General features: G+C 41.1%; 46 protein-coding genes (2 of these 46 cut by a window edge). 35 read left to right on the forward strand and 11 right to left on the reverse strand.

Features of this window, described 5'->3' with window-relative positions:
* On the forward strand, positions 1-486 hold the 3' portion of the coding sequence (locus tag ACE1CI_RS18240; protein ID WP_413265104.1) for a PAS domain-containing sensor histidine kinase. The gene continues 993 nt to the left of window position 1, outside the view; 486 of the gene's 1,479 nt are visible here — the last part of the coding sequence; its start codon lies beyond the left edge, outside the window; the stop codon is at positions 484-486.
* Positions 487-537: 51 nt separating this feature from the next.
* On the opposite strand, the gene ACE1CI_RS18245 is transcribed toward ACE1CI_RS18240, so the two are convergent.
* Positions 538-1,464 carry an RpnC/YadD family protein gene (locus ACE1CI_RS18245; RefSeq protein WP_413265103.1) on the reverse strand — a complete coding sequence of 309 codons (927 nt, stop codon included), beginning with the start codon at positions 1,462-1,464 and terminating at the stop codon, positions 538-540.
* Positions 1,465-2,017: 553 nt separating this feature from the next.
* Here ACE1CI_RS18245 and ACE1CI_RS18250 point away from each other — a divergent pair.
* From ACE1CI_RS18250 to ACE1CI_RS18305, 12 genes are all read left to right on the forward strand, one after another.
* On the forward strand, positions 2,018-2,479 hold the full coding sequence (locus ACE1CI_RS18250; protein WP_413265102.1) for a hypothetical protein: 462 nt from the start codon (positions 2,018-2,020) through the stop codon (positions 2,477-2,479).
* Between the two features lie 98 nt (positions 2,480-2,577).
* Complete coding sequence (locus ACE1CI_RS18255; RefSeq protein ID WP_413265101.1) at positions 2,578-3,939, forward strand: O-antigen ligase family protein; 1,362 nt, start codon at positions 2,578-2,580, stop codon at positions 3,937-3,939.
* 17 nt (positions 3,940-3,956) lie between these two features.
* On the forward strand, positions 3,957-5,306 hold the full coding sequence (locus ACE1CI_RS18260; protein WP_413265100.1) for a flippase: 1,350 nt from the start codon (positions 3,957-3,959) through the stop codon (positions 5,304-5,306).
* Between the two features lie 54 nt (positions 5,307-5,360).
* The gene (locus ACE1CI_RS18265; RefSeq protein ID WP_413265099.1) at positions 5,361-6,563 is read left to right on the forward strand and encodes a hypothetical protein; all 1,203 of its coding nucleotides are present in this window, start codon (positions 5,361-5,363) and stop codon (positions 6,561-6,563) included.
* Between the two features lie 124 nt (positions 6,564-6,687).
* Complete coding sequence (locus ACE1CI_RS18270) at positions 6,688-7,734, forward strand: hypothetical protein (protein WP_413265098.1); 1,047 nt, start codon at positions 6,688-6,690, stop codon at positions 7,732-7,734.
* 99 nt (positions 7,735-7,833) lie between these two features.
* Complete coding sequence (locus ACE1CI_RS18275) at positions 7,834-8,748, forward strand: glycosyltransferase family 2 protein (protein ID WP_413265097.1); 915 nt, start codon at positions 7,834-7,836, stop codon at positions 8,746-8,748.
* 104 nt (positions 8,749-8,852) lie between these two features.
* The gene (locus tag ACE1CI_RS18280) at positions 8,853-10,028 is read left to right on the forward strand and encodes a hypothetical protein (protein ID WP_413265096.1); all 1,176 of its coding nucleotides are present in this window, start codon (positions 8,853-8,855) and stop codon (positions 10,026-10,028) included.
* Positions 10,029-10,073: 45 nt separating this feature from the next.
* Positions 10,074-10,439, forward strand: a complete 366-nt coding sequence (locus ACE1CI_RS18285) for a hypothetical protein (RefSeq protein ID WP_413265095.1) — start codon at positions 10,074-10,076, stop codon at positions 10,437-10,439.
* 88 nt (positions 10,440-10,527) lie between these two features.
* The gene (locus ACE1CI_RS18290) at positions 10,528-11,688 is read left to right on the forward strand and encodes a glycosyltransferase (RefSeq protein WP_496615552.1); all 1,161 of its coding nucleotides are present in this window, start codon (positions 10,528-10,530) and stop codon (positions 11,686-11,688) included.
* A gap of 12 nt (positions 11,689-11,700) precedes the next feature.
* Positions 11,701-12,606, forward strand: coding sequence for a glycosyltransferase family 2 protein (locus ACE1CI_RS18295; protein ID WP_413265093.1), 906 nt, complete (start codon positions 11,701-11,703; stop codon positions 12,604-12,606).
* Positions 12,607-12,810: 204 nt separating this feature from the next.
* Entirely contained in the window at positions 12,811-15,021 is a 2,211-nt protein-coding gene (locus ACE1CI_RS18300) for a GumC family protein (RefSeq protein WP_413265092.1), read from the forward strand.
* A gap of 182 nt (positions 15,022-15,203) precedes the next feature.
* Positions 15,204-16,451: a cellulase family glycosylhydrolase gene (locus ACE1CI_RS18305; RefSeq protein WP_496615553.1), complete on the forward strand. Its 1,248-nt coding sequence runs from the start codon at positions 15,204-15,206 to the stop codon at positions 16,449-16,451.
* 121 nt (positions 16,452-16,572) lie between these two features.
* On the opposite strand, the gene ACE1CI_RS18310 is transcribed toward ACE1CI_RS18305, so the two are convergent.
* Positions 16,573-16,836 carry a hypothetical protein gene (locus ACE1CI_RS18310; RefSeq protein ID WP_413265090.1) on the reverse strand — a complete coding sequence of 88 codons (264 nt, stop codon included), beginning with the start codon at positions 16,834-16,836 and terminating at the stop codon, positions 16,573-16,575.
* Between the two features lie 327 nt (positions 16,837-17,163).
* Between ACE1CI_RS18310 and ACE1CI_RS18315 the strand changes: the two genes are divergently transcribed.
* The 3 genes from ACE1CI_RS18315 to ACE1CI_RS18325 all read left to right on the forward strand — a co-directional run bounded on the left by ACE1CI_RS18315 (position 17,164) and on the right by ACE1CI_RS18325 (position 20,847).
* Positions 17,164-18,723: a NupC/NupG family nucleoside CNT transporter gene (locus tag ACE1CI_RS18315; RefSeq protein WP_413265089.1), complete on the forward strand. Its 1,560-nt coding sequence runs from the start codon at positions 17,164-17,166 to the stop codon at positions 18,721-18,723.
* A 130-nt stretch (positions 18,724-18,853) separates the two neighbouring features.
* Entirely contained in the window at positions 18,854-19,462 is a 609-nt protein-coding gene (locus tag ACE1CI_RS18320; protein ID WP_413265088.1) for a DUF3318 domain-containing protein, read from the forward strand.
* 23 nt (positions 19,463-19,485) lie between these two features.
* The gene (locus ACE1CI_RS18325) at positions 19,486-20,847 is read left to right on the forward strand and encodes a NupC/NupG family nucleoside CNT transporter (protein ID WP_413265087.1); all 1,362 of its coding nucleotides are present in this window, start codon (positions 19,486-19,488) and stop codon (positions 20,845-20,847) included.
* A 128-nt stretch (positions 20,848-20,975) separates the two neighbouring features.
* Here ACE1CI_RS18325 and ACE1CI_RS18330 read toward each other — a convergent pair whose 3' ends face one another.
* Positions 20,976-22,220: a glycosyltransferase gene (locus ACE1CI_RS18330; RefSeq protein ID WP_413265086.1), complete on the reverse strand. Its 1,245-nt coding sequence runs from the start codon at positions 22,218-22,220 to the stop codon at positions 20,976-20,978.
* A 449-nt stretch (positions 22,221-22,669) separates the two neighbouring features.
* Between ACE1CI_RS18330 and cofH the strand changes: the two genes are divergently transcribed.
* Both cofH and ACE1CI_RS18340 read left to right on the forward strand, forming a co-directional pair.
* Complete coding sequence (gene cofH / locus ACE1CI_RS18335) at positions 22,670-23,827, forward strand: 7,8-didemethyl-8-hydroxy-5-deazariboflavin synthase subunit CofH (protein WP_413265150.1); 1,158 nt, start codon at positions 22,670-22,672, stop codon at positions 23,825-23,827.
* 128 nt (positions 23,828-23,955) lie between these two features.
* Positions 23,956-24,471, forward strand: coding sequence for a hypothetical protein (locus ACE1CI_RS18340; protein ID WP_413265085.1), 516 nt, complete (start codon positions 23,956-23,958; stop codon positions 24,469-24,471).
* A gap of 316 nt (positions 24,472-24,787) precedes the next feature.
* Here the strand turns inward: ACE1CI_RS18340 and ACE1CI_RS18345 are convergent, their stop codons facing one another.
* Positions 24,788-25,897 (reverse strand): acyltransferase family protein, encoded by a 1,110-nt coding sequence (locus ACE1CI_RS18345; protein WP_413265084.1) that lies wholly within the window; start codon positions 25,895-25,897, stop codon positions 24,788-24,790.
* Positions 25,898-26,417: 520 nt separating this feature from the next.
* Here ACE1CI_RS18345 and ACE1CI_RS18350 point away from each other — a divergent pair.
* The 5 genes from ACE1CI_RS18350 (at position 26,418) to tilS (ending at position 31,826) form a co-directional block, all read left to right on the forward strand.
* Entirely contained in the window at positions 26,418-28,202 is a 1,785-nt protein-coding gene (locus ACE1CI_RS18350) for a DUF3352 domain-containing protein (protein WP_413265083.1), read from the forward strand.
* Between the two features lie 291 nt (positions 28,203-28,493).
* Positions 28,494-29,543, forward strand: a complete 1,050-nt coding sequence (gene ccsB, locus ACE1CI_RS18355; RefSeq protein WP_496615554.1) for a c-type cytochrome biogenesis protein CcsB — start codon at positions 28,494-28,496, stop codon at positions 29,541-29,543.
* A 412-nt stretch (positions 29,544-29,955) separates the two neighbouring features.
* Positions 29,956-30,324, forward strand: coding sequence for a response regulator (locus tag ACE1CI_RS18360; protein ID WP_413265081.1), 369 nt, complete (start codon positions 29,956-29,958; stop codon positions 30,322-30,324).
* 88 nt (positions 30,325-30,412) lie between these two features.
* The gene (locus tag ACE1CI_RS18365; RefSeq protein ID WP_413265080.1) at positions 30,413-30,721 is read left to right on the forward strand and encodes a KGK domain-containing protein; all 309 of its coding nucleotides are present in this window, start codon (positions 30,413-30,415) and stop codon (positions 30,719-30,721) included.
* Positions 30,722-30,839: 118 nt separating this feature from the next.
* Positions 30,840-31,826 carry a tRNA lysidine(34) synthetase TilS gene (gene tilS, locus ACE1CI_RS18370; protein WP_413265079.1) on the forward strand — a complete coding sequence of 329 codons (987 nt, stop codon included), beginning with the start codon at positions 30,840-30,842 and terminating at the stop codon, positions 31,824-31,826.
* A 57-nt stretch (positions 31,827-31,883) separates the two neighbouring features.
* Here the strand turns inward: tilS and hmpF are convergent, their stop codons facing one another.
* Positions 31,884-33,650, reverse strand: a complete 1,767-nt coding sequence (gene hmpF, locus ACE1CI_RS18375; protein WP_413265078.1) for a pilus motility taxis protein HmpF — start codon at positions 33,648-33,650, stop codon at positions 31,884-31,886.
* Between the two features lie 617 nt (positions 33,651-34,267).
* Between hmpF and ACE1CI_RS18380 the strand changes: the two genes are divergently transcribed.
* From ACE1CI_RS18380 to ACE1CI_RS18415, 8 genes are all read left to right on the forward strand, one after another.
* Positions 34,268-35,512: a response regulator gene (locus ACE1CI_RS18380; RefSeq protein ID WP_413265077.1), complete on the forward strand. Its 1,245-nt coding sequence runs from the start codon at positions 34,268-34,270 to the stop codon at positions 35,510-35,512.
* A 120-nt stretch (positions 35,513-35,632) separates the two neighbouring features.
* Positions 35,633-35,998 carry a response regulator transcription factor gene (locus tag ACE1CI_RS18385; protein WP_413265076.1) on the forward strand — a complete coding sequence of 122 codons (366 nt, stop codon included), beginning with the start codon at positions 35,633-35,635 and terminating at the stop codon, positions 35,996-35,998.
* Between the two features lie 11 nt (positions 35,999-36,009).
* Complete coding sequence (locus ACE1CI_RS18390; protein WP_413265075.1) at positions 36,010-36,543, forward strand: chemotaxis protein CheW; 534 nt, start codon at positions 36,010-36,012, stop codon at positions 36,541-36,543.
* A 257-nt stretch (positions 36,544-36,800) separates the two neighbouring features.
* Positions 36,801-39,611: a methyl-accepting chemotaxis protein gene (locus tag ACE1CI_RS18395; protein ID WP_496615555.1), complete on the forward strand. Its 2,811-nt coding sequence runs from the start codon at positions 36,801-36,803 to the stop codon at positions 39,609-39,611.
* Between the two features lie 163 nt (positions 39,612-39,774).
* Complete coding sequence (locus ACE1CI_RS18400; protein WP_496615556.1) at positions 39,775-43,743, forward strand: Hpt domain-containing protein; 3,969 nt, start codon at positions 39,775-39,777, stop codon at positions 43,741-43,743.
* Positions 43,676-45,487 carry a response regulator gene (locus ACE1CI_RS18405; protein WP_496615557.1) on the forward strand — a complete coding sequence of 604 codons (1,812 nt, stop codon included), beginning with the start codon at positions 43,676-43,678 and terminating at the stop codon, positions 45,485-45,487. Before ACE1CI_RS18400 ends, ACE1CI_RS18405 begins: the two co-directional genes overlap by 68 nt.
* A gap of 130 nt (positions 45,488-45,617) precedes the next feature.
* Positions 45,618-47,690, forward strand: coding sequence for a prolyl oligopeptidase family serine peptidase (locus ACE1CI_RS18410; RefSeq protein WP_413265072.1), 2,073 nt, complete (start codon positions 45,618-45,620; stop codon positions 47,688-47,690).
* 298 nt (positions 47,691-47,988) lie between these two features.
* Positions 47,989-48,447: an NUDIX hydrolase gene (locus tag ACE1CI_RS18415; protein ID WP_413265071.1), complete on the forward strand. Its 459-nt coding sequence runs from the start codon at positions 47,989-47,991 to the stop codon at positions 48,445-48,447.
* Between the two features lie 12 nt (positions 48,448-48,459).
* On the opposite strand, the gene ACE1CI_RS18420 is transcribed toward ACE1CI_RS18415, so the two are convergent.
* Complete coding sequence (locus tag ACE1CI_RS18420) at positions 48,460-48,942, reverse strand: hypothetical protein (RefSeq protein ID WP_413265070.1); 483 nt, start codon at positions 48,940-48,942, stop codon at positions 48,460-48,462.
* Between the two features lie 182 nt (positions 48,943-49,124).
* Between ACE1CI_RS18420 and ACE1CI_RS18425 the strand changes: the two genes are divergently transcribed.
* Entirely contained in the window at positions 49,125-49,871 is a 747-nt protein-coding gene (locus tag ACE1CI_RS18425; protein WP_496615558.1) for a sterol desaturase family protein, read from the forward strand.
* Positions 49,872-50,001: 130 nt separating this feature from the next.
* Here the strand turns inward: ACE1CI_RS18425 and ACE1CI_RS18430 are convergent, their stop codons facing one another.
* Positions 50,002-50,865, reverse strand: coding sequence for a DUF6671 family protein (locus ACE1CI_RS18430; RefSeq protein WP_413265068.1), 864 nt, complete (start codon positions 50,863-50,865; stop codon positions 50,002-50,004).
* 157 nt (positions 50,866-51,022) lie between these two features.
* On the opposite strand from ACE1CI_RS18430, the gene ACE1CI_RS18435 reads away from it, so the two are divergent.
* The gene (locus tag ACE1CI_RS18435; protein ID WP_413265067.1) at positions 51,023-52,375 is read left to right on the forward strand and encodes an AAA-like domain-containing protein; all 1,353 of its coding nucleotides are present in this window, start codon (positions 51,023-51,025) and stop codon (positions 52,373-52,375) included.
* Between the two features lie 128 nt (positions 52,376-52,503).
* Here ACE1CI_RS18435 and ACE1CI_RS18440 read toward each other — a convergent pair whose 3' ends face one another.
* From ACE1CI_RS18440 to ACE1CI_RS18450, 3 genes are all read right to left on the reverse strand, one after another.
* The gene (locus tag ACE1CI_RS18440; RefSeq protein ID WP_413265066.1) at positions 52,504-53,589 is read right to left on the reverse strand and encodes an NAD(P)/FAD-dependent oxidoreductase; all 1,086 of its coding nucleotides are present in this window, start codon (positions 53,587-53,589) and stop codon (positions 52,504-52,506) included.
* Between the two features lie 108 nt (positions 53,590-53,697).
* Positions 53,698-54,150 carry a photosystem II protein PsbQ gene (gene psbQ, locus ACE1CI_RS18445; RefSeq protein ID WP_413265065.1) on the reverse strand — a complete coding sequence of 151 codons (453 nt, stop codon included), beginning with the start codon at positions 54,148-54,150 and terminating at the stop codon, positions 53,698-53,700.
* A 41-nt stretch (positions 54,151-54,191) separates the two neighbouring features.
* On the reverse strand, positions 54,192-55,031 hold the full coding sequence (locus ACE1CI_RS18450; protein WP_496615559.1) for an alpha/beta fold hydrolase: 840 nt from the start codon (positions 55,029-55,031) through the stop codon (positions 54,192-54,194).
* Between the two features lie 405 nt (positions 55,032-55,436).
* Between ACE1CI_RS18450 and ACE1CI_RS18455 the strand changes: the two genes are divergently transcribed.
* A complete protein-coding gene (locus tag ACE1CI_RS18455; protein WP_413265924.1) occupies positions 55,437-55,862 on the forward strand; it encodes a Tery_1686 family protein in 426 nt (141 codons plus the stop codon).
* A 111-nt stretch (positions 55,863-55,973) separates the two neighbouring features.
* On the opposite strand, the gene ACE1CI_RS18460 is transcribed toward ACE1CI_RS18455, so the two are convergent.
* Positions 55,974-56,381, reverse strand: a complete 408-nt coding sequence (locus ACE1CI_RS18460; RefSeq protein WP_413265925.1) for a thiol-disulfide oxidoreductase DCC family protein — start codon at positions 56,379-56,381, stop codon at positions 55,974-55,976.
* A gap of 243 nt (positions 56,382-56,624) precedes the next feature.
* Here ACE1CI_RS18460 and ACE1CI_RS18465 point away from each other — a divergent pair, with 243 nt between their 5' ends.
* Positions 56,625-57,671 carry the 5' end (the start) of a PAS domain S-box protein gene (locus tag ACE1CI_RS18465; protein WP_496615560.1) on the forward strand. Its footprint extends 3,855 nt past the window's final position, so 1,047 of the gene's 4,902 nt are visible here — the first part of the coding sequence; its start codon is at positions 56,625-56,627; the stop codon falls past the right edge of the window.

The following is a 57,671-nucleotide window of genomic DNA, read 5'->3' on the forward strand; positions in this document are numbered from 1 at the left end:
GCAAGGGGAAAATATCCAGGGGTTGAAGTTGTAAAAGAATATGGCAAATTACCCTTGGTGGAGTGTTATGCAGGGCAACTTAATCAGGTATTTATGAATATAATTAGTAATGCGATCGATGCGGTTGCATCTCGCTTTACTAACGATGCTTTAGAAATCGAGACTGGCAAATTAATCACCAAGGATGGGAACGATCGCCAATCCTCTTTACTAAAACCAAGGATTTCCATTTCTACTGAAGTAGTGGGGAAACAATGGGTGAGAATTGCGATCGTAGATAACGGTATCGGAATGACAGAACAGGTACGCCAAAAAGTATTCGATCCCTTTTTTACTACCAAACCTATAGGTTCTGGAACTGGACTTGGTTTGTCCATCAGTTATCAGATTGTAGTAGAAAAACACGGGGGAAAAATAACTTGTATTTCCGCACCCAAACAAGGAAGTAAATTTATCATTGAAATCCCAATACAGCAGTCTAAATGAAATACAATGTACGTAGTTGCGCTTGAGCGCTAAAGCGCAACTACGTACCGATTAACTACCAAACCTAGCTAACAATTCCTCGCGAGATAATTGCAACAATAAAACAGCAAATTCCTCGGATGATAACTCCAACAAAGGTTGAATAATTCCCGATAATTCTTTATCCAAATCACCAAATCTCGCCCGCAAGAAATTTTCTATTATAGTGCGGCGTTCCGTCCTTGCGCCGCGCTGCAAACCTTGCTGAAAACCTCGTTCTTCTCCTTCAAGTAAAGCTTCTTCTCGCCATTGTAAAAGTAGTGGTGATAATTCCATAATTAACTCCTCATCTTCGATCTCGATATTTTGACTTGCTTGAATAGTTGCTTGTAAATTAGCTAATAATAACAGAGCATTTGACCTTAATGGATGATTGGCTGGAAGGTTGCCTATTTCTTGAATAGCTTGTTTTTGCACATTTTCTCTACCTAAAAGCCTCAGCCATAGCGTTTCTTCCGTACAAGGTAACTCGTGAATTGCCACAATTCCTGTCTTTAGGTATTCTCCCAAAAAATAAACTCCTGAAGGCCACTTGTTGAGCTTGTATTCCGCATTGAATCCATTTAAAATGGTTGGTGAAACAGTAGGGGAAAAAATCCACAACCAAGGTAAATCAGCTTCCTCAAAGCAGCTGTTTTCCCACTGCCGCTGACGTTGTATATTGGCTTGAATGTCAAATAGTTTACTCATACAACCCCGAATTTCGTTTGGGTTTACGGCATTGCGGAAGGGTTCAAAGATGGATGAAGTACTGGCGAGTTGTCCCAACAAACCTAACACTTTGGCATCGCCTCTTCGTTCTGTGGGGTAAGGAGTGAACCACACATCTATTTCTGGCACTTTGCCAGGAACATCTTGGCTGGTTTCTACGTCCCCAAGAAGAGTCAACAATTCTTTTAGATAATCCTTGGCAAATCGATCGTAAATAAGTTTCGTCATTTATTCGGAATGTTAACAACTGGAGTTTATTATTAACCCACATTCCACGTAACATCAAGTTGTATAAAATACACTAACACACCATTCAAGTTGGGAGTTTTAAAGCCTAAACTCCTTGCAGCGAGGGTTCCAGGCAAAAGATCTTAATAATTATAGAAAAATAAATACTACTATTAAGATGCAACACGAGCGGCCAAAATTTAAAAATTCGATCGCCAAATTTTCCTGACTACTGGCTTTAAGGTGTGAAACCTGGGTTGATACACAACCTCTATCCTTGTAAATTATGTGAAAATATGATATGATTTTTTTTTGAAAGTATGATATTTTGGAAAAGTTATGATATTCTAAAAAAAAACATAGCTAAAGGGCTTACCTTAAGTATAAAATTGAGTCAATTGTGCATTGATGAAGTGGAGAGAGCTTTGATGGTCATTTAGATCTCAGTTCCTCCAAGCAACTTCCTAATTTCTGCTTTAAATGTAGCGAAGGAAGCAAAATTAAGGAGATCGTGTATCAAAAAATAAAACATTAACCTAACGGCAATACTCCAATGCAAAATGACTCATCTTTGTTAACTCTGGAAAACCAACATCGGGAACGGCACAAACGGAATCGGAAACGTTCTAAGCGACGAAGTATTTACTGCCCTATTCATGCTTGCTATCTTGATAGTGTGAGCCAAAAACATCGGCTCTTTGCCAGTCAGATTGATCAACTTCGACAACGCGGTATTTCTCGAAAAAATGCTTTACAGCTGATTGCTGAACGAACAGCAGTGCAATTGCAAAATGAGTGGTTAGAAGCTTTTTGGTGTCAACATTGTCAGGAAACCAAATGGTACCATATTCGCAAACTAGATACTTCTTATAAAATTTCGATCGCACCTGCTGAATTATGGCAAACTGTAACAGGTGTCATTGATCCCTACGGTAATCCATCTGTCAGCGAATTTACGAAAAGACAATCTCGGATGAGATGTCCACATAACATTTCGTCTGTTAACCCAGGCTGAGGGTGAAGCGATCGAGCATTTTAGCGAATCGCTAAGTAGCATAAAATTGTATTAGTATCTGTGAGCAATATGCTGACAGCAATAGTACAGGTATCACTATGAAGGAACTACTGCTAAACCCCATCAGCATCATAATGATTCTGTCAGTTTTTGTTGTGTATTTTCTGATATTTCTGCACTTATTAAATAAAAAAAATCTTCTGATTTTAGAAAAAATTTCTATAGTATTATTCATATTTCTCTTGTCTGGTGCTTATGTGTTGTACTTAAGGTACTTAAATCCTGCTAATTTCTCCTATCTTTATCTTGGTGTTCCCCTAACGAATACACAGCAACTGTTTAAGATAGCGCAAGTTTTCATTTATACAGTCTGGATTTTTATTCTCAGAGCTACCTTCCGTGGCATTTTTCCCCATACCTTTTTTTTGTTCAAAGACCCATTTGTAGGAAGTTTACTTTTTTTGACATTACTTTCTGCTGCCTGGTCAGACACTCCAATTGTCACTTTGATCGGCTCATTAACTCTCTTAGGAATAGGTGCTTTTGCAGCTCACATTGCCAATAAATATGATTGGTCAGAATTGAGTAGCTTACTCAGGTGGGCTATTGCCTGTGTGGGATTGTTGAGTATTCCTGTTGCTCTGTTTGTGCCCTCACAAGGCAGAGTACTAGGAAGTTGGAATGGAATTTTTGTACACAAAAATCCCTTTGGAGCCCTAATGGGTTTAGGTGCAATTCTCTGGTACCTTTCTGCTCAGAATAAAACACAGAATCAGAAGCTTAAAATTACTCTCAGTCTAGTTCTGGTAATGGAAACCTTTTTGTCAACTTCTGGTGGGGCAATTTCAATCTTATTGATTCTTTTTAGTATAGTTTCGGCATATAAGCTTTTAATTAAACTAAATAATCGTTCAAAGTACCTATTTATTCTATTTCTGATTATTACGATCGTTCCCACAGCCTATCTTGCACCAGAAATTGCAGATAGCGGACTGGCTATACTTGGTAAAGATCCCAACCTTACAGGGCGGGGAGATTTTTGGCCCCAGGTGATCGAGGTAATTAACAAGCGACCATTACTAGGGTATGGATATATGGGGTTTTGGCAACCTTGGCGAGGAAATGGAAGCCCATCTAATATTATTCGTTTGCCTGGAGGAGACTTTATACCCGAACAGCCTCATAATGGCTTTCTAGACATGGGTACTTCATTAGGTTATGTAGGCGTGACAATACTGCTACTTTCAGTTTTGAAGAACTTTATCTTTGCAATTATTGCTCTGATAAATAGAAAATATGCTGAGTCTTTAATTCCCCTGCTTATTCTGTTATATCTCCTACTGAGAAACTTTTCTGAAACTGGATTATGGATACCTAGCTTGGACTTTTTCTTATATGTAATATTAACAGTTCGTCTAAATTTAGAAATGAAGTCGTCATGGAGGTTATTACCCAATTGAGAAGCAAGTGTACAAAAATGTTTGGTAAACTAACTCGATTTAATCAGACACTAGGTACAGATATACAAAAAATTCTCTCAAACGTTACCTGGTTATTTGTCGATCGGGTTATACAAACTGGGCTAAGTTTTTTTGTTGGGGTCTGGGTTGCCCGTTATTTGGGTCCAGAGCAGTTCGGAATTCTCAATTATGCTGCTAGCTTTGTGGCTCTGTTAAGCCCCCTAGCAGGATTGGGACTAGACGGTATTGTTGTCCGCGATATTGCTCGAAACCCATCTTCCAAAAATGCCACATTAGGCTCAGGGTTTTTTCTACTTTTAGCAAGTGGAACTCTGACTTTCTTACTTAGCATTGTCTTGATCCTTCACCTGAAGGCAGACAGCATCTTGACTCAATGGGTAGTGGGCATTCTAGCTGCGGGGACATTGTTCCAAGCTTTTAATACTGTTGACCTATGGTTTCAGTCACAAACACAGTCAAAATACACCGTCTTAGCCAAACGGTCTGCCTACATTGTTTTAACTCTGACCAGAATTGTCTTAATTCAACTCCATGCCCCGCTCATCGCTTTTGCCTGGGCGCGTTTAGCAGAAATCGCATTGGCAGCAGTGGGATTGGTGGTTATTTATCACCAGCAAGGGGGACAAATAAAGGATTGGAAATTTAGTATAGACCGAGCCAAAATGATGTTAAGAGATAGCTGGCCTCTGATTATTGCAGGACTCAGCACTTACATCTATGCAGGGATTGACCAGGTAATGTTGGGACAGATGGCGACTCTAAAATCTGTGGGAACTTATTCAGTGGCAGTACGATTGTCCGAATTCTGGGACTTTATTCCAATGGTACTAGCCCAATCAACCCTGCCTACCCTTGCCCGCAAGTATGAAGAAAGTGAGGCAAGTTTCTTAAGCAGTTTGCAAAAGTTTTTTGATCTGATGGCTCTGAGTTGGTTTGGTATTGCTGTAGTGGTTTCGGTTTTGTCTCCCTGGATTATTGCTACTCTGTACGGAACCGCTTATAAAGGCTCTGCTATGATTCTGTCTATTTATGTTTGGGGGCAGTTTGGCAGTAATTTTGGAGTTGCTCGAAGTTTATATATGAATGTTAAAAATATCCTCAAGCTGTCTTTAGTCATTAGTATTGGGGGAGCAATGTTGAATGTTCTACTAAATCTCTACTTAATTCCTAAATATCAAGAGTTTGGAGCAGCGATCGCCACTTTAATTACCTATTTTTTTGCAGTAATCTTCACCAATTTTATTTTTAGAGAATTGAGACAATTATTGCCAATAATATTTAAGTCTTTAATCATTCCTCAAGCATTTATGCGGTTAGTTCATAGTTTTAGAAACACATCCGGTTGAACAAGACTAATTAAACCATTTAATATCGATTAAGAGTAAGAAAAGTAGATAAGAATGATTGAAATTAAGCCAGAATTACAATATCAGGCAAATTGCCCACATTGTACAAAACCGCTAATCCCAACCAGCACACTCTGGTACGGGATACATATTTGTGTTGAATCAACCTGTTCAAATTGTGGAGCCGAAATAGTTGAACAGATGAAAATTGGACATACTCTGATGGGTGGATGCCTGGTTGACCTGAAAGCAGCGGAGGTATTCGGAGATCAAAATGTAAAAGCATGGTTTGGCAAAACATTGCTACAGGCATTACAAAAACCCAATTTCCAAACCGTTGCCATAGTAAAAGAAGTTTTCCAACCTTGCCAGAGAGTGATTCTCCTAAACTGCATTGACTATATGTATGGTCATAGCTTATTGAAGTTGCTAAACGCCCAGAGGCATCTGGAACAGCACCGGGAGTACGGATTGATTGTGATTGTGCCTAAGTTTCTGCGCTGGATGGTACCTCAAGGGGTGGCTGAGATTTGGACTATTGACATTCCCTTGAAGCGAGGGCTGGATTACTACCCCAGTTTCAACCAATTTGTTCTCAAGGAACTGGAGCGATTTACACAAGTCCAGGTCAGCGAAGCTTATTCCCATCCTAGTCAATTCGATATCACTAAGTTTACAGGTATACCAACCCACGACTTTACACAAAAACAGTTCAACATTACGTTTATTTGGCGAGAGGATCGTCTCTGGTGCAATGAATTCTTATTTAGGCTTTTGAGGAAACTAAAATTGCTCGATCTGGCATTAATTCTGCAAAACTGGAAGATTCACAGACTGATGCGCCAGATAAAAGCTAAGGTACCACAGGCAAATTACGTTGTTGCTGGGTTGGGCAAGAAGACCCAATTTTCTGAATGGATAGAGGATTTGCGAACAGATGTATTTAACGAAAAGGTAGAAAGGCAATTGTGTAAAGTTTACTCCGATAGTCGATTGGTTATCGGCATTCATGGATCAAATATGCTACTTCCATCAGGTCTTGCAGGAATGACCATTGATTTAATGTCTGATGGGCGATGGAAGCACAACTTTGCTCAGGATATTCTCTATCAAGAAGCTGATTCTAGGATTGCCACCTATCGATATTGCTTTTTGCCGGAGCAAATAAAGCTTCAAAATCTCGCAAATATTGCTGCAAGCATGGTTACAAAGTTTGATTCTTTTTGCAAATTAATGACATCTGACAAAGCTAAGTAAAGACCTTTGTTACCTTTCTAAGGTCGGACACAACTACGAGCTATTTTGGATAATGCTTCATCTAAGAGCTTTACCAATAAACCAATACGCTCGATTTTTGTAAAGACAATCCACAGGAGTTACCGTGAGAATATATACTTTTGATGCACCAGAAAAAACACCTGTAGAGTTTTTATATCCTCTAAGACCCGCAAACAGAAACCCAGAGTTTAGCCAGCTTATAGCTGAGTCAGAATGGAAGGAAGTTAAAAACATAAAGGATTGTGATATTGCGATCTTTCCAAACAAAGTATTTGAGCCTTTAGATTTTACATTCGACTCTTCGGTTTTTGATGCAGTTCGACTCGCTGAATCTTTTAACAAGCCAATAATTATTGATGCAACCTGTGATTACGATCAACCTCTAATAATTCCTCATGCAAGTATTCTTCGATTTGGCTTATTTAAAACATTAAAGCTGGAAAACGAGTTTGAGAGACCCTACTGGACTAAGCAAAAGCAGAAAGAAGAGTTACAATCTTTGCCAATTGATACTTATTCTAGTAAACCATCCGTAGGTTTTTCTGGCACAACAAATTCAGACGGAAAATTCTTTAAAATTGGTCGAGCATTGCCATTATTTGTGGCAAAAAAACTTTTGGCTAAAGGTAATATTGCTCGTCCCATAGACCTCAGACTAAAAAAGGGAATGAGTCATAAGTTGCGGGCATCAGCAATGAAATTTTTAAGTCGCGATGCAAGAATTAAGTGCAATTTTGATATCACAAATGAATTAAAAAACTATTATAATCTTGCCAATCCAAACAGAACTTCTATAGAAACAATTTTTAATGAAAATATGTCTAAAAGTGACTATATTCTCTGTGTAAGAGGCGTTGGTAACTACACTGCACGTTTTTATATGACTCTCAATGCTGGGCGTATTCCTTTGGTCGTTGATACTGATAAAACCTTTCCTTTTGAAGAAAAGATCCACATGGTTAAAGTACCTCCTGAATCTTTGCATAACATTGCTGATTTTATGTTGCAACATTTTGAATCAGTAACCCCAAAAGAATTGGCAGAAATGAAGCGGCAAAACCGAGAGGTTTATAACCAGTTTCTTGCTCCACACCGTTATATTCCTAATTTAGTTCAAAGTATTGTGGTCAATCATAGCCACCTTAAATAAGATCTGAACGAGTATTGATGGAATAATTTCGCTCAAAGTGCACTATATTATCCACTAATTTGATTCCTTTTTCCAATTGATGACAGCTGATAGAACCCTATGAAAACACCTGTTGCTCTTATAATTTTTAAACGTCCAGACATAACTGCTAGGGTATTTGAAGTAATACGCCAGGTCAAGCCATCTAAATTGTTGATTATAGCAGATGGTCCGCGTGCCGATCGTCCCGATGAAGCAGAAAAATGTATTGCTGCCCGTGCTGTCGTCGAGAATGTGGATTGGGATTGTGAGGTTAAAAGAAACTATTCCGATGTCAATTTAGGTTGTGCACTTCGTCCTGCCACCGGAATTAGCTGGGTATTTGAACAAGTAGATGAGGCGATTATCTTAGAAGATGATTGTTTACCTCATCCCTCATTCTTTCCTTACTGTGAAGAACTATTGGAAAGGTATAGATTTGATGAACGAATCATGCACATTTCTGCGAATAACTTTTGTCAAAAAATGCGAGGTTCAAACTTTAGCTATTTCTTCTCTCGATACCCCCTATCTTGGGGTTGGGCAACATGGAAACGTGCTTGGAAATATTATGACTTTTCTATGAAACTATGGCCGGAAGTTAATCAAAAAAAGCTTCTAAAAGACGTAGTTCAAGATGATGACATTGTGAGAAATTGGAGTAATATTTTTAACGCAGCCTATAGCCAAACAATTGATGCTTGGGATTATCAATGGACGTTTACCTGCTGGCTTCAGAATGGACTAAGTATTTTACCCGCAACTAGCCTAGTTACTAATATTGGATTTGGTTCAGATGCTACTCATACCCAGACCAATTTTTTTGATCTTGATTTATCAGCCAGTGAAATAGATTTTCCCTTAAGGCATCCTTCCTACATGATTCGAGATAACTATCTTGATAAGCTTATAGAGAGAACTTACTATGATTATACTCCACCCTTACATAGAAGGTTACTTAGGAAACTTAAAAAGCTCAAGAAGTTTCAACTTTAATTTTTGCATAAGACTGAACCCTAACCGTAAGATTAAATGGGTTAGGTTGGCTCGTTAAACAGTTACTACTTTTCTGGCTCAACTTCCCTTTGCATCTGAACAAATTGGCGACTAGCTTGGCAATATTACGCGATCGCGGACTTTTCATGCAACCCCTTAAAATCTTGATTATTTCCGGCGCTAATCTCTTGAAGAATCCCATGTGTGGCAATTGGATTAATGGACTGAGTAAGGCAGGTCATCAGGTAGTTTCTGTATATTGGCAATCAACTCAACTCAGTTTTCAGCAACTAAGAAATTGGGGTATTACTGAGCCAACAACTGTCTTCCGTTTCTATAAGGAATTACCTAAATATACCCGAAACAATCTAGTCAAATTCCTTGGGGGAAGACCAGATATTTTGTTCTGTTGGGAAGGAGTACCAACACTCAAACCATTACAAGTGGTTAAACCCTATTTTCCAGAAGCAAAAACTGTTTTTATGATTGACACCTATCCCAACGCACCCCATCTCCTAAGTGAGTTATTCCATATCTTCCGCTACAGTGCCACTAATCGTTTAATAGATGCCTACATTTTTTACTCAGAGGCAATGTGTAAGCTATTTTACCAGCAGGTATTCTTAGCTAAAAACAAGCCTTACCTAGCATTAATAGAGCCTTTTCCTGAATCAGCTTTTGATTTAGGAAAAACTGAACTTCCCCAAGAGCTAAAGCTTGAACGAATTGACAATCAACCTTATGTCGTGTTTACGGGTAATGCCGAAAGCTTATGGAGTACCTATTATAAACAGGCACAGAATGCAGTTGGACAGTTTTTGTTACGTTTAGCTGCTCGGGGTGTGCATATCTTTGTCAATAACAATGCAGACCTGAAAAATATTGCTAACCTTCATCATTATCCTGCTTTCTCGAATGCTGATTTGTTAGAAGGAAGATTCGCTCGTTATCTTTCCCAGTTTGATGCTCACTTGATCTTCTATAACGAATTAAATAACACTATAAGGCGACGAGTTGCATCTGGTTTATCGACTCGTTTAGCATTTTCTCTAACCTCTACTTGTCCGATCGCAGTTAGTCAAACCAGTCAGTTTATTCATGAGTACTGGTCCGATCGTCCCTTTGGCTTTATGTTTAGGGATGTTGATGATTTAGCAAATTCTTTGCAAGACCGGAAGAAACTCGATTTACTCAGAGCTAACATGGAAAAAGTTCATTTTTATTTCTCAATTGAATCTCAAAATGAGCGGATTTATAAATTTTTGACTGGTATTCTTTAACTAAGCAAAATATGGCATTGGTTCTCAAGTTTTTATCCAATCAACATGAATTATGACAAAACTGTGTTTAGGACAACAGGCTACCAACTTACCGGAACAAATATGTTCCCTGTTCAGGAGTTCCCTTCCCTCACCAAAATGTTCGGCTTGATTACCGATAGCCGGACAACAATTAATCGTCAACAGGCTGGTATTATTTTGAATTTACCCTGCGAGCGACAACTGCTATTATTTGGCGCCAGTTACAAAATCAGTTATCCTTGTAAAGATTTCCATCTATTAAAATTTGCTTTACAGCAAATTAGTAATCTTTTAGGAAATCAGGCTTCAGAATATGAAGACGATAATTTAACGGAAGGAATTTGCCGAGTTTTAGAGGAGTCGAAGACTCAAAACTTTAGCCTTTCTTAAGATCGATAGGAAGGATTGAAGTTTTATTCTACAGCACCCTGTTGCTGACTACTTATCCCCATTCAACAAAGTTACTGGTGTGTGATTTATGAAAATCTTGAATTTGACAACTGCAATTCCTAGTAAATATGGCACAGGCGCAGATATTGCATCCCAGCATTTTATTAATGCAATGAAAACATTGGGACATTCTGTTTCTGTGGTTGGCTATCGACGTTGGGGCGATACTCATTCTTATGGTGAGGGTACGATCGAGGTAGGAACACGCCACATTGAAACAAGAGCAGCAGGTTATTATCCCCTACTTTGGGGTGCGGTGGCTCTGGTCCAGCAACTACCTTATACATCTGCTAAGTACTATTCAAAGCACTATGTTGAATATGTCAAATCATTGCTATCTAAGCATCGCTATGATGCAGTCATCCTAGAACATTCATCCCAGCTTTACTGGCTGAAATCTGCCCTGAAAAATCACAGCCAGGTAGCAGTTTTAGCGCATAACTTAGAGCATCAAATTTACCAGGAACGGCTCAAAGATTCCTCAAATCCTCTGGGACAGAAAGTGTATCAGCGGGAGGCACGATTAGTCAAACAAATTGAGGATGAGCTGGCTGTAACCAGTAAGGCAATTTGGGCTTTGAGTCCGAATGATGCAAATTACTTTATGCAGCCCGGTAAAGCCGCTACTGTACGAGTATTTGAATTACCTAGTAGCGCTACTGTGCCGATCGATCCAAACTATCCGAAAACATACGATATTGGCATGATTGGTAGTTGGATCTGGAAACCTAACATGGATGGATTAAATTATTTCTTCGATCGGGTTTATCCCCTTCTACCACCCCATCTATCCATTCGAGTTGCTGGACGAGGTGCAGAATGGTTAAAAGACAAATATCCCAATGTGGAGTATCTAGGGTTTGTGGAAGATGCTGAAAAATTTCTTGCCGAAGCGAAGGCAATAGCGATTTCTTCGATTCGAGGTAGTGGTGTCCAGATCAAAACTCTAGAAGCGATCGGATTGGGTAAACCCGTTGTGGCAACACCCTTTTCTCTGCGTGGGATCAAGGTTTTCCCCACAACCGTGCAAGCTGCTGAAACACCAGAACAATTTGCCCAATATTTACACTCAGCGATCGATAAGCCTGTCACCCCTGACGATCTAGAATCTGTCAAAGCTTGGGTGCAAAATCGACACAGCCAATTTCTGCATAGTGTAGATACAGCATTAGAGACTCTGGTTAACTAGGATTGAAGAACTATGCAGCCAACAAACATTGCCGTACTCCTGACCTGCTACAATCGGCGCGAAAAAACTCTGCAATGCTTGCAAGCTTTGTACCAACAAAACCTTCCTACCGGAATCGAATTGAAAGCTTACCTGGTTGATGATGCTAGCACTGATGGAACGGCAGAGGTAGTACAGCAGAAATATCCTGACGTTCATTTGATTAGAGGAACTGGCAGTCTGTTCTGGAATGGGGGGATGAGATTAGCCTTTGCCGCTGCACAAGCAGAAGATCCTGACTATTACCTCTGGTTAAATGACGATACGGTACTCTACCCCCATGCCGTAAAAACCTTGCTGGATGTTTCTGCTGTACTAGCTAGTCAAGGACAGGGTAAGGCGATCGTAGTTGGCTCCACCCTCGATCCAGAAACCAATATACCTAGCTATGGTGGTTTGATGCAGACCTACTGGTGGCATCCCCTAAAGTTTCACCATATCCATCCAGACCCCAACCAACCACGCCTGTGTGATACTTTACATGGAAACTGTGTCTTGGTTCCTCGTGCCGTTGCTGCCCTGGTCGGCAACTTGAGTCCAGAATACACCCACGACTTAGGGGACTATGATTATGGACTCAGAGCACGCCGGAAAGGTTGCTCTGTATGGATGGCACCCGGTTACATAGGAACTTGCTCTGCCAATCTCCCCAGTAATCGGATGGTAAAAGCTGAACTGCAGAAAGCTAACTGGGGTCAGGTCGATCGCCCTAAAGGATTGGCGCTAGAGGATGTCACTCTGCATTCATTTCAGGAGTGGAAAGCATTCAGCCGTGAAAATGGCGGAGCTTTCTGGTTTTTCTACTGGTTATTCCCTTACCGGAGATTGTTTTGGTTAATATTAACCAAAAATTTATCCGTGAAAACACATACAAATTGACATCTTTAACACCTGGGACAACAGTTATCTGGGGAATCACGGTAGTATTGTAGTTGAGCGATCGAGCATTGCCAAATTTGGGCATAACCAGAACTTAATTTCAGTTCAGGCTGGCAATATTCTTTCCGTCTCCAATATTTTAAGGTTCCGATCTATAAGATATATTTCACCAGTTATGGGTACTTGATTTAGTTCAAAACCAAGATGGATAGACAGCCAGATTCTTTGCCAACACTAACCGAAACGAATGGTAAATCGCCCTATCCTCCATTGCAGAATGCTGCTTCCGCTAACACTGAAGAGGAAAAATGGGATTTAGGTTGGCTGGTAGCCGTCACCCGCCGTCGGGCGTTATTGATGGCACAAGTTGTAGTAGGAACAACTCTATTAGCTGGAGGACTATTACTATTTTTGACAAGGTTAACCCCCTCTCAATATGAGGGTAAATTTCAACTCCTGGTCGAACCAATTACTGCCGAAGAACAACTGGCACGTTCTTCTACCCGTGCTCAGGGAGCAGATTTTGACGTACAAAGAATTAATATTGAACAGTCCAGCCTGGATTACGAGTCACAAATCCGAATTCTGCAAAGTCCCAAACTATTGGATTCCTTGGTCAGTCAGGTGCGCCAACGGTATCCAAACATGACCTATGAAACCTTAATCAAAAACTTAAAGATTTCCCGAATCACAACCCTGTCATTAGATAAAAAAGAACAAGGCACGAAACTGATTGATGTTCGCTATCAGGACACCGACCCGGAGAAAGTAAAATTTATTCTCGATAAGTTGTCCCAGGCTTATTTGAATTACAGTCTGAAGGAACGACAATCGACAATTCGACGCGGCATTCAATTCATTGACACTCAGCTTCCCCCACTGCGCCAACGGGTCGATTCCCTGCAACAGCAAATTCAAGCTCTGAGGCAGAGCTATAACATTTCAGACCCCGAACAACAGGGTAGGCAGTTGCTCGAAACCACTGGTCGATTGGATCAGGTGGCGGCGGAAAACCAAACTCGGCTTGCAGAAGCAGAAGCTAAACGCAATGCTCTGATACAACAATTACAGAATGCCAACCCGCAAACCGTTTTGGGTACTCAAGCCACTTCTTCGGACAACACTAGCTATTACCAAGCCTTATTAAATCAGTACCAGCAAGTTCAGGCTCAAATTGCTTTAGAATCCTCCCGGCTCCAACCAGAACACCCAGCGATGAAGGAGCTAATGGAAAAACGAAAAAATTTGCAAAACCTTTTGAAACAGGAGGCAAGCCGGGTAATAGGAACAGCGACCGACTCTGTTAGCATCGAACAAGCCCGCTCTCAGGCGATTAACCAAGTACAAGCTCAGATGAATCAGAGAATTCGACAGTTGTCTACGATTACCCGTCAGTACACCGATTTGCAGCGGGAGTTGTTGCTTGCTACTGATAGTCTCAATAAGTTTGCCAGCCGCAGAGAGGCATTGCAGATTGATGCTGCTCAGCAAGAAATTCCTTGGGAGTTAACCATTCCCCCACGATTAGAACTTAATCCAGCAGGCCAACCTCTTAAGGTCAACAGTATTAGTAAGGTTCGGTTTTTGGCATTAATTTTAGTACTGGCGGTGTTGTTGGGTGTGGGTGTAGGATTTTTAGTGGATATAAGCCAGGATTTGTTGTACAGCACCGATGAAGTTAAACGAGCGACCAAATTGCCATTGCTGGGAGTGATTCCCCATAACAAATCTCAGTTTCCAGCGGTTTCAAATCCTGTAAAAGAGGCTTTTCGATCGCTCTCGAAAAATTTACGCCTCCTGAGCAAAACCCATGCTCCACTCCGTTCTCTCACCATCACCTCAGCAGAAGAGGGAGATGGCAAATCGACGATCGCTCTACATCTGGCAATGACCGCAGCCGCAATGGGGCAAAGGGTGTTACTGGTGGATGCGGATCTTCGCCATCCTAAAATTCACGAGCTATTAGGCTTGTCCAAGCAGCCAGGATTTAGTAACCTGCTGCAAAGCGAACAGGATATAAAGAGTTTACTCCAATCGCCTCCCGACTGCGCCAACCTGATGGTTTTGACCGCCGGAAATTCTTCCCTTGATCTGGCAGAGCTTTTCACCACTAGTCGAGTCGAGTCTTTGTTCCAAAAACTCCACACAATGTTCGATCTGGTAATTTTCGATACGCCGTCCCTGCTGAGACTGGCGGATAGTGGCTTAGTAGCGGCTCAATGCGATAGTTTAGCTCTGGTGGTGCGCTCAGGCAAAACCAGTCGTTCATCTATCCTGGCAACCTTAGAGGAGTTGAATTTTTCCTCTACGACTGTGCTAGGGGTGATTGTCAACGATGCACCGGAAACGGCATCCTTAATCCAAAGCCATTACCATGTTGCCTACAAGTCCAGATCGCGTTCAGATGTGAATTGAGCAGTTTCTCGATCGCAACGCAATTGATTCAAGTTGTCGCAACATAGGCAATAAGTCATGTTTGCGATCGGCCCTTAACACCAATTGAGTAATCCCAGAAACCGGGTTTCTTTGGCTTGGGGTAACAAAATATCGACAGCGCGAGCGAAAGAAACCCGGTTTCTCGATGCCGCAACAATTCTATGAACACCAACATTCCATTATTATTAACTGCGCTGTTGTCCCTGGCTATGCTACAGGGAACTGGACGGATAACTCAGAGCAATTCCACTACAAAAGTCAACGAAAGGTTGCCCCTAGCTATGCTACAGGGAACTGGACGGATAACTCAGAGCAATTCCACTACAAAAGTCAACGAAAGGTTGCCCCTAGCTATGCTACAGGGAACCGGACTGAGTGCCCCCTCCCGTTCACTCGCCACCGACCCGCCGCGTGTCGCGATCGTGCAGAACAAGTTTGGCAAGTCGGTGCGTGCCGGAGATGGGACGCTACTTCGAGGCGGGGCGGCTTGGGTTTATCAATACGGGCGAAAGACAGGTGCTACGAACTACATCAACGATTCTGCCTACTGGAAGGCTATGCAGGACAAAGGACTCAACGCAGTACGCCTGATCGCATTTGACCCCTGGCAACGCGCCCACGGCAACCCTGCCCAATATCCCAATGGTTATGAACACGCGGATTTGGAAAAGCCAGAAGATGTTGCCGCCCTTTTGAAAGACATAGACACAGTGGTAGATATGGCCTCACGCCAAGGCTTGTATGTGCTGATTAATTACCATGATGCAGGTGGCTACCGCGACCCGGACCGGAAGAAAGAGGACAGTTATAGCCCGACTATACACTACATCACCCGCTTTTGGAGTCTAGTTGCACCACGTTATGCGAACCGCTCTCATGTTTTCTTTGAGTTAGCCAACGAGCCAGTGAAATGGTATCCCCAGGATTACAAAGACGAACACCTGCGGGATTTCAAGATACTCTACGACCTGGTGCGCCGTAAAGCTCCCCAGACGCATATCGTGCTGCTCTCCTTTGCCAACACGCACTCTGATAACCCCAATATTTCTATGCTCACCGTTGCCCGACGGCTGAAGGAATTTGGAGTAGACTTCACAAACGCCTCAGTCGGCTTTCACCCCTACAAAACTGCTGGCACGAGTGCGCCCATTCTCGCCTTGATGAAAGAGTTTCCGGTTATCAATACGGAGCAGAACTTTCCCGGTGGTTTTGGCGTAGTTACAGATGCCGATTCGCAGTCTATGGATGGGGAGTTACTTGGAGTGCAGACGATGGAACGCTTGGGCATTAGTTGGTTCCACTGGAAGATAGATGGTCCAAAAAACTTGAACAATAATGTAGAGAAACTGCGGAAGGACGCGCAAGAAAAGGGTTATCTCTGGCGGCTAGTATCACCGCAGAAGCGGTAGGTATGTTGTTGCGCTTGAGCGCTAGGATTTTAAATCCCAACCCCCAAATTTCATTTCGGGAATAGATAATTTAGATCCCCGACTTCTTCTGTGAAGTCGGGGATCTGGGTAGCAAAGTTATTTATTCTGGGATATCAATCCGATCGCGATTAGCAAATTCTGAAGGTGGACGTTCCGTACTCCAAGCCCACCAAGCAGTACCACATCGGCAGTGGTAAAACTCCTGCCATTTTTTCCGATAATCTTCTGTGTAGACAGGCGATCGACGATTGATCCAAACTCGTTGAGCCTCCATACTGGTGGCTTCACAAGTCGGACAACAGAAATTTTGTGCGTGAGTCGCTTTTTCAGTCCATTCGGGCGGAACAGGGGCAAAAGCTTCCATGATTCATTTATCTAGGGTCTTATCGCCCATTATCAACTTTAGTAAACTAGATCTGCTACTGAATATTGCCTTGCCAGTAAAAGAGCCAAGTCCTAGTTTACAAGATTTAAGCGAAAATTAGCTAAAAATTTGCTCAAAGTTAAATAACAAATTTATCAATCATACCCTTTTTCGCATTTCATAAGTTAAAAATTAAAGAGTATAATTTTTCTCATCTTGTTACCTGCGTGATGCTGTACCCTCTAATAAGGTTATCTTGTCTATTAACTGCTGAATTCCTGTTAAAGGGAATTTCTCACCCAGATTATTCTCAACAACGGTGCAACCATGTCTCACCCGATTTACCTAAATTTAATTTCCTTTTTGGGAATATTCGGATTGTGTATAGTCGCTTGGATCTTCTCCGAACATCGTAAAGTTATCCCTTGGCGAGTCATTATTGGCGGTATACTCTTACAATTAGTTTTGGGTTTTTTAGTATTTCAATTCCCCCTGACAAGAAAAATATTAGAAATATTTAGTAGTTTACTAGACAGTGTATTTTTAGCAGCAGATGTGGGGGCAAACTTCGTTTTTGGCAAAAATATTGTCCCCTTACCAAATCGACCAGCAGATGTAAATTTAGGCTACATTTTTGCTTTTCGCGCCTTACCTGCGGTAATTTTCTTTTCGGGATTAATGGCATTACTTTACAATTTAGGAGTTATCCAAGTAATTACCAACGTATTTGCCAAAGTATTCTACAAAACCATGAGATTAAGCGGTGCAGAATCTCTCAGTGGTGCGGCTAATATTTTTGTGGGCATAGAAGCAGCGATCGCAGTTAAACCATTTATTGCTAAAATGACTCGCAGCGAAATCTGCGCCATTTTAGCCTGTTGTTTTGGTACGGCGGCATCCTCTACATTAGCAATTTATGTGAATTTCCTCAGACCAGTATTTCCCAACATTTTGGGACACTTGGTATCAGCATCAATTATGGCGATACCAGCTTGTTTTGTCTTATCAAAAATCTTAGTACCAGAAACACTAGTTCCGGTGACAGCCGGAGGAATTCCAGTAGAAGAAAAACCTAAAAAAGCCACAACAGAAGCAGAAGAAAAAGCCCCAACTGAAACAGTAGGCGGAGAACCAATTGAAAGAGTTAGCCCAATGGATGCAGCAATTTTAGGCGCACTTGATGGCGTGAAAATGGCTGTTTCTATTGCTGCGGTATTAATTTTAATTTTGGGTTTGGTTTCTTTAATAAATCAAATCTTTGGCGGGTTGGCGACTTTGCCTGGTTTGCTCGGACAAATTTTTACTGTAGTCACTTTACCAAATATTTTGGGAGTTCTTTTTTACCCGCTAACATTATTAACGGGAGTTGCTTTTGATGAAAGTTGGACAGCTTCGGTAATTATTGGACGCAGACTTTTAGAAACAGCAATTCCACCTTATCAAGCTTTAGCACAGGCAGCAGCGGAAGGAAAGGTGAGCGATCGCACGGTGTTAATTGTTAGTTACGCCCTTTCCGGTTTTGCTCACATTGCTTCCGTTGGCATCTTTGTTGGTGGTACGATCGCTTTAGCACCCTCCCGCCGAAGAGACATTTCTGAGTTAGGTTGGAAAGCCTTATTTGTCGGTACTTTAGCAACTTTAATGATTGCTTGTATCGCAGGTTTTTATGATACTGGTAATCCCAGTATTCTAGGAGAAAAAGAAGCACCCCCTCCCGCTGTCGCCCCAGTGCAAACTCCCGCACCCACCAAATCACCCGCAGCTAGTCAGACACCCCAAGCTGCACCCCCAGTCACCCCCACGCCCCAAGCGAAAACACCCGCAGCAACTCCTACCCAACTCACTCCCAAACCTCAACCCACTCCCATCCCTAAACCTTCTCCTTGATCAGCTGTTAACCTTTTAAGCAGAGCGGTTCTAGGGGCAGAGGAGAGAATTGAACAATTTACCTGTTCCCTGTTCCCTGTTCCCTGTTCCCTGTTCCCTTCCTTGCCTTCTGCCTTTCTTGAATCGACTTATGGAGCCAAAAACAGAAATTAGTCGCCTTCTAGATATTATGCCTGCCTCTGGTCGGATGATGTGTAAAATCATCAGTAAACCAGAGCAAAAAACCGTCATAGAAAGCCCTTACCCTTTACCTTGGACTGGAACAAGAGAGATTTGGATTAACTTTGATTTGTGGAGTCGTTTATCTCTACAACAAAGAGATTTATTGTTGTTGAGAACAGTTTCCTGGCTGATCGGAATTAAATGGTTTAAAGCTGATGTTTATCAAGGTTTAGTAGTAGCTTCACTTTTGGGAGGAGTATTTGAACTGGTGCAGCAAGATGTAGTTGGTGTAGTAGTTTCGGGTGGATTAACTGCATTAGCAAGTACGCAAATTTTGCGGAGTAATCGCAATTCTCAAACTCAACTTTCTGCCGATGAAGCTGCTATTAAAGTCGCAATTCGTCGGGGTTATTCGGAAACCGAAGCCGCCCAAAGTTTAATCCGGGCTATTGATGCGGTAGCGCAAATTGAGGGGCGTTCTACCTTAGATTTTATGGAATTATTGCGCCGTCAAAATTTAAGAGCGATCGCAAATCTCTCGCCAGTAGGTGTACCGGAAACAATCAAAAAAGATTGAACAACATTATTTATAAGTTTGATATGCCTCATCCAATTTACCTAAACTTAATTTCCTTTTTGGGAATATGGGGATTTTGTATCATAGTTTGGTTCTTCTCCGAACAGCGCAGAATCATTCCTTGGCGAGTCATAATTGGCGGCATACTATTACAATTAATTTTGGGATTTTTGGTATTTCAATTTCCCCTGACTAGAACAGCTTTAGAAATATTTAGTAGTTTATTAGACAGCGTATTTTTAGCTGCTGATGTAGGAGCAAATTTCGTCTTTGGCAAAAACATTGTCCCTTTACCAAATAGACCAGCAGATGTAAATTTAGGCTATATTTTCGCTTTTCGCGCCCTGCCAGCAATCATATTTTTCTCAGGTTTAATAGCATTACTTTACAACTTGGGCATAATTCAAATTCTCACCAACTTTTTCGCCAAAATTTTCTACAAAACCATGAGATTAAGCGGTGCAGAATCTCTCAGTGGTGCAGCCAATATCTTTGTAGGAATTGAAGCAGCTATAGCCGTTAAACCCTATATTTCCAAAATGACTCGTAGCGAATTATGTGCTATTTTATCTTGTTGTTTTGGCACAGTTGCTTCTTCTACATTAGCAATTTATGTGAGTTTCCTGAAACCAGTATTTCCCAATATTTTAGGACACTTGGTATCAGCATCAATTATGGCGATACCCGCTTGTTTTGTCTTATCTAAAATCTTAGTACCAGAAACAGAAATTCCTCTGACAGCCGGAGGAGTACCTGTAGAAAAGAAGCCGGAAAATGAGGCGGAAAAAGTACCAACAGAAACAGTAGCCGGAGAACCAATTGAACGAGTTAGTCCAATGGATGCCGCAATTTTGGGCGCACTTGATGGAGTGAAAATGGCTGTTTCTATTGGGGCAATACTAATTTTAATTTTAGGGTTAGTTTCTTTAGTAAATCAAGTATTTGCAGGATTGGCTACTTTGCCTGGTTTTATTGGAGAATTTTTTCGGGTAGCTACCTTACCAAATATTTTAGGAGTAATCTTTTTTCCTTTGACTTTATTAACGGGAATTTCCTGGGATGAAGCTTGGGTAGCTTCGGTAATTATTGGACGGAGATTGTTAGAAACAGAAATTCCTTGTTACTTAGCTTTAGCAGAAGCAGCGGAGGCGGGAAAAATTAGCGATCGCACTATCCTAATCCTCAGCTATGCTTTAAGTGGGTTTGCTCATATCGCCTCAATTGGCATCTTCGTCGGTGGTACAATTGCTTTAGCACCTTCGCGTCGCCAAGATATTTCCTCAGTCGCTTGGAAAGCGTTATTTGTTGGCACTTTAGCAACTTTAATGATTGCTTGTGTCGCTGGGTTTTATGATACAGGAAATCCCAGCATTTTAGGTAAATAAATAATAGGTTCGTTGTGAGGACTTTAGTCCTCTTGCGCTTAATTAGGAAGCACGCTCAGTGCTTACAACGAACCAAGAGGTAGCACGCTCAGTGCTCACAACGAACCAAGAGGTAGCACGCTCAGTGCTTACAACGAACCTGATTTTTTGTCTACTGCTGTGACTCGCCAACTTAATTTTAAGTTAATCCAGAAATTCCAGAAAGTGACTATTCCAATGGCAATGAAATTTGCTGCATATCGACCGTAGGGTAAGCGATCGAAGCCTAAAATATTATACAACAAATTTAGCAGCAACACATTTAAAATTAGTCCTGCTAAACAAACAAAATTGAATTTTAAAAACCTTTGGAAACGTTGGCGGTTGCCTCGTTGTTTTCGGGAAATATCGCCAAAAGTCCAAGCATCATTCCACAGAAAATTATTCACAATTGCTAACTCGGAAGCGATGATTTTACTGCGAGTTAAACCCCAGCCTAAAGTAGTTGGATCGCTCAAAAAGTAAAGCATTAGCATATCAACAAATACGCCACTGAAACCGACTATGGCGAAGCGCAAAAACCGACCGACAGGCCAAAGGGAAAAGCGCAATCTGAGCAAATGTTGAATATATTCTATGTATTCTTTTCCGGTAACTTTACTTTCACCATGTTGGCGTTCTTGGAAAATATAACCTAATTCAGCTATCCAACGGATTTTGCCTCTACCTAACACTTCAATGAGGATTTTATAACCCAAAGGATTCATTTCTCGACCAGCAACACAGGCGCGACGTACTAAAAAATAACCCGTCATGGGATCAGAAACACGACTTACCACTTCTGGACAAATAACTAATCCTAAAAGTTGTGCGCCACGAGATAAAAACCGTCGAATAATACTCCATTCACTCACGCCACCGCCTTCTACGTGACGACTGGCGATCGCTAAATCTGCCCCCCCTTCAATTTCTCCCCAAAGCTGCAACAATAACTCTGGGGGATGCTGAAGATCGCCATCTATCACTCCTAAAACATATCCCCTCGCCACTTGCCAGCCACGAATTACCGCACTTGAAAGTCCCCTTTCTTCCACTCGTCGCATCACTCGCAATTGTGGGTACTCCGAAATTAACTGTGCTGCCACTTCCCAAGTACCATCAGGACTATTATCATCCACCACAATTAGCTCATAAAGTCCCGGCATCACTTCATCGAGCAAATGGCACAATTGTTTAATTAGCTGCTTAATGTTTTTCCCTTCGTTGTAAGTTGGAACAACCAAGGAAAATAACAACGACTCACTCCCCACATAAACAGGCGCAGGTGGTAAAGCCGGAATTACCAAAGCGCCTGATGGTACTGTTACCAGTAAACTAGATTGGCTAAGATTCATTAGAGCCAGATTTTAACTATCCAAAAATACGAAAGCAGACTTTAACGATAAACTAATCCAGGTTCACAATGCTACTTATTTTCCTCTACTGACTATTTTGAGGATAGAAGACAGAGATTAAGAAAGCACTTTTTAGTCTGAATTTTCATGAGGCTAACAAAAATCTGTATAAAGATAGATTCTCCAAACGAGAAACATTGAACTATTTGGGCATCCCCTTGGCTGTAGAACTCCTTTAAAACCGCAAGATAAATATCAGATTGTATTTAAAAATCGGACTTACACACCCGCTTTAACAATTAATTCTGTGAGAGTTTAGCTAGATCAGAATCAAAATAAATCTTCCTAGATGCAACTGCTTTTTCCGCTCAAGTTAAGTCTAGGGCTTGTATCCGTCTTGGGATTTGGTCACAATGAATAAGGAAGTTCTAATCTCCAGAATATATGTCATGATTACTAAAACAGTTGATGCAATTCTCGATCGCGCCCTGGCAGGTTACGATATATCAGAAGCAGAAGGAATTTTACTTTTGCAGCAAACAGATGCAGAGATGATTGCTGCTATTCGTGCAACTGCTGACGAACTGCGAAAACGCCAAGTCGGAGACACAGTAACTTACGTCATTAATCGCAACATCAACTTTACCAACATTTGCGAACAGCATTGTAGTTTTTGCGCCTTTCGCCGTGACGAAGGAGAAACAGGCGCTTATTGGTTAGATTTAAACCAGATTTTAGAAAAGACTACCGATGCAGTACAAAGAGATGCTACCGAAATTTGTATGCAGGGAGGACTTAACCCCAAAGCTAAACTTAATGGCACTTCTTTAGATTACTATCTCAACATAATTAAAGGCATTAAAAACGCATTTCCTGAATTACATTTACACGCCTTTTCCCCGCAAGAAGTACAATTTATTGCCAGAGAAGATGGATTAACATATACTGAAGTAATCGCCGCTTTGCAAGATGCGGGAGTTGGTTCAATGCCCGGAACCGCTGCGGAAGTTTTAGATGATGAAATACGTCGGGTAATTTGTCCTGAAAAAATTGATACTGCGACTTGGTTAGAAATAATCGGTACTGCACATAAATTAGGATTACCGACAACTAGTACCATGCTTTCGGGACATATTGAAACACCCCAACAACAAATTAAGCATTTTAGTTTATTACGAAAACTGCAACAAACTGCTAAAGAAAAAGGATTTGTTGGCTTTACAGAATTTATTCTTTTGCCTTTCGTGGGACAGGAAGCACCCAAGCCGCTACGCCGCCGAGTTGGAAGAGATCAACCAGTTTTATCAGATGCACTTTTACTAACTACGGTAGCAAGAATTTTTCTAGGAAATTGGATTATTAACCATCAACCAAGTTGGGTAAAACTGGGTTTAGCAGGTGCGACAACTGCCTTAACTTGGGGTTGTAATGATATTGGTGGGACTTTAATGGAAGAACATATTACAACAATGGCAGGTGCTCAAGGTGGTACTTGCATGGAAGTAGAAACTTTACAAGCTGCAATAAGTTCTTTAGGACGTAATTATCAGCAAAGAGATACAGTTTATCAACCACTAACAAAGAACAAATTTTGTAGGGTGCGTTAGCGCAGCGTAACGCACCATTTGGTAAAGGTGCATTACGTTAAGCAGTTTTAAGAAGATTTGATGAAGTTGTTAGCGCAGAGATTCAACCGGGAATTCTAGGGGTGTAATACTCTAGCTCAGTTGTTTGTATGTCCAAGTTGTTAAAGTTTGCCTTATTAACTCTAGCGCTACAACCTTTACCAGCACTAGCCCAAAATGAAACAGAATATGGTTTTCCGATCGCCCAAACTTCAAGCAGGGATTTACCTTGTCACATGATTACTCGTAATGGACATACACTTGATTTAAGCAGGTTATGTGGTGGTAGTCCCAGAACAGTAACAAGATCTGTAACTCGAACGGCGCAGCGTGTTCCTGTTCGCAGAAAAAGACTTGGTAATTCTGAATATGCAAAACAATATGACAAGTTGGCGGAAACTTATCCAGATGAAAGGGTGAGAAATATGCTTTCGTCCAGTTCTTCCGATCCTGAATCAGTTTGTAAGCGATTGGAGGAAGGTAAAACTGTTGAGGAAATCCGAACAGAGGATATAGGAAAGTTAAGCCAAAATCCTTCCGGTAACTCAACTCGTGATAATGCGCGGAAGCAGGATATAGAAATTACTTTGAAAGTAGCACCTCAATATTATTGTCCAGAAAATTAGGTTTGTGCGAATACGCTACGAATATCAATTAACTTCTGGCAAAATGCGAATTCTGATTTTTTAACCGCAGATGTAAGCGAAGCTTTCCCGTAGGGTACGCAGATGAAAGATTTCGATTTGTACTCTTTGTTTTAATGAATACGATCGCACAAACTGTCTCTTAGGCTACTGCGCGATCGTTTTTTTTATCTATTTCAGGACTTACGCAGTCAGTCGGAAAAATTCTATATATAGTAGGGTCAATTCATGAATTGACCCTACATTTAGATATTCTGCGTAAGTCCTATATTTTTTCCTAGCACAATCGTAGGGTGTCTCAGAAAGAGATTTCCGATTTCTTTTGCTTCTCTGCTATAATTTTTTCGACAATTTTGTTATTTTTTAACGGCAACCAAAGCAGGGCTAAGTAGTCATTTCTTTTGACTAACTCCCAAATAAGTAAAGGAATTGCACAAGCAATAATGAAGGCACTAAGGTTATTGAAGTAGGTGTAATCATGAAATATCTTGGATAATAAACCCACTGCTTTCAATTGAAAGAATTCATGGAATATTAAAATAAACATACTCCCAGCACCAATGTATGAAAGTGTCTCTTTTATGGCTTTATATTGGGAAATTAACTTAGAAAAACATAAAACAATATATATTCCACAAATTGCCTCTAAGGTAGATATTAGCAGATGGTCGTATCTTCTCTCACTCAGATCCATTGTATAGTTAAAGTAATAATGGCAAAACCAAAATACGAACAAGCTCAATGCCAAATATTGGTTTTTAACCTGCAAATCAAAAACCTGTTTTTTTAGCAAAAATCCTAATAAAAAGAAAAATAAGCTTATTAGCAGGATATCCAAACTAAGAGGAAGACCACGCAGTAAATGTTCGCTAAAAATTTTGTCCATAATAGTTGTATTATCAATGGGAATTTCCCAGAAAAATTTAATACTGAATATTCCTATTAATAGGACAAACGACATCACACAAATCTGCAATAATTTGTTGATTTCACACAGATTAGTTACCTTTATAAGCAACCAGGAAAAGATGAAAATAGCCCAAAGATGTGGGAGAAACCACAAGGGAGCCCATTCAGCAGGAATTGTATTCTCAGTTTGATAAACGAGTCCAGCGAGATATCTTATTGGTGAATAATTATGCGACGGTACATAAATGGCTCCCACTATCATCAATGTGACTAAATATGGTTTGATAAGTGAGTCAAATTTTCCCAGCATTAATTCTGTTATTTTGCCATTAACCTTAAAGAACAATCCTGCTATAAAGAAGAACAATGGCAGATGAAAGGAATATATTATGTTGAATAATTCTCCTTTTTCGTTTAATACAATCTCGTTGTGACCAAATACCACCAATAAAATTCCTAAACCTTTGGCTATATCAATATACTGTAGTCTACCATTCATCACTTTTACCTCAAAATCTCACATTTGTGTTCCTGTTTGGTAGTTGCACTATAGAATGAACAATACTTATTTATGTGTATATATTACCAGGTTTGATTACAGTATGTATAAAATTTTACGAAGATCCATTAAAGAAATGATTCTAAATATAAGATTTTTTTAAAGTTATAAATATAGGGAAATTTCTCGAACAGCTACACCAAATATACAATCTCTTAACCAAATTTTTCGGAATCTAAATACATTGACGAAGGAATTTAGCTGGCGTTTGAGTGCAAGCGTAAAAGCCAGCTTGGTATAATTGTTTCAGGTTAATTACCGAAGATTGTTGTTGAGTCATTGGAGCGTAGATTTTAGGTTTTAGATTTTCATTCCTTCTACCTTGGAGCCTTGGAGTCTTGGAGCCTTCTTACACTAGTTTTGGGATGACTTTGGCTTGGGAATGGTAACATTATCAGGATAAGCCGATTCTATTGAAGTAAAAATCCCAGGCTTTCTCGGCTGTGGGAATTTCTAGATAATGAGGAAAAAAAATAAATCTTCTCTAATCCTAACTGTAACTGCGATCGCCGCAATAATTAATGGCGGTGTTGCTGCTTACTGGGTATTAATGCAGGAAAAATCAATGCAGGAAAACTTACCTGTAGGTGCTGCAATAATTCCCCAAGATGCTTTAATGGCGTTATCTGTTTCGACAAATGAGCGACAATGGCAACAGTTGCGCGAGTTTGGTACCTCACAAAGTCAAGCTGGTTTTGAGCAAAGTTTAGCGAAGTTGCGCTCACGCTTTCTCACTGCCAATGGTTACAATTATCAGCAACATATCCAACCTTGGCTAGGTCAACAAGTAACTTTAGCTTTTTTGTCACCGCCGAAAAAAACCTCCGAGGGGAAACTTACTAAACAAATTACCCCTGCCGCAGAATCAGGAAATTCGGAAACGGAAGCGCCAGAACCAGAAAAACAATCAGTGGTGATGGTGTTACCAATCGCTCGCCCACTTCAGGCAAAACAAATATTAGAACAACCCCAAAGTCCGGTTAATAAAAATCAGTGGACTCAACGGGAATATCAAGGTGTGACCATTAAAGAAACCAAAGTAAATGAGGATGAAAGTTACTCAACAGCCGTTATTGATGGGCAATTTTTAGTAATTAGTACAGATAGTAGAGGGATCGATCGCGTAATTGACACCTACAAAGGTGCGGCATCTTTAGCAAACACTCCCGGTTATAACGAAGCCGTGCAAAAAATCGCTGACCGCCAATCTTTTGCTAAATTATATGTGAATATTCCCGCCGCCGCAGTAGCAGCAAAAACTGCTAAAGAGCAACTTTCCCCCCAAGCATTAGTGCAAATTCAACAACAGCAAGGCTTGGCATCAAATATTATTTTAGAATCCCAAGGAATTAGGTTTAAAAATATTTCCTGGTTAAAGCCCAATAGTCCAAGGAAATACCAAATAACCAATAATGCTGGAGAGATGCCGCAACTTTTGCCAGCTAACACCTTAATGATGGTTTCTGGGGGTAATTTAAAACAGTTTTGGCAAGAGTATGTCCAAGGTGCCCAAGCAAATCCCATGACACCTTTTAACCCAAAAGAGTTAAGAAGTGCGGTAAAAAATTTTTCTGGACTAGATTTAGATCAAGATTTGATTTCTTGGATGGGAGGAGAATTTTCAGTATCATTAATTCCGGCAAAGCAAGCAAATCAAGCAAATGGTCAATTGCCAAATATCGGGCCAGGTGTGTTGTTTATGGTGAAAACAAGCGATCGCAAAACCGCCGAAAAAAACCTGGCACAACTCTATGAAATAATGAGTGATAAATACAAATTTAAAGCCGAAAAAAGTCAATTAGGTAATCAACCAGTAGTCAGTTTAGTTTCTCCATTATTAGGAATAAAAATGTCTCAAGGTTGGTTAGATGGCAATATCGCTTTTCTAACGTTAGGTGCGCCAATCACAGAAGAAATTGTACCTCGACCGAAAAACAATTTAACTCAAAACGAATTATTCCGCAACACAGTTCCGTCAGAACTTAAACCTAATAACGGTCATTTTTTCATTGATATTGAACGAATGGGAGTAGATAACACAGCGAACTTGCTGAGTTTTCTCTTACGACTTTCACCAGATATCACTACACAAAATAACCTAAGAAATCAGCTTTCCCCCATGCAAGCAATAGGCGTTACCGCAGCAGTCAGCGACGAACGAAGTAGTCGCTTCGACATTTTCGTAAAGCTGAGAAAAGTCAGCGAAGGAGGAACTTTGCCAGCGCCTAATGCGCCACCGAAGTAGGGGCAGGGGGGCAGGGGGGCAGGGGGGCAGGGGGGCAGAGGGGCAGAGGGGCAGAGGGGCAGAGGGGCAGAGGGGCAGAGGGGCAGGATAGAGGAAAATTAAAAACTCAAAACTCCCGAAACTCTTCCCAACTCAAAACTCAAAACTCAAAACTTAAAACTCTTCCTATCTTCCTAACTCAAAACTCAAAACTCAAAACTTTCCCAGTGCCCAGTCTCTTCTGCCTTTGTGACGATAAGCTGCCAGAATTAATACAGCGACAGATCAGACAAGATGGGGGAGAAGACTTTTATGAATCTGGTTTTACTCCAGAATTGGTTGGATAACACCAGTTTTGCAATTTTATTCATTACGATGCTGGTTTACTGGGGAGGGGCAGCATTTCCCAATATTCCGGTTTTACCAGCATTGGGAACAGCGGGGATGACTGTAGCCAACATGAGCATCGCCTGCTTACTGGGGGCACGCTGGATAGAAGCGGGATACTTTCCCTTAAGCAACCTCTACGAATCTCTATTTTTCCTGACTTGGGGAATTACCACGATTCATTTAATCGCGGAAAATATGAGTCGGAGTCGGTTAGTGGGAGTTGTCACCGCACCTGTAGCGATGGCGATAACTGCGTTTGCGGCGTTATCTTTACCCGCGCCAATGCAAACCGCAGAACCTTTGGTGCCCGCACTGAAATCAAACTGGTTAATGATGCACGTCAGCGTCATGATGTTGAGTTATTCCTGTTTGATGGTGGGCTCGTTGTTGGCGATCGCATTTTTAGTTGTCACCAGAGGAAAAAACATCGAATTGCGAGGCAGTTCTGTAGGTACAGGAGGCTTTCGTAACAATCATTATCAACTGCGTCGTTACGGAGATTTAGTAACACAAACCGCAGGTGCTAAAGTCGAACAAACTGCTACCATCAGCAGCGAAATTGAATATAACGGCAACGGTAAAACAGCGGTTTTAGAGGTAGTGAAAACGGCAGCAAAAGAAACAACAGTCGAACCACTTTCGCCCCAACGTTTGAACTTAGCCGAAATCCTGGATAATATTAGCTATCGAGTAATTGGCTTAGGATTTCCGCTGTTAACAATTGGGATCATAGCTGGGGCTGTTTGGGCTAATGAAGCATGGGGTTCATATTGGAGTTGGGACCCGAAAGAAACCTGGGCATTAATTACTTGGTTAGTATTTGCAGCTTACCTACACGCCCGAATTACTCGTGGTTGGCAAGGGAGAAAACCAGCAATTTTAGCAGCAACAGGGTTTGTTGTAGTCTGGGTTTGTTACTTAGGAGTTAACTTGCTAGGTAAAGGTTTACACAGCTACGGCTGGTTCTTCTAATCTTCAAGTTTAAGCGATCGGCACTCAATTATTCTTAATTGTCAGCTGGTCGCTAACCTTTTGCAAATTTATGCAAAATTACGCTGAAATATAGAATAATTTAAATATTTGTGAGTTATTCTAGAAAGTTGTGTATTTAATTTGCTAATTAAGTAGGTGCAAATAAATAAAGTGAAAATAGTTATCTATCAATGGGGCAGGCAGGATGCCTACCCCACAAGATTTTCAGCTTTCTTGTGGGGTGGGCATCTTGCCCGCCTTTGTTTTACTTTATTTAGATCTACCTACTTAGCTGTCACCGAGAATTTAGCGCAGTTGTCTTCCTCGCTGCAAAAGCTGATCCCTCTTACTGACTAAAGCGTAAATTAAATGCTAAAAAGCTGATTAGTGTTCAGCTAAGTGTAAGCTCCTTATGATTACAATCCTACTGGTCGATGATAGCCCTACAGTCAGGGTTATGGTTTCAGAATTACTTAGAAGTAAAGGTATAAACGTTATTGAAGCAGGTGACGGCATTGAAGCAATGGAAAAAATGCAGGTTCAATGTCCAGATTTAGTAATAACTGATATTGTTATGCCTAGAATGAATGGTTATGAACTTTGTCGTTGGATAAAGACACAATTTAAGGATAAATATATACCAGTAATTATGTGTACAAGTAAAGATCAACAATTCGATCATTACTGGGGAATTAAACAAGGTGCAGATGCTTATATTACTAAACCCTTTGAACCTGTGGATTTGATTAGAGCAATTAAAAAGCTTTTAGTTAGGAATTAATAAAAAAATTGCTCATCAACAGGCAAAGAAATTATAATAACCAGTAAACGAGGGAATTTATTAATTAAATGATTCCGAAGCCATTATTATGGAAAATAAATTTGAACGAATAAACTTAGAAAATGACGTTATATCTGGAATTTCCGAAGAAATTTTCGATGGTTGTTGCACTTTTAGAGGCGAAGAATTACTTCAAACCCTTAAAGAGATTTTTAACCCTAGAGAAGAAGAATGGGGTTTTTTTGAAAACGGAGTAGCTTGTAAACTTCTCAAACCTGGCAAAAATTGGCAAAAAGGAAAAATTAGAATTACCCTAGAATTTTGCCCAGATGAACCAACCCAAGCACCTTCGCCGTTAGATGATCTTCGGAAACAAATCAAAGAAACCGAAAACTAATATTAAATACCTAAATCGTTGCAACAGATGTAGAGACGTTTCATGAAACGTCTCTACATTAAAAAAACTTCCTCTTTCTTCGCGTCCTTTGCGTCCTTTGCGGTTCAAACCCTCTTAAATGCTTTCCTCCCAACCTTGGACACCCATTCACGCACAAATACATCGCACCTTGCGACAACGCCAACTATTACCCAAAACCCAAAACATATTAATAGCAGTATCCGGTGGACAAGACTCACTTTGTTTAACCAAATTACTAATAGACTTACAATCAAAATGGCAATGGAAATTAGCAATTTGTCATTGCGATCATCGGTGGCGAAAAGACTCAGAAGCTAACGCCAATCATGTAGAAAGACTTGCCCAAAATTGGCAATTACCCTTTTATTTACAAATCACAAACCAAGAATTAAAGAGTGAAGCAGCAGCGAGAGAATGGCGATATCAAGCATTAATTGATATTGCCCAAACTCACAACTATAATTATATTGTTACTGGGCATACAGCGAGCGATCGCGCCGAAACCCTACTATATAACTTAACTCGTGGTAGTGGTGCAGATGGATTACAAAGTTTAACTTGGCAAAGACCTTTAACTCAAAAAATCCAATTAATTCGCCCATTGTTAGAAATTACCCGCCCAGAAACCGCCCAATTTTGCACAGACTTTCAACTACCAATTTGGTCAGATTCTACTAATGAAGAGTTAAAATATAAGCGGAATAGAATTAGATTAGAATTAATCCCTTACTTAAAACAAAACTTTAATCCCCAAGTGGAAAAAGCCTTAGCTCAAACAGCGGAACTCCTGCAAGCGGAAGTAGAATTTTTAGAAAATACTGCTCAAGAAATCCTCCAAAAAGCTACTTTAAATTCTCCGATTCCGCAGATAAATCGCGCAATTTTAAACTCTACACCTTTAGCGATTCAAAGGCGAGTGATGCGACAATTCTTAGAGGAAAATTTAGGATTTGCCCCTAGTTTTGAGCAAATAGAAAAAATAACAGCTTTAATTAGGGCACCTAATCGTTCTTGTACCGATCCCTTTCCTGGAGGTGCGATCGCCCAAGTAGAAAACGACTGGATTTATTTGAGAAGAGTCTAGACTTTTAATTCTGGTTGAAACCTCAATCTAAAATCTAAAATCCTCTCATCTAAAATCTTAGGAGACTGCCAATTGTTGTAACTCACTTGGTATCAAATTATAGATAATTTTTCTCATTTCAGCGATGCCATGAAATTGATAATCGCCAATTTCTTGGACATGATTAAGCAGACCAGCGATCTCTTCTAACTTTTGCCGCACTTCGTTGACCTTATCTTGAATCTGTTGCAAAAGTTCCTCATAAAGTCGCACTTTGCCCCAAGATTCTGCTAAAAAAGCCTTTTGACTTTGGGTATTTTGTTCGCTGCTTTGTAACTCTTGGCGTTGATTTTCCTGTTGCTGTACTTGAGCATCCACCATTGCTTGAGCTTGCCCAATACTAGAGCGCATTTGCTCAATTTCCCGTTCCAGACTTTGTAACTCCTCCGCCAGTTGTTGACGAACAGATTCAATCTGAGATAAAACAGGCCCTAAATCAATTTTTTGTCCATCGATTACTCCAGTATCAGCTATTCCTTGACGACGGCGTAACACCTTCAGATGTTGAGAGAAAATTTCCTCTCTTTCTCGAAGAGTTCGACGTTGACCAACCAAAGTTTCTTCTAACATTTGGTAACGGTCTTGTTCATCTATTAATTCTGTTTGTAAGCGCTGACGTTCTTGGTCATTACCCTGTTGTAGCTTTTGTTGTAATTCTGCGATCGCCTGACGTTCAAATTCCAACTCTTCTTCTTGATCGCTGACAAAACGCTTCGCCTTATCCAACTCCAACTTCAGATTTTGGACAACGGCTTGTAGTTCTGCAATCGCCATGCGTTCTAAAGCTTCCAAATCAATTTCTTGGCTAATCTTCACCTCAGAAGACATCGCCGCCAACCGTTGTACTTGTTGATACAAGTCATCTTGATTTCGCAAGCGAGCGCCCAAACTTTGAGCATATTCCTGCTTCAAAGATAAAGAATTCTGTTGGATCTTTAAAGCCTCCCTTGCTTGCTCCACAGAGCTCTGAGCTTGGTAGAATTCTTGCCAACGACTTTGGAGATTGCTAGCTTGGCGATCGACTCGTTCTTGCAGTGCCGTCGCCGCTGCTCTTTGTTGCTCCAACTGTTGCCAATGTTGATCTAAGATTGCCTGCTCTTGATTGAGTGCCTCAAAAGCCCAACCCAGCTGTTCCCGAATTGGTTCTGGAGAAGCGATCGTCTGGGATAATCTTTCTAAAATCTCTTGAATTTGCCTTGCTTGCTGATCGTCGAGAACTGCTTGCGGTTTATATTGAGCTTCCAACTCTTTGATGCGTTCTTGTTCACCCTTCAAATGTGCCCAAGCGCCTTCCAACTCCAAGCGATTTCGCTCAATTTCTTCCTTTAATCGCTCCGTTTCCTCACGAGAACTATTAATCTCTTGTCTTTGCTGTTCAAAGCGCTCTACCTCCTGCTCCATTTGCGCCAACTCTTCTTGACGAGCTTGAATTTCCATCTCCCGACGGTTCAACTCATGAGCTTGGTAAGTCAGCGACTCCTTCCACTGTTCAATCTCTTCTTCCTTAGTTTTGTACTTTTCTTGTAACCGCGAGAAATTTTGCAGAATCCCCACTAAATCTCGCCCCGGATTAATGCGCTGCACCTGACGATTGCCACCCAGTTCCACTAAAACCAGTGCCCCGTCACCGTACTTATTTCCCTCTTCAGGAGAAAGAGCAATTACTTCATCACCTGTTATGGCACTCCAACTGTCGCTTCGCTGACAAGCCAGCAGTTTCAGATCCGTTTTATTGCCCCCGAATGGGCCAGATTTTTTTTGTAATACTTCCGCTAGATACAGCACGCCTATATTCCTCTTGATGTGTCTAGGTTCGAGCTTTGGCTAAACCTTTACCGGATATTATTTATTTCTACTAACCCTAGTTTAGGCAGACAACGCTCATAAAACAAATTGAATTGACTTGTCCGCATATTCCCCGCCCTCTTCAATCCACCCAACCCATCGAACGGAATCAACCTTGACTACTGGTTAAATTGAGCGCGAAACGGCAGATGAAAACACCTTACCGCCTCAGCCGTGAATTTTGCCTGCGAACTGCCATGATTATCTGCACTTATGACCACTAAGTAAAGTTAAGAACTGTGAGGAGAGGACAATAAGTTTAATTTTTGTAAACTTGTCACTTAAACTCCACACTCTTTACCCATAAAGAAACAGTAGCAGGCGAATAAAGTTTACAGCTTTCGTTAAATTCTAACCTAGACTAAATATATCTATACTGTACTAGCCAGACATTCAAGTGTGGTAAGTAAACCAAAAATTAGCCAGACTTAACAAATTGTAGGAGAGAATCATCCACAATTAAAGGGTAACTTTTATAATTTTTTGGGCTGGGAAACTCAGTAGCAGCAAGAAATTAGATCGAACACTTTATTTTATTAGGAGAGCGTTATAGTTCCATGCAGGGAACGTTAAGTGAAATTGATATTCGTAGTATTCTGCAACTTATCGAATTAGGTCAACGAACGGGGTACTTAGAAGTACAGGCTTTTGGTGACTCAAAATTCCGAGTAGCAGAACAGTTTTGGATTGTATTTTTCCTCAATGGGCAAATTGCCTACGCCGCAGACAGCGACAGCAGTTTGTCTCGCCTGCGCGATTATTTACGACGTTATCGATTAGATTCTGCCGTAGAGCAACTGTATGTACCTGCGATCGCCACCACCAATGCACCCGAATACGGCTACCTGTGGACATTATTAGAAACTCACGTCCTCACGCCAGCCCAAGGTAGAAGTATCATTCAAAGCATGGTACAGGAAACCCTGTTCGATCTGCTCAGTTTACACCAAGGCTCCTTTGTTTTTGAAATCGGTCCAGCTATTGCCCCGCAACTCACCAGCCTAGAAATTGGCCCGCTTGTCACCCAAATTATGAAACAGGTACAAGAGTGGAAACAATTTCATCCCCATATTCAATCCCCAGAACAATGCCCAGTGTTGGTAGAATCGTCACTTTTACAGCAAAAATTACCAGCACACACCTTTAGAATTCTGGAAAGTTGGGCAGATGGTCAAAACTCCCTGCGGCAATTGGCACGTTACCTAAATCGACAAATTCACCCAGTTGCCAAAGCCATTTACCCATACATCAAAAAAGGTTGGGTGCAACTAGTTTATCCTAGTAATCCCAACACCAATCCAGCGCCGGGAGAATTCACTGCCGAGGCGAAAACTGGGACACACAGCGTAGTGTTCATTGATGATGGGATTGCCACCTGTAAAGCTGTGGAACAAACACTCAAACAACATGGTTACGCTGTATCTGCCATCAGCGATCCCCTGAAAGCACTGAGCTTGGTATTCCAGATTAAACCAGACCTAATTCTTTGTGACATTATTATGCCTGAATTAGATGGATTTGAAATTTGTGCCATGTTGCGACGGTCTACAGCGTTTCGCCAAACTCCGATCGTCATGTTAACAGGTAAAGATGGCTTTATCGATCGCGTCAAAGCCAGGATGGTAGGTGCAACTGACTACCTCACCAAACCCTTTGGCGAGGGGGAATTACTGATGCTAGTAGAGAAATATATTGGTAAGAGCGACAACGATGTAACCAAAGCCACCCAATTATTGATCGATGCGTTAGAAGAAGAAATAGGACTAACCAACAATTCCGACTTGAATGTAAGTTGGTCATAGTGGGGAATACTAAACCAAGGTGCCCAATACTTGACTAAATTGATAGGTGGAAAGCGGCAACCTTGATAGATTTTTACTGTAATGTAATGCACGCAAATCAGTAGGTCAGGTAAAAAAATTATGAGTACAGTTCTAGTGGTAGAGGATAGCGTTACCCAAAGAGAGATGATCTCCGAGCTCTTACGTGGCAGTGGGCTTAACGTTACAGTTGCCACTGATGGAGAAGAAGCACTCCAGTTCATCCAAGGTCGTTGTCCCGATCTAGTAGTCTTAGATATTGTCATGCCCAAAATGAACGGCTACGAGGTTTGCCGTCGCCTCAAAGCCGATCCGAAAACGCAAAAAGTCCCTGTAGTGATGTGTTCTTCTAAAGGCGAAGAATTCGATCGCTATTGGGGCATGAAACAGGGTGCAGATGCCTACATTGCCAAACCGTTTCAGCCTAAAGAACTGATCGGTACAGTTAAACAACTATTAAGAGGATAGGGAAAACCATTATGGTTGGTAGCCCGGACTTTTTAACCGGAAAAGGTCAAGACCAAAGTTCAGAATTTCAAGAATTAGAAAGCCCAGAAGGTGAGTTACATCTGCGGTTTTATATTACACCGACCACAGAATTAGCTTTACCCGCAACAGGCATCAAAGAAGTAATTTCTCAGCCACCAGATAGAATTACCCCTATACCCAATGCCTCTCCCTTACTCTTGGGAACACTCAACTTTCGAGGTAGAGTAATTTGGGTAGCTGATTTAGGACAATTCCTGGGAGAATCTACATCATTAAATACTGACCGCCCAGAAATTCCAGTGATTGCCATTGAAGACCAAGATACTATGCTAGGCTTGGCAGTCGATCAGATTGTGGGCATGGATTGGTTGGATGTAGAAACAGGTTTTCAAATGCCAAATAATGCACCAGATAGTATGGCACCCTTTCTCCGGGGTGAGTGGGTATTAGACACCCAAAACAATAAAACTCTGCAATTATTAGACCAAGTGGCGATTCTGCGATCGGCACGCTGGGCAGCATAAAATTCTGTAGAGCAGTGTTGAGTGCCGATCTAAAAAACAGATATTCTACTCTGGTCGAGAAAGTTTTGAGTTAAGTTAATAACTCTTCTTTCTGCCTTTAAAGCTCAATTCAATTCTTGAGTTCAAAATCTCGAAAGACAAATTTGGTAAATAATTATTGGGTAACAGCAAATGATTTATGAGTATAAAACCCGCTCTAAATAATTTCCAACTAACTCTAACTCAGCACTCAGTACTCATTTAGCGGGAGGAGGCAAATGCCATTTAGCACACACACACAGAAATACCAACAAGCTCAAACAGCATATATGCAGGGTAAAGACGAGGAAGCGGCAGAAATTGTCGATCAACTCGTTTCGGAGTTCCCAGAGGAACCCAGTATTCGATTACTCCGAGGTCATATTTATTGCAACCTCAGAGAGTTTGATACAGCCAGGGAAGAGTATGAATATGTGTTGACCCTGACAGATAATCCAGAATATGTTGATTACGCCAACAGTGGTTTGGCTTACCTGAGTGAATGTGAAAATTCCTCAAGTGCCAATGGTGCTGGGGAAATGGATTATGGCGAGGATTATCTTCCTAGTGAAGATGAACAATGGAATCAACACGATCGCGCTACTCTAGCTAATGATTTTGGCTTAGATGACCTGGGTTTAGACGATATTGATGATATCCCCTCCATGCCATCTAACTATCAAAGTGGCAGAGGTGGACAATTCGAGCAAGACAACCCCTTTGGCACTAATCCTAGTGTCAATGGCTACTACGATAACGGCAATGGTGCTGATGGTGGAGAACTGTTTGTCGATCCCTTTGCAGTAGGTTCCCCAGAAGAAACATACTTCGATCAAGAATCAGCAGATGTATCCTCTGGGTGGTTCGCCCCAGATCCAAATCAACAAGATAATTACTACCAAGAAGAAGAATCAGAAACCAATAATTACGTATTTAGTGCGGATTCTGCCGCCTATAGCGACGAAGCTGCATTTGACTACCAAAGTAATGCTTTTGACCAAGAATACAACAATGAGTACAACAATGAGTACAACAATGAGTACAACAATGAGTACAACGATCGAGACATAGCATATCCCTCTTCAGAATCTCCTGGCTGGTCAAACTCACAACCGACATTTCCCTCTGGGCATCCTGTTACAGGTAGCCAGGGAAATTCTCGTCCGACTTATTCAAGAGGTGTGGTTGGTGATGATGAAACAATTCTCCTGGGCAATGAACTAGGTCCCAATAGTGACGAATTTGATGCCTTTAATGTGGCTTTTGGGGAAGAAAACGACGATGATGCAACTTTTGCTATGCCTGTTTCCGGCTCCCGGCAACGAGTTAACAATGATATTCTCCAAGAATTCGATGAATTTGATGATGATTTAGGGAATCTGCCTAATTTTGACCACTTGGAAGATTCAGCAGCCCTAGAACCTCATCCGCAAACGGGTTCTTTTGGTTTAACAGGGGGAATTTCTACCGGGGGAATTCGCTCGGACCTAACTGATGCAGGCGATCGCTCCGCCTTTGGTTATGATGATAATTTCCCCACCACAGAACCCCCAATCTTTGTTCCCCCATCAGCCAGCGGCAGCACAGAACCAACTGTTACTGTCGATCAGGGTTTGTTAGCTTTCTTTGAAAATGCTCCTCTAGCCCGCAAACGCACTTATTCAGCCATAACAGTAGGCATTGTATCCGCAATTTCCGTCGCTGCGGTTAGTTTAGGCTCACAACTGGCTTTCCGTCCCCCAAATAAAGAAAGCCTTACCCAAATGCAGTTTACAGGTTTGGCAATGGCGGGAATAGCCGGAATAGTCAGTTTTGGCACTACCATGCTCGTTGGCGGGTTAATGGCTCGGCAAATTCGTCGCCAAACCGTAAATTTACAAGACCAATTTGATTCGGTTTCTCAAGGCAATTTGTCCGCCCAAGCTAGCGTTTACTCCGAAGATGAACTGGGCAGATTAGCTTCAGCATTTAACCAAATGACTCGGATTATGCTGACTCAAACCAGTGAAGCACAACGGAAAGCGGAAGAACAAGAACAGGCAAAAGAAGATTTACAGCGGCAAGTAATTCGCTTGCTCGATGATGTGGAAGGAGCCGCCAGAGGTGACTTGACTGTTCAAGCTGAGGTAACTGCTGACGTTCTCGGTGCTGTTGCTGACTCGTTTAACTTGACAATTCAAAACCTGCGGGAAATCGTGGTTAAGGTAATTGAAGCGGCTAAACAAGTCAACAAAGGTGCTTCGGAAAACGAGAAATTTGCCCGTCAACTCTCGGCTGATGCTTTGCGCCAAGCAGAAGAATTGGCTGTCACCTTAAATCAGGTGCAGGGGATGACGGAGATGATTGCTAGAGTAGCCGATAGTGCGGCTGAGGCGGAAAAAGTCGGACGCAGTGCTTCGGCAATGGCTCGCAAGGGCGGCGATGCGGTAGAACGGACAGTGGGCAGTATTTTGGGAATTCGGGAAACGGTGGCGGAAACTACCCGCAAGGTGAAACGCTTGGCGGAGTCTTCCCAGGAAATTGCCAAAATTGTGGCTTTGATTGCCGCGATCGCATCTCGTACCAATTTGTTAGCATTAAACGCTAGCATTGAAGCGGCAAGAGCAGGCGAAGCGGGTCGGGGTTTTGCAATTGTGGCTGATGAAGTACGACAGTTGGCAGATCGATCGGCAAAAGCACTCAAGGAAATTGAGCAAATCGTTTTGCAAATTCAAAGCGAAACTGGCTCGGTAATGATGGCAATGGAAGAAGGTACTCAGCAGGTAATTGAAGGAACAAAAGTTGCCGAGCAAGCGAAGCGGAGTTTGGATGACATTATTCAAGTGTCTAACCAAATTGACGTTTTGGTGCGATCGATTACTGCTGATACAGTTCAGCAAACTCAAGCGGCTCACAATGTAGCACAGGTAGTTCAATCTGTGGAACTTACCGCCCAAGAAACCTCCCAAGAAGCACAACGAGTGTCAGGACAACTACAAAATCTAGTTGGTGTGGCACGCAATTTGTTAACTTCTGTGGAACGTTTCCGTGTAGAAGCGAGCGATCGCTAAGCACACTCTCTCTAACCTGGCTATATTTGAATAAATTAACGCTAGGAAAAACTGACAATTATTACTTTTGATAGTTGAGTTTTGCCAAAAATAAAAACGCGGTAGGGGCAATTCATGAATTACCCCTACACTCAAAACTCACAACTCGTTGAGGAACAGAGCTATGCTGCCAGAACAACAACAGCGCATCCTGGGCTACTTTATTGAAGAAGCTAAAGATCACCTGAATACTATTGAGCAGGGTTTGCTGACTCTCCAAAATACAATTAATGACCGAGAATTGTTGAAGGAGGTCTATCGTGCTGCTCACTCTGTTAAAGGGGGAGCAGGAATGTTGAGCTTGCAAAGTATTCAGAAAACCTCCCACCTTTTAGAAGATTGTTTTAAATTACTTGAAGAATCGCCAGTCAAAGTAGACCAAAAATTAGAGTCTCTGTTCTGGCGAGTATTTGATGCACTCAAAGAGCTATTAGAACAGCTGCAAGGGCCTTTTGGTTTAACTGAAGATGTCTCAAATAATGTGATGGCATCAGTAGAATTAGTTTCTAATGAACTAAGACAACACTTAGATAAATTAGTAAGTTCTTCTGCTGGTAAAGTGACAGCAGCCAAGCAAAGAGATTCACAGCAAGATTTGCTGATTTCTACTTTTAAGCAGGAGGTAATGGAGCAATTGCGGCAAATGTTGCAATTGTTTAAACCACCAGCTTGGCCCGACAGCCGTCCACAACTGCAAGGTTGCTGTGATACTTTGGTGCAAATGGGCAATCACTTTGAATTGTCTAATTGGTGTAGTTTAATTGAAACGGCAAAAAGTGCGATCGCTAATCAAGAAAACACCTGCCAAACTCTAGCTCCCATTGTCATTAAAGAAATTAAAGCGGCTCAAGAGTTAGTTTTGACAGGAAAAGTCACCCAAATTTGCGTAGGCGAACAATTGCTAGCACTTTTACCTGTAATATCTGCTCAAGAAGAAGAATTAGACTTTGGCGATTTATTCATCGAAGAGTCAGTACCTAGCAGTGAAGCAGATGTTGATTTAGCAGAAATTTCTGCTTCTGAAGAAGTAGATGCTGACTTGTTCGCTCAACCATTAGAATTTACTGAACCTGAACCCTTAACAACTACATCTAATTTGGGGAGAGCAGGAAAAGCGGCGAGATCGATCGCAGACAATACCCCCCGGATGGATGCGCCCGAAAGCCAAAGAAATCCAAGATTTGCCGAGCGACATGGGCCAGAGGTAGGAGCCGCAGAACTCAATACCTTAGCAGACCTATTTCAAGAAGCAGTAGACCTCGACGATAGCTGGCAAGAAGAAGAAACTTTTAGCGAGACTATAGTTGAATCAGTAGGTTTAGAAACAGCAATAGACTTAGAAACAGATAGCGAATTTGCCGATCTGTTTGATGATATTTCTGCCGAACAACAAGCAACAGATGAAGACATTTTAGATTTTCTCAATGATGACTTTGAAGAAGAAACATCTTCAGTTAGCAGCGCAGATTTTACAGATTTTGGTTTAGATGATACCGACGATATTTTCGGGGAAAAAGCATCAGGAGAAGCTGAAGATAATCTCACCGAACTATTTGCTGACTTACCAGAAGAATCGGCAACTTGGGATGAAATTACAGAAATTAATGAAGCAAATTTAACAGCAGAAATTGACCAATTTGATGGAGGAGAAACAGAAAATAGTTGGGATGAAGTAGATTTTGCCACACTAGAAGAGCCTGAAAATTTAAATTCCGACAATTCTTTAGAGATTTTGGGCTTGGATACCGAGGCAGATTTTAATTGGGAAACCGAAACTACTGAAGCAACAACAGCCGCAGATTCTCAGTCAGAAGCAGAATTTAATTTAGCCAATCTGTTCGATACAGATGAAGAGATATTAGATTTTGCTGGGGAAACTTCTCCCCCAAGGGAATCAGAAGTAACGGAAGCAGCTTTAACAGATGATTTTGCATTTTTCGCTGATTCAAATGAGTTGATGAATGGCGAAGTAGCTGAAGAGGAATCTGTAGCAGATACCTTTGATTTTGGTGCAAGTAATGATGAATTTTGGAGCGAAGAAACTCCAGAAGCGATCGCCACAACAGAGGAATTAAACGAAAATTGGTTCGCCCAAGTCGCCAATCAAAATAACCAAGAAATACCTGTAACAGTAGATGATTTCTCCTTTGATGCTTTCGCTCCCTTTGCTTTAGATACCTCAGCTAGTAACCAACAATCAGAGGATCAGTTTTCTTGGGATGTTCCCGCCACAGCAAATAGTACTGGAAGTTTAGACGATCTGTTTGTCTTGGAAACAGAAGATTTAGGCAATTTGGCTGCGGAAAACATCGATTTGAGTGATGATTTGTTTGCTGTAGATCCATTTACGGAAAACACAAATTTAAACAACACAGCAAATGTATTTCCAGCCGATGAATTTACCACTCATATCCAAGATTTCGACAACGAAATAGGTGCTTATTTGGCAGAAGAACCGGGAATGGAATGGTTAGCAGAAAACTCGGCAGAACCATCTTTAGAGTTGTTTGAGTCAACGCCAACAGCCGAAGAAACTTTTGATTTTGGCAATTTTGATGAAGAATTAACCACTGATTCAGAATTGACAACAGATAATTTTTTGGCAGATATTTCTGATGATGGTGGTTTTGATTGGGGCGATCGGTTAACTGAGGAAATACCGGAAACGTCAGAAGCTACTGAGTGGCAAGATTTAGCAGAATTGTCCACAGATGAAAGCTTTGATTTTGATGGGTTCACTGCACAAACACCAGAAAGTTTTGCAGAATTGTCCACAGATGAAAGTTTTGATTTTGATGGGTTAAGTACGGAAGCACCAGAAAGCTTTGCAGAATTGTCCACAGATGAAAGTTTTGATTTTGATGGGTTAAGTACGGAAGCACCAGAAAGCTTTGCAGAATTGTCCACAGATGAAAGTTTTGATTTTGATGGGTTAAGTACGGAAACACCAGAAAGCTTTGCAGAATTGTCCACAGATGAAAGTTTTGATTTTGATGGGTTAAGTACGGAAGCACCAGAAAGCTTTGCAGAATTGTCCACAGATGATGGCTTTGATTTTGATGGGTTAAGTACACAAGCACCAGAAAGTTTTGCAGAATTGTCCACAGATGATGGCTTTGATTTTGATGGGTTAAGTGGACAAACAACGGAAAGTTTTGCAGAATTGTCCACAGATGATGGCTTTGATTTTGATGGGTTAAGTGGACAAACAACGGAAAGTTTTGCAGAATTGTCCACAGATGATGGGTTTGATTTTGATGGGTTAAGTTTTGAACAAACAGAAGAATTTGCTGATGCTGATGGATTAGAAGCTAACGCTTTGGATCTTGATAGTAATAGTTTGGATAGTTTCGATAATTTTGATTTGGAACTACCGGGAGAATTAGACACAGGATATGGCGCTGGCGATTTTGATTTTGCTGCTGATGTTGGCCCAACAGATGAATTTAGCGAATTAACGGCGCTGTTGAATGAGGAAGAAGCGCCTGCTGCCGAGAGCACCGAAGAAGTTGCCGATTTTGCTGATTTAGAGGCAATGCTGGGTGATGAAAAACCCGCAACTGCTGCGCCAACTAACGCAGATGCAACTGATGATTTAGATTTCGCTGATTTGGAAGCAATGTTGGGTGATGAACCGCCAAGTATAGCTAAGGCGGCGATTCCCGCAGCAGCGGCGACAGCAGCAGTAGCAGCAGCAGTAGCTAGTCAAAAGTCGAATGATGATATTGACTTTTCTGACTTGGAAAGTTTAGTAGCAGAAATCGATAAAAAACCGGGTTCGCCTGCTGCTAATAAACCTAGACCTAGCCAGTCTACAACACCGAAGCGTTTGACTAGAGGAATTCTGGAACAAACGATGAAAGTGCCAGTTAAGCAGATGGATAATCTGAGTAACTTGGTTGGGGAATTGGTGGTAAACCGAAATACTTTAGAACAGGAACAGGAAAGATTAAGGCAGTTTTTGGATAATTTGCTGACGCAGGTGCAGCAACTCAGCGATGTGGGCGCAAGAATGCAGGATTTGTATGAACGATCGTTGCTGGAAGCTTCGCTGTTGGCTTTCTCGGCGGCGCGATCGCTATTACACTTCTAGTTTTAGGAGTTATAATGACAGCGATTCTGATGGTTCATCTAATAACGAGAATTCCAATCATAACGAACATTCTGTAGATTACGATCCTTTGGAAATGGATCGATTTACTTCTTTCCACACCATTTCCCAAGAGATGATTGAGTTGATTGTTCGGGTAAGGGAATCGACAGCGGACATTGAATTTGTGACTGATGGAACTGAACAAGTTTGTCGTCAATTCCGCCAAGTTACTACTCAATTACAAGAAGGTTTAACTAGGGCAAGAATGGTGCCGTTTGGGGAAATTGAGCGAATTTTCCCGTTAATTCGTTATGTGCGCGATAAGGCGGCGGAATTTGGTAAACAGGCAGAAATCAAGATTGAAGGGCGAGAAACGCTGATTGATAAATTGATTCTGGAACATTTTTCCGATCCGTTAAAACATTTGGTAAATAATGCGATCGCCCATGGAATTGAAACTCCAGAAGTTCGCCAAAAAGCTGGTAAATCTCCGATGGGTAGGATTACGATTAAAGCCTTCCACCAAGGGAACCAAACGGTAATTTCTTTCTCGGATGATGGTGGGGGAATTAATGTCGATCGAGTTAAGCAGAAAGCGATCGAAAAACGCTTAATTTCTCGCGCCGATGCTGAAAGTATGAACCGCCAAGAAATTTACCAATTGATTTATCATCCTGGTTTTAGTACTAAGGACGAAGCAGATTTACTCGCTGGTAAAGGTGTGGGAATGGATGTGGTTCTTACCTCCTTAAGCGAAATTCGGGGGACAATTACCACTGATTCTAATCAAGGTAAAGGTACAACTTTCACGATTCGTTTACCGCTAACTTTGAGTATTTGTAAAGCACTTTGTTGTTTGAGTGACAAAGCCAGAATTGCCTTCCCAATGGACGGCGTGGAAGATGCTTTAGATATTCCCAAAGATCGAATTCAAATTAATGCCGAAGGGAGCCCTTGTATTCCTTGGCGCGATACAACTTTACCCTTCAAACCACTCAGCGAATTGTTGACTTATAATCGGCAATTAGGGCGGGCTGGTGTGTATGGTGGGACTAAAGAAGAAGATGTAATTTCGATCGTGGTTTTGCGGAGTCCTAACAACTTAATTGCTTTGCAAGTCGATCAAGTTTTGGGTGAACAGGAAATAGTAATTAAGCAATTGGAAGGGCCAATTCCTAAACCATTGGGCATCGCTGGTGCTACAGTCCAAGGGGATGGTCGAATTATGCCGATCGCTGATGTACTAGAATTAGTTGACCTGTCACTTGGAGTAATACGCAATGAAGGCGGAAAATTCTGGGATCAAGATGCAGGCGTAACATCAGTATCAGAACAACCCAAGCCAGATCCTACTGTATTAATTGTCGATGATTCGATTACTGTTCGTGAATTGTTATCGATGACATTTAATAAGACTGGCTACCGAGTTGAACAAGCACGCGATGGTCAAGAAGCATGGGATAAACTAAAATCTGGTCTACCTTGCGATATCATTTTCTGTGATATTGAAATGCCCAGAATGGACGGTTTAGAATTACTTTCCCGCCTGCAAAAAGACCCAGAATTAAATCATTTGCCAGTGGCAATGTTAACTTCTCGCGGTGCAGATAAACACCGTCAAATGGCAGTTCAATTAGGCGCAAGTGGCTATTTTACTAAACCTTATCTGGAAGATTCGCTGTTAGATGCAGCCTCAAGAATGCTCAAAGGTGAGAAGTTAGTTACCAGCAATGCTAGTGCTTGATTAAATCTGTAGGGTGCGTGACGGCATCACTCTCATAAAAATTGTGGATTTTACATTTTTCGCCGTCACGCACCGCTATTGTTAAAAGGTGCGTTACACTGACGTTAACGCACCCTACTTATTTCAACTTATGGCTGATTCAAGAGTGTCCTTCAATTACCCAAAAAGCACAAAAATCGATATAGTTGATGATTATCATGGTACAAAAGTTGCCGATCCTTATCGTTGGTTAGAAGATCCTGATTCGGATGAAACAAAAGCTTGGGTAGAAGCACAAAATCAAGTTACTTTTGGCTTTCTTAACGAAATTCCAGTTAGGGAAAAGTTGAAGGAACGCCTGACTAAAGTTTGGGATTATGAAAAATATAGCATTCCGTTTAAAAAGGGCGATCGCTATTTTTACTTTAAAAATGATGGGTTACAAAATCAAAGCGTTCTCTACACTTTAACTTCACTTGATGGCGAACCTAAACAACTACTCGATCCAAATAAACTATCTGAAGATGGAACAGTTGCACTTTCGGGAATTGCTATTACTGAAGATGGCGAATTAATGGCTTATGGTTTATCATCTTCCGGTTCAGATTGGCAAGAATGGAAAGTGCTAAATGTGGAAACAGGGGAAGATTTACCAGACCATTTAAAATGGATTAAATTTTCTGGTGCTGCTTGGACTAACGACAATCAAGGGTTTTTCTACAGTCGCTATGATGAACCGAAAGAAGCAACTAAATTAGAGGATGTTAACTATTACCAAAAACTCTTTTACCATCGGTTAGGAACTCCGCAATCAGAAGATGTTTTAATTTATCATCGTCCCGACCAAAAAGAATGGGGATTTAGTGGCGATGTCTCTGAAGATGGCAAATATTTAATTATTAATGTTTGGCAGGGAACCGATCCAAAGAATCTGATTTTTTACAAAGATTTGACCGAGCCAAATGCCGAGGTTGTTGAACTAATTAATGAGTTTGAGGCCAGCTACGGTTTTATTGATAATGATGGCGAAAATTTATGGTTTCGCACTGATTTAGATGCACCCAAGGGAAAAGTAATTGCCATTAATATTAACAACCCAGCTAAGGAAAATTGGCAAGAAATTATTCCCCAAGCTGAGGAAGTTTTAGAAGGTGTGACTTTACTAAATAATCAGTTTGTCACTGAATATTTAAAAGATGCCCGCATTCAAGTTAAAATCTTTGCATTAAATGGTGATTTTGTCCGAGAAGTCCAATTACCGGGAATTGGTTCTGCGGGTGGTTTCGGTGGGAAACGTTATGACACGGAAACTTTTTACAGTTTTACTAGTTTCACTTTTCCGACAATTATCTATCGATACAACATGGTGACAGATGAAAGTACCGTTTTCCGCCAACCAAATGTGGATTTTAACCCAGAAGATTACGAAACTAAACAGGAGTTTTACACCAGTAAAGATGGTACGAAAGTGCCAATGTTTATTACTCACAAAAAAGGTTTGGAATTAAATGGTGATTTACCAACATATCTTTACGGTTATGGTGGGTTTAGTGTACCTTTAACACCGAGTTTTTCTGTAGGTTTATTAGTTTGGTTGGAGTTGGGTGGAGTTTATGCGCTTGCTAATTTGCGGGGTGGCGGTGAATATGGGGAAGAATGGCATTTAGCGGGAACTAAATTACAGAAACAAAATGTGTTTGATGATTTCATTTCTGCTGCTGAATGGTTAATAGTAAATAAGTATACTTCTTCGGCAAAATTAGCGATCGGAGGCGGTAGCAACGGCGGTTTATTAGTGGGTGCTTGTATGACGCAACGCCCCGATCTGTTTGCTGCTGCTTTACCTGCTGTCGGTGTAATGGATATGCTACGTTTCCATAAGTTTACTATTGGTTGGGCGTGGTGTTCTGAGTATGGTTCGCCGGAAAATGCAGAAGAATTTCAGGTACTTTATGGTTATTCTCCGTTGCACAATTTAAAAGCTGGCGTTGCTTATCCCGCTACTTTAATTACTACCGCAGATCATGACGATCGCGTAGTTCCCGCCCATAGTTTTAAGTTTGCTGCGGCGTTACAGGAAGCACACAATGGCGATCGACCTGTGCTAATTCGCATTGAAACAAAAGCTGGGCATGGTGCCGGAAAACCAACTGCTAAAATGATTGAAGAAATTGCCGATCGCTGGGCTTTTTTGGTGCGAACTTTGGGAATAGAAGTAGCATAAAAGAAGGCCAAAGCTGTAGAGACGTTTCATGAAACGTCTATACTGTATTAAATCTAACGTAAGTTGCTAGTTCTCAGCCCAGAAGTTTTTGCTCCCCCATTATCCCCCTGTAGATCCCCCTCCCGTCCCCCTTAAAAAGGGGGAAACCAGAGGAAGCTTCGCTATTTATTTAACGGGGGACTTTGAATCCGGTTCCCCCCTTTGTAAGGGGGGCACAGGGGGGATCTTTTGGGGGGTTAGTTCGGATCTAACCAACAATCTATATAACTGGCAACCTGTATTAAATCTAGCAGTTAATATGCTAATCAAACAGATTATTTCCGTGATGGCAAAAATAACGACTCCAACTATTCAGCAGTCAGCAGTAATTCCCTACCGCATTCAAGATGAAAAATTAGAAATTTTGCTGATCACTTCTTCGGGGGGCAAACGTTGGGTTATTCCCAAAGGAATGATTGAACTATTTATGAAACCGCACTATTCCGCAGCCAAGGAAGCTTGGGAAGAAGCAGGTGTTGTCGGTGAAGTTTCCGAAACTCCAATTGGTACTTACACTTATAAAAAGTTGGGTTGTAATTTCTTAGTTGAAGTGTTTTTGCTGCGCGTAGAAACGGTGTTTAAAGATTGGCCCGAAGTTAAAATTAGGAAAAGAGAGTGGTTAAGTTTGAAACAGGCAATTAAGCGAATTGAGGAACCAGAATTAAAACAAATTTTGCTAGAATTCCCCCTTCATCTGTCAAACAATCCACTCTCTTAAAAAGGTACGTTATTAAGCATTTGCTGAGAGAAAGGGAATACTTTGGGCAAAAGCATCTTTAACTGTTAATCCTTGTTGGGTTGCCCAAAAATGGCTTAAAAAATGAATTTGTCGCAAGCCAACAATTAAATTTAATCCCGGTACAAATAGCCACCAAACTGTTAAAGGTTCTTTCATTCCGGCTTGGTGGTAAAGTTGGTTAACTGTTTTGTAAAGCCGGAATTGAACAATATAAATCCAGACAATTCCTAACAAAGAAAACCAACCAAACCAATCAGGAACATCAGGATCATAAATGCGTAAAAGTTGGGGAACAGCGACACCCAAAACAAATGGCGCTAAACAAAGGGTTCCTGACCAACCATAACCATTGTAGCGGCGTAATTCTTCTTGAATTATCCATTTGTACCAGCCATAATAAAGGGTGATGGTGGCTACAGAAAACAGTAATACTTGCCAGAGGGGACGGGGTTTTCCTAAAGGTTTGGTGGACATATTCAGGTTTTAGGTAAGGAAAGTTTGGTTGTGTAAACATTTTGTAATAATATTTTATATGGTGATAATGAAATTTGCTAGTTATGTAAGATTAGGTACGTTGTTGCGCTTTAGCGCTATTCTGCTAGCGCCCAAGCGCAACAACGTACCTATTACTATAAAAACCTAGAGGTAACGGGGTAATGAGTGGAAAGTTAGCTGTAATTTTCGGGAGTATTTTGATTTTCGGAATTCTGGAAAATCTATTTCCGTTTTTTACTTATAAGCAGGGTTTAATTAACCGAATGGCTACTAATTTTGGTTTGGGGTTGTTGAATGCGATCGCAGCCGACCTAACCACAGTCTGGCTATCCAAATGGTTAAAAGAACATACCACTTGGCAAGGATTATTTCACGATCTTCAACCTATTTGGTTAGTGGGCATTTTATCCATTTTAATTTTAGATTTGTATATGTATTTTTGGCATAGATTAATGCACACTTGGTCTTTAGCTTGGCGGTTTCATTCTGTACATCACACAGAAAAATCGATGAATGTTTCTACAGCTTATCGGTTTCATGCTATAGAAGTAATTGCTTCTTACTTACCCAAAATTTTCTTAATTTGGCTATTGGGTATTGCTATTCAACCATTAGTAATTTATGAATTAGCCTTTATATCTGTGATTGTTTTTCATCATAGCAATTGGGCTTTGGGTTATGGGTGCGATCGCTTTTTAAGCTACTTCATTGTCACACCTAACTATCACCGAGTTCATCATTCCCAAATAGTCGAAGAAACTAACTCAAATTATGCTAGTCTTTTGACTATTTGGGATAGAATTTTTCAATCTTTTCAGCATAGAGATGATCCAGAAAATATTAAATTAGGTTTGGCAGAGGAAGCAAAAGAACTAAACTTAATTAACTTACTAAGTTTACCTTTTTAATTATAAATACCCAGCGACTAAAGTCGCGGCTATACAAACAAAACCTGCCGAAAGCAGGTTAAAAGTCCGCGCAGGCGGACTTTGTTTGTGTAGTCGCGGTTTTAACCGCCAAAACCTTTTCAAACATTCTTTAAGGATTACAATACATACATTGTGAAGGATCGACTTGTTTAATACCATCAGGAAATAGAATCTCTTTTTGAAAACCGCATTTTTGGCATTGATAAATGTTCGCTAAAGTTGACTGAGTTGGCATATTACACAACGCACAAGGTAAACCAGGTTTTCTATCAGTTATACTAAACCCAGGAAAATCACAATTAGGACAAAGGCTATTAAGTTTTTGAACTAAATTAACAGTAGCTTTGGCAATATTTTTCATCCGAGTAGGATTATAAAGCGCCCGCATATCTGTTTCCAAATGTACTTTACCATTTGGTGAATTCTTCAAAAACAAGCTAACAGCTTCTTCTAACTTTTCTTCAGTGGTAATTCCCTTAATTATCTGGCTACTATCTTTTGGTATTTCTTCAAACATGACAACTAAACCATGTTCGGGAAATCCAATTTTTTGGGCGAATTCAAAAGCCTCTCCTACACTTTTAACTAATTGATGACTGTGGTTAGTTTCGGTGGAAAACTCTTCACCAATAATTTCTATTTCATGTTTTTTATCTAATAACAAAACAATTTCCCGATCGCAAGATAAATATGGTACAAAAGGATGAGGGCCAAAAGTTCCTTCGCTGGAAATTGCTAAAGTTTCACCTGTGATATTTAAGGCTTGTTCGGCTTTAAATTTAGCGGCTTCGATTTGGGTTCCTAACCGTTTAATTTCTCTGGTAAATGTGCCAAATTTATCGCTATCAAACTCTGTGGGGACGATCGCTTTTACTCCCAATTCTCTTTCCAAAATTGGTGAGATTACTTGCTCTTTTTTGTGCATGGTAGCTATTACGGCTGTGCGATCGGCAAACAACGATCCATTCTTCATATTTTTGGCGTATTATTTAACCTAGATTAAAAATTTATTAAATTATATCACCTAGCTTAAAGTAAGCAATATGTATCCTTCAAAAGAAAGATTCATTATCTAGGATTTAGTTTAGAATGTTAGATTAGTGCGATTTTAGCTGCATCTGGTTAATGTTATGTCATGGAAGAGTTTTTTGAGAGATATAGCCGATCGCTATAAGCTTTCTGGAATAGAGAGAGATATTTTTATTGAGCGTTTTAATGAATATAACTATGATAAAAATGAAACAGAAATTACTGCTGATTTGCAGAGAAATCTTAGAACAAATATAGATGAAACTGCTTATAAAAAACTATTACGGGGAATTTATGATAAATTTATTCAAAGTCAGGAAAACCCACAAGGTTGTCCAGATCTTGATTATAAAGGGCCAAACAAATATAAAAGATTACTAGCTTGGCTAGAAGCGAAATATGAACAGGGATCGGTTTCAGAAACTCCTCAACCTTTGCCAAAACCTAAATATCCCAACATCGCAGAACCTTTAAACTCGCCATTTTATATTGAACGTCCGGCGATCGCAAATCCCCTATATCAACAAGTTTTGCAACCAGGGTCTTTAATTAGAATTAAAGCAGCTAATCAATTTGGGAAAACATCTTTGTTACTCAGAATTTTAGGTCATGCTGCGACTAAAGGCTGTCAAACTGTACAGTTAAACTTTTGGTCAGATGCGAAACCAAATGATTTTGAAAATTTAGATAAATTGCTGCGCTGGCTATGTGTAAATATTAGTCGTCAATTGCATTTAAAACCCAAGTTAGATGCTGATTGGGATGAGAATTTGGACAGTAGAACTAACTGCACTGAATATTTGCAAAACCATATTTTATCAGCAATTAATAGCCCTTTGGTTTTGGGTTTAGATGAAATCGATCGCGTTTTCCACTATCGCCACTTAGCCGATGATTTTCTGTCCCTGCTGCGAGAATGGTATGAAAAATCTCAACAACTGCCAACTTGGAAAAAACTGCGGTTAGTATTAACTTACTCTACAGAACCATATATTAGATTAGATCGCAAAACCTCTCCGTTTGAGGTAGGATTAGAAATTAAAATTCCCGAATTTACAGCCAAAGAAGTGCAAAGTTTAGCTGATTTACATAATCTTTGTTGGAAACCTAAAGAAGTCAAACAATTAATGACACTAGTGGGAGGACATCCTTATTTAGTGCGATTAGCTTTTTATCATTTAACTCGCCAAAAAATTAGTTTAGATCAGCTTTTATTGGAAGCAACTAATCGATCGGGAATTTACAGCGAACACCTGAAATATTTGTTAGACTATTTAGACGCTCATTCCGAATTAAGAGCAGCAATGAGAAAGGTTTTAAAAAGCGAGAAAGGCGTACAATTAGACATCACCCGTGCCAATAAATTAGAAGCTTTAGGTTTAGTAAAAATTCAAGGCAGTAAAGCAATTCCTAGCTGTCAATTATACCGCGATTATTTTCGCGATCGTCTCTAGGAGGAGGTGGGGAGATGGGGGGATGGGGAGATGGGGGGAAAATAATTTAACTAACTACCTCTTCAATTCGATCTACCTCCCTACCTCTTCCTCCCAGTCCCCAGTCCCCAGTCCCTAGTCCCTAGTCCCTAGCCCCCAATAGCAGAACGAATAGCTTGTGCTGTTGCAGGTGCTAATAAAATGCCGTTGCGATAATGACCAGTGGCTAAAAGAATGTTGTTATAACCGGGTAAATTACCGATAACTGGTGCTGGTCTTCCTTCTGGGCGGGGGCGCAAACCTTGCCATGATTTAATAATAGTAGCATTGGCTAAAGCTGGGCAAAATGCGATCGCTTCCTCTCGCACTAATTCCAATCTACTAGCATCTGGTTCCACCTGATAACCATCCGTCGGAAATTCTACCGTTGCACCTACCCAATAATCTCCCCCGCCCAGAGGTACAATATGCACATCATTGCCTGTAATTGCTGGTTGAAAATCGGGATTTCCTACAGGATTATCTAATCTTAAATGTAAAGCTTGACCTAAAACTGGTCTAATATCAATTTGATGTAAAAGCGATTTGGTTAATAACGAAGAACCTAAACCAGATGCTAACACCAACCAATCACATTCTAAATTACCATTTTGGCTTTTAACCTGCCAACCCGTTGATGTTGGTGAAGGTTCTATTTCCGAAACATCAACACCAAACTGAAAATTTACACCATTTTTTGTTGCTGCATCTACTAAAGCTAAAGTTAAAGCAGTCGGATCGATTTGTCTATCTTGAGGCGAATAGACTCCAGCAATTACTCTTTCTAAATTCAACTGCGGACAATTAGCTTTTACCTTCTCCAAATCCCAAATTTCTAAACTAAAACCTTGAGAACGGCGAACTTCTGCTAACTCTTCCCAACTCGCCAAATTCTCTCCTTCTAAACAAAGCAAAAGAATTCCTTGACGATTAAAAGGAATTTTTCGTCCTATACTTTTTTCTAACTCAGGAATTAAAGTTTCATAACGCTGCATACTACTTTGGCGCAGTCGCCAAGCAGTTCCTTTAACCTTGTGACTAATAATTCCCATCAATACACCCAAGGCAGCACTCGTTGCACCTTGCGCTGGTGATTTTTGCTCTAAAACTGTCACATTTAACTCAGGAACTAAACTGAGTTCGTAGGCAATTGTTGCCCCAATAATTCCGCACCCGATGATTGCAACTTTGACCATAGCTTTGAAAATTGGTAATTGGTAATTGGTAGTTGGTAATGGGTAATGGAATAGATTTTTCTCTTTCCGACTACCTATTACCTACTACCTACTACCATTAACGATCGATTATGCTTGAGGAGTTAACTCTAAGAACGATCGCAACTCCCTTTGCACAACCCCAAAATTGCGGATAGCCTTTTGATAATCACGGCTATCAGCAGCTTCATCAATTAAGATCAACCCTTCAATTAACTCCTTGGAAGTATCACGGGCTTTTGTCTTATCTTTAGGCAGTAAATTGCGTTCCACAAAACTCAAATTTGTCCGCAATTCACCCAATGGCCCACGAATGAAATTCTTGACAAAAGTCCAATTTTCATCTTGGATTAACTTCGCTAATTCTGGCAACCGTTCCTGAACTTTTACCAAGTCAGAAGCATACTGCTGAATTCGCTCAATTTGTGCTGGGGTGTAAGTAGGTGGCTTAGTCGCTGTAGGAGTTCCACCGCAGCTAACTAGAACTGTCGCCACAAACGCCAGAATTATTGCCAGAATAGACCGATAACGTGCCTTGAACATTTCTTTGCAATCAACCTATCAAAAAAGCATCCTTAAAAATATTAGCGGCGCAGAAACCCAATTAGTGCATCACTTACTTTTTCTGACCAATGTTCTTGCGGATAATGCCCCGCTTCCTCTATTTTGACCAATTCTGCATTCGGCATCGCCGCTTTTAGCTGTTCGTTTTGCGAAAAAGGCAACCAAGGATCTTTCATCCCCCAAACAATCAAAGTCGGCTGTGACCACTGCTTTAACCCAGCCGCAATTTCTGCCCCTGTTTCGGTCAATTGCAGCTTTCTCACCGTTGCTAACAAACTTCGACCCGCATCGGAACTTTTCAAGAAAGGACGGCGATAGACATCTAAATCTTCGTCTGAGATGCCATACCGACTACCACCTTCCAAAGTTCGATCGACCAACAAAGGGTCTTGGGTCAGCATATCACCCACAAACGGCAATCCCAACTGTTGCAATTTCCAAGGTAACTTAGCTTCCGGGGAAACAGGAGCGCCCAAAATTGCCAAACGTTCTATTTTTTCAGGATGACGCAGGGCGTATTGAATGCCTACAGAACCCAAAAATCCTTGAACAACTAACGAAAATCTTTCTAATTCCAGAGTTTCGATGAAACCAGTTAAAGCTTCAATAAAAGCATCGGGCGTGTAAGCAAAGTCTCGACGGTCTGGTTTAGCCGAAAAACCAAAACCGAGCCAATCTGGGGCAATGCTAGGATATCCTTTCTCAGCTAATGCTGGCATTACTTGTGTCCAGCTAAAACTTTGGATTGGTATACCATGTAACAGCAATACTGGCAATTTGTCACTTCTGCCCAAGGGTTTTGCTTCCCGATAAAACCACTTGAGGGAACCTACTTCGATTGTCTCTTCGTTCGTGGTCACTCGATCGATCCCATTACAGCTAAATCTTGTCTGAGCTTACCTCTCAAGGGGACAAGGGGACAAGGGGACTGGGGAGGTGGGGAGGTGGGGAGATGGGGAGGTGGGGAGGTGGGGAGATGGGGAGGTGGGGAGGTGGGGAGGTGGGGAGGTGGGGAGATGGGGAGATGGGGAGGTGGGGAGGTGGGGAGGTGGGGAGGTGGGGAGGTGGGGAGGTGGGGAGGTGGGGAGGTGGGGAGGTGGGGAGGTGGGGAGGTGGGGAGATATAACCAACTACCAACTACCCACTACCCACTACCCACTACCCACTACCCACTACCCACTACCCAATGTTGCGAATTTAGCAATAAATTGTTAGACTAATTCGCCAAAATCAAAGCAATATTTTAACTCTAAGGAACTACAACAGTGAATGCTGCCCAACAAGCTACTAGCATTGAAGTTGCGAGTAAAATTGCTGCCGTTGTTAATTCATTCAAGTCCGAGTTTCCCGATGCTAGGGCAGACTTGAAACCTTGGCAAAATGATGCTGATACTAGGGAGTTAGTCGATCCTGATTCGATCGATATTGGTTTTCATCTCCCTGGATGGAGTCGCAGGTTTCAATGCCGCAGTATGCTGGTACAAATTCGGTTTCACCAAGATCCGGTGGAAGGTTCGCGGCGAGCGATCGGCATCGAAATAGCAGGTTTTAATCATCAAGGGTTAGCTTGGCGATTTTCCACTGTTGAAAATTGGAGTATCGTTGGTGAATATCAACCAGTCCCGGAAATGGAAGAGAAATTAAAACGATTCGGCAGACAAACCTTTCAATTATTTAACTCAAGTTGTTAATTACTAAGATTGAGGTTGGTAGTCGGTAGTTGGTAGTTGGTGAAATCTCCCCATCTCCCCATCCCCCCATCCCCCCATCTCCCCAGTCCCTCAGTCCCTAGTCCCTAGTCCCTAGTCCCTCAGTGCCCGACAACCGATCGGATATCCTGATTGGTAAGTAGTATCACGTTTGCCAAAAATAGTATAGCGATTGTCGCGCACCTGTTCGTAAATACGATCGCCCACCCATTTCACTCCAGGTAACGCCCGATAAACCTCTACAAAACCATTTCCCGCAGGTAACAACCTTCCTATTTCTTCCGCTGCCTCACTTCCTTGCCAGCGTCTTTCCGGCGCATCAGCATCTATCAAAATCATCCCCATTTCACAATCTTGGGAAGTAATACCAAATTGACTCAAGGTTTCTAAATCCTGCATGGGAGTGTAGCGAAACATCTGACCCCCATCTAGGTTTTCCAAAACTTGTACCAAGGTTACGCAAAGATTACAATTGCCGTCGTAAATAACGTAGTAACTCATTACAATTAACTAACAGTTTACTAAAAAAAATAAACTTTCTCTTTTTAGATTAACAAAAATTTAGACAGTAATCTAATTAAACAACAACGGCTCTCCTGGTATGCTTAAAGGTAATTCTGCTTCAACTCCTTACCTTGATAGCTAAGAGAAATTCCTCAAAAACTGGTGAGAATAAGTACTCAGTCGGATTCAGGAAGCTAGCATTAATATGTTAGGTAATCTAGTGTGAGAGCCATCATTAATATGTATAGTTTTATATTCGCATTAGTAGAAAAAATTATAGGAAAAAATAAATCCTTGCAGCAATGGGGTTACGCGATCGCCATTGTAGCAGTAGCGATCGTCACCATTGTTAAACTGCTACTTAACCCGATATTTGGAGTAACAACCCCTTTTCTGCTGTATTTTGCGGCAGTAATGATTAGTAGCTTGTACGGTGGTTGGCGGGGGGGAATACTGGCAACAATTTTATCCGCTTTATTTGGTTACTACTTATTCTTAAACCCAACTCATCTGCTACAGGCTGGCAGTTTCGGGCAAATGTTACGGTTAGTAATATTTCTAGGCGAGGGATTACTCATTACAGCGATCGTTTCCGCGTTAAAGTCAACAACACAGCAACTTCGGTTAAATCAAAAAACTCTGGCAGAAAGTGAAGAACTTTATCGCTCATTAGTTGATGTGGTGCAAGATTACGCCATTTTTATGCTCGATTCTCATGGCTATGTTATCAGTTGGAACAAGGGAGCCGAACGCCTGAAAGGATATCGAGCAGATAAAATAATCGGTCAACATTTTTCCCGCTTCTATCCACAGGAAGATCTTGAGCAAGGATTACTAGAATTAGCATTACAAACAGCCGCAACTACAGGTAGCGTACAAACAGAAGGTTGGCACATTCGTAAAGATGGTTCGCGTTTTTGGGCAAATGTTTTAATTACAGCATTAAGAGATGAAGCGGGAAATATTAAAGGCTTTTCTAATGTTACCCGCGACGTAACTGCAATTAAGGAATATGAAGCTGAACGCGATCGCTTAATTACAGAATTACAACTAGAACGATCGCGCCTAGAAACCATTCTAGAACAAATGCCTGTGGGAGTATCAATGGCTGAAGCTCCTACAGGTAAGTTGATTTTTGGCAATCAAGAAATGCTGAGAATTTTGCGTCATTCCTTCATTCAGGCTGAAAATATCCAGCAATACCAACAATACAAAACCTTTCACCCAGATGGAAGACCTTATCAGCCCCACGAAACAGTTTTAGCACGGACAATTACTCGCGGTGAA

This window comes from Floridaenema flaviceps BLCC-F50, from assembly GCF_041929275.2.
Classification (GTDB): Bacteria; Cyanobacteriota; Cyanobacteriia; order Cyanobacteriales; family Aerosakkonemataceae; genus Floridanema; species Floridanema flaviceps.

Bases quoted from the DNA above. Each gene is read 5' to 3' on its own strand.
- ACE1CI_RS18245 (WP_413265103.1), bottom strand. From the start codon at position 1,464: ATGACGAAACTTATTTACGATCGATTTGCCAAGGATTATCTAAAAGAA.
- ACE1CI_RS18250 (WP_413265102.1), top strand. From the start codon at position 2,018: ATGCAAAATGACTCATCTTTGTTAACTCTGGAAAACCAACATCGGGAA.
- ACE1CI_RS18255 (WP_413265101.1), top strand. From the start codon at position 2,578: ATGAAGGAACTACTGCTAAACCCCATCAGCATCATAATGATTCTGTCA.
- ACE1CI_RS18260 (WP_413265100.1), top strand. From the start codon at position 3,957: ATGTTTGGTAAACTAACTCGATTTAATCAGACACTAGGTACAGATATA.
- ACE1CI_RS18265 (WP_413265099.1), top strand. From the start codon at position 5,361: ATGATTGAAATTAAGCCAGAATTACAATATCAGGCAAATTGCCCACAT.
- ACE1CI_RS18275 (WP_413265097.1), top strand. From the start codon at position 7,834: ATGAAAACACCTGTTGCTCTTATAATTTTTAAACGTCCAGACATAACT.
- ACE1CI_RS18285 (WP_413265095.1), top strand. From the start codon at position 10,074: ATGAATTATGACAAAACTGTGTTTAGGACAACAGGCTACCAACTTACC.
- ACE1CI_RS18290 (WP_496615552.1), top strand. From the start codon at position 10,528: ATGAAAATCTTGAATTTGACAACTGCAATTCCTAGTAAATATGGCACA.
- ACE1CI_RS18295 (WP_413265093.1), top strand. From the start codon at position 11,701: ATGCAGCCAACAAACATTGCCGTACTCCTGACCTGCTACAATCGGCGC.
- ACE1CI_RS18300 (WP_413265092.1), top strand. From the start codon at position 12,811: ATGGATAGACAGCCAGATTCTTTGCCAACACTAACCGAAACGAATGGT.
- ACE1CI_RS18305 (WP_496615553.1), top strand. From the start codon at position 15,204: ATGAACACCAACATTCCATTATTATTAACTGCGCTGTTGTCCCTGGCT.
- ACE1CI_RS18310 (WP_413265090.1), bottom strand. From the start codon at position 16,836: ATGGAAGCTTTTGCCCCTGTTCCGCCCGAATGGACTGAAAAAGCGACT.
- ACE1CI_RS18315 (WP_413265089.1), top strand. From the start codon at position 17,164: ATGTCTCACCCGATTTACCTAAATTTAATTTCCTTTTTGGGAATATTC.
- ACE1CI_RS18320 (WP_413265088.1), top strand. From the start codon at position 18,854: ATGGAGCCAAAAACAGAAATTAGTCGCCTTCTAGATATTATGCCTGCC.
- ACE1CI_RS18325 (WP_413265087.1), top strand. From the start codon at position 19,486: ATGCCTCATCCAATTTACCTAAACTTAATTTCCTTTTTGGGAATATGG.
- ACE1CI_RS18330 (WP_413265086.1), bottom strand. From the start codon at position 22,220: ATGAATCTTAGCCAATCTAGTTTACTGGTAACAGTACCATCAGGCGCT.
- cofH (WP_413265150.1), top strand. From the start codon at position 22,670: ATGATTACTAAAACAGTTGATGCAATTCTCGATCGCGCCCTGGCAGGT.
- ACE1CI_RS18340 (WP_413265085.1), top strand. From the start codon at position 23,956: ATGTCCAAGTTGTTAAAGTTTGCCTTATTAACTCTAGCGCTACAACCT.
- ACE1CI_RS18345 (WP_413265084.1), bottom strand. From the start codon at position 25,897: ATGAATGGTAGACTACAGTATATTGATATAGCCAAAGGTTTAGGAATT.
- ACE1CI_RS18350 (WP_413265083.1), top strand. From the start codon at position 26,418: ATGAGGAAAAAAAATAAATCTTCTCTAATCCTAACTGTAACTGCGATC.
- ccsB (WP_496615554.1), top strand. From the start codon at position 28,494: ATGAATCTGGTTTTACTCCAGAATTGGTTGGATAACACCAGTTTTGCA.
- ACE1CI_RS18360 (WP_413265081.1), top strand. From the start codon at position 29,956: ATGATTACAATCCTACTGGTCGATGATAGCCCTACAGTCAGGGTTATG.
- ACE1CI_RS18365 (WP_413265080.1), top strand. From the start codon at position 30,413: ATGGAAAATAAATTTGAACGAATAAACTTAGAAAATGACGTTATATCT.
- tilS (WP_413265079.1), top strand. From the start codon at position 30,840: ATGCTTTCCTCCCAACCTTGGACACCCATTCACGCACAAATACATCGC.
- ACE1CI_RS18380 (WP_413265077.1), top strand. From the start codon at position 34,268: ATGCAGGGAACGTTAAGTGAAATTGATATTCGTAGTATTCTGCAACTT.
- ACE1CI_RS18385 (WP_413265076.1), top strand. From the start codon at position 35,633: ATGAGTACAGTTCTAGTGGTAGAGGATAGCGTTACCCAAAGAGAGATG.
- ACE1CI_RS18390 (WP_413265075.1), top strand. From the start codon at position 36,010: ATGGTTGGTAGCCCGGACTTTTTAACCGGAAAAGGTCAAGACCAAAGT.
- ACE1CI_RS18395 (WP_496615555.1), top strand. From the start codon at position 36,801: ATGCCATTTAGCACACACACACAGAAATACCAACAAGCTCAAACAGCA.
- ACE1CI_RS18400 (WP_496615556.1), top strand. From the start codon at position 39,775: ATGCTGCCAGAACAACAACAGCGCATCCTGGGCTACTTTATTGAAGAA.
- ACE1CI_RS18405 (WP_496615557.1), top strand. From the start codon at position 43,676: ATGAACGATCGTTGCTGGAAGCTTCGCTGTTGGCTTTCTCGGCGGCGC.
- ACE1CI_RS18410 (WP_413265072.1), top strand. From the start codon at position 45,618: ATGGCTGATTCAAGAGTGTCCTTCAATTACCCAAAAAGCACAAAAATC.
- ACE1CI_RS18415 (WP_413265071.1), top strand. From the start codon at position 47,989: ATGCTAATCAAACAGATTATTTCCGTGATGGCAAAAATAACGACTCCA.
- ACE1CI_RS18420 (WP_413265070.1), bottom strand. From the start codon at position 48,942: ATGTCCACCAAACCTTTAGGAAAACCCCGTCCCCTCTGGCAAGTATTA.
- ACE1CI_RS18425 (WP_496615558.1), top strand. From the start codon at position 49,125: ATGAGTGGAAAGTTAGCTGTAATTTTCGGGAGTATTTTGATTTTCGGA.
- ACE1CI_RS18430 (WP_413265068.1), bottom strand. From the start codon at position 50,865: ATGAAGAATGGATCGTTGTTTGCCGATCGCACAGCCGTAATAGCTACC.
- ACE1CI_RS18435 (WP_413265067.1), top strand. From the start codon at position 51,023: ATGTCATGGAAGAGTTTTTTGAGAGATATAGCCGATCGCTATAAGCTT.
- ACE1CI_RS18440 (WP_413265066.1), bottom strand. From the start codon at position 53,589: ATGGTCAAAGTTGCAATCATCGGGTGCGGAATTATTGGGGCAACAATT.
- psbQ (WP_413265065.1), bottom strand. From the start codon at position 54,150: ATGTTCAAGGCACGTTATCGGTCTATTCTGGCAATAATTCTGGCGTTT.
- ACE1CI_RS18460 (WP_413265925.1), bottom strand. From the start codon at position 56,381: ATGAGTTACTACGTTATTTACGACGGCAATTGTAATCTTTGCGTAACC.